Origin of the sequence: Halosimplex marinum (assembly GCF_051414075.1) — an archaeon.
Lineage (GTDB): Archaea > Halobacteriota > Halobacteria > Halobacteriales > Haloarculaceae > Halosimplex > Halosimplex marinum.
In genome coordinates this window covers 55943-109030 of the sequence record NZ_JBLKNY010000009.1, presented here as the reverse complement: position 1 = coordinate 109030, position 53088 = coordinate 55943, and the positions used below count along the sequence as shown (strand labels likewise).

Sequence of the window (53088 nt, the reverse complement as noted above, 5' to 3'; positions counted from 1 at the left end):
CCGACGTACCCGGACGAGGTGTTCGTCTCCGGCGGCGGCGCGGAGAACCCGACGCTACTCGCGATGCTCGACGAGCGCGTCGACTGTCCCGTCGCCCGGTCGGAGGCCGCCGGCGTCGGCGCCGACCGGAAGGAGGCCGCGCTGTTCGCGCTGCTCGGCGTCGCGCGCCTCGACGGCGTCCCGAGCAACGTGCCGGCCGCGACCGGCGCGGACCGGCCGGTGACGATGGGGAAAGTCTCCGAGGTGGAGCCGTGACGTCGCTCCCGGACGGCGCCGACTTCGAGCCCAACGAGGGCCCCGGCCCGGCGGTCGTCGGCTTCGACTTCGACGGAACGCTCGCCGAACAGCTCGGCGGGTGGAGCCTGCTCTACCGCCTCTTCGGCGTCGAGGACGCCGGCGAGGCCCGCACCGAGGCGTTCTGGTCGGGTGAGCTGACCTACGACGAGTGGATCGCGGGCAACGTGGCCGATTTCCGCGAGCGAGGTGTCCGGCGCGAACACGTCGAGCGAGCGGCCGCGGCCGTGAAACTGAAGCCCGGTGCCGAGGCGCTGCTCGCCGACCTCCGCGACGCGGGGATCCCGTTCGGGGTCGTCAGCGCCGGGCTGGTCGACCTGATCAGGCCGGTCGAGGCGTTCGACCCCGCGTTCGTCGTCTCCAACGAGATCGTCTACGACGACGAGGGCGTGCCCGTCGACGCCGTCCCGCGGGTCCCGCCCGAGTCGAAGGGACCCATCCTCTCGCACCTCTGCGCGCGGGCGGGCGCGGACCCCGCCGACGCCGTCTACGTCGGAGACTCCGCGGCCGAGGACGGCGCTTTCGAGGTCGCCGGGACGGCTGTCCTGTTCGACCCGACCGAACGGATCGACGACCACGACGGGGACCTGATCGACCGGCGCGTCGTCGACCACGATCTGACGGCCCTGCGGGAGATCCTGCTTCCGGACGAGGCGTGAGGAGGGAGAGAATCGACGGAGGCGGTCAGTACCGTTCGCCCGCGACGGCGCCGTGGAACCGCTCGCGGAACCGGACCATGCCGTCGCCCTTGCCGCAGTAGACCTCGTTCGTCAGGAGCACGGCGAAGCGGTCGACCTCGGGATCGAGCCACACGGACGTGCCGGTGTAGCCCGTGTGCCCGAACGAGGACAGCGACCAGTTCGCGGCCGGGTAGCACTCGCGAGCCAGCCGCCAGCCGAGGCCGTGCGGTCGCTCGCTGTCGGGGAGCCAGTCGCGGGTCATCCGGTCGACGGTCCCCGGCGCGAGCAGTCGGCCGCCGCCGTCGGCCGGTCCACCGCTATCGGCCGGCCCGTCTCCGTCGGCCGGTCTCCCCCTGTCAACCGATTTGTCCTCGTCGGCTGCACCGCGGGACGCCGCACTGCGTCGGCGGACGGCGAGCAACTCGGCCGCGAAGCGACCGAGGTCCGTCGCCGTGGCGAACAGCCCCGCGTTCCCGCTCTCGCCGGCGAAGGCGCGCGCGATGGGGTCGTGGATCTCGCCGGCGAACGCGGCGTCGGCGTGGTCGCGTTCGTAGGTGACCGCCGCGGGGACGTCGTCGCCGAGCGGACCCATCCGGGCGCGGTCCATCCCCGCCGGGTCGAAGACGTACTCGCGGGCCAGGTCGGCGAACGCGCGGTCGGTGACCCACCTCGTGGCGTCGACGAGGTGGACGTAGTTGAGACAGCTGTACTCGAAGCGCTCGCCGGGGTCTGCCGCCAGGAGGTCCGCGTCGTAGATACCCTGGCGCGCGTCGTCGGGCGTCTCCCACCCGTCGTCGTAGTGGTAAGGCTGGAGCCCGGACGTGTGCGTCATGAACCGATGGAGGGGGATCTCGCCGCGGTCGGTCCCCGACAGCGGCGGCACGTACTCGCCGATCGGCGCCGAGAGCGCGAGTACCCCCTCCTCGACGAGTCGCATGACGACGGTCGCCGTGACGACCGCCTTCGTCGTCGACGCGGCGTCGAAGCGCGTGTCCGCGGTGACCGGGTCGCCCGAGCGCGGGTCGCGCTCGCCGGCGGTGGTCTCCCACTCGATGCCGTCGCTACTGCCGACCGCCGCGGCGGCGCCGGTGAACAGGTCGTCGTCGATCCCCTCGGCGATCAGTCGTTCGAGCCGCTGGTCGTGGGGCGCGGACTCCCCGCTGGTGGCACGCGAGTCAGCCATACGATACGACCCGGCCGCTCGCATCTTAATTGTATCCCGCGTCGGTCCAGCCGCCACGCTCGGACGGACAGGTGAGCCACGTTGGACCGGGATCGGTGACCGGTCGTCCGGAGCCGAACTGGTGGATCGACCAGTTATGAGGGCATACATTTTTGGTCTCCCGTACAGACGCGCCTGTATGGGAGTTATCGCGGACGTCGGAGCCGTACCTGTCGAGCTCGATCTGCGGTCGCTCGAGGAGGGCGGCCTCGCACCGTACGTGAGCAACCACGACGTCGTCGAGTCGCGCGAACGGATGCTGGTCCGCATCGAGACCGACGCGGGGACGGTCGGCTGGGGCGAGTTCCTCGTCACCATGGAGTCGGCCGCGGTGACGAAGTCGGTCGTCGAGAACGTCATCGCGCCGGAGCTCGTCGGCCGCGAGACGACCGAGATACGCGACTTCGTCGAGAGCTTCTACTACCCCTACGTCACCGTCGACCCGTACCTCGGCGGCGTCGAGATGGCGCTGTGGGACGTGCTCGGGAAGGAACTCGGCGTCCCTGTCCACCAGCTGCTCGGCGGCGCCGTCCGCGAGGAGGTCCCGGTGGCGTACTGCCTCGGCATCCTCGGTCCCGACGAGTCGGCCAGGTACGCCGAACGCGCCCGCAGGCAGGGGTTCTCGACGCTGAAGACGAAAGCCGGCCACGACTGGCGCGAGGACATCGACCGGATCGCAGCGATGCACGAGGCGGTCGACGGCGAGCTGGAGTTCCGGCTGGACCCGAACCAGGGCTGGTCGCCCGAGGAGACCGTGCGCGTCGCGGCCACGCTCGAGGACGCGGGCATCTACCTCCAGTACCTCGAACAGCCCCAGCGGGCCGGGAGCTACGGGGCCTACCGGGAGCTCCGGTCGCGCACCCAGACCCCCCTCGCCGTCAACGAGGACACCTACTCTCGGTTCAACCTGCACCACCTGATCAAGGCCGACGCCATCGACGTCGCGGTGGTGGACATCGTCCCCGGCGGCGGCATCCTGCGGACGCGCGAACTCGCCGCGCTGGCGACCCACGCCGACATCTCCGTGTCCCACCACAGCGGCATGGACTTCGGCATCAAGACCGCCGCCATGCTCCAGACCGTCGCGACGACGCCCGCTATCGACCTCGCCTCGGACTCGGTCTACTACGCGTGGGCCGACGACCTGCTCGAGGAACCCCTCGAGGTGTCCGACGGAACGATCGCGGTCCCCGACGCGCCCGGCCTCGGCGTCACCGTCGACGAGTCCCGGGTCGAACGCCACCGCATCGACGTGTAATCGTCCGAAGCCACATCAGGAAGGTGCGCGACACAGCGGACAGCACGCTCGCCGTGATACCGGTCACGACGGAGAAGAGGCTGTCTCGGTCAGGACATCCGTATCGGTCCCGCCCGTCGTCCGGGTCCGGAGCGCATCCCGTACCCATGTCGGTCTCGTGACGGTCGTGTTCCCCACGTCGCGGTAGGTGTACCGGTTTTTGATACCGACCCTGACGGTGACGACCGTCCTGACGAACCCGTCTTCGCGGACGTACATCGCAGTTTCGCCGTTCGAGAGGCGATAGAACACCGCTCCGTCTCGCTCGATTCGTGTGATCGTCGGATCGGTTCCGAGGGCTGCGGGTGGAATCTCCAACTGGCTGAACCGCAGCAACTGTCGATGAATACTCACCCGTTCCGAGGGTGCCACGGTTTCCTGTGTCTCGGTCACCGTCTGGACCCGTGTGGTGTTCGGGACCGGCAGGCCGCCATGGATGCAACACTGCCTGACTGCCGAGAGTTCCGGGCTCCAGTACTCGATCCCGACGCGCGACTCGTTCGCCCGGAACCAGATAGCCCCGGTGCTCCCGTTTTCGACGGCGAACACGACGGTCGGGTAGCCGGACACCGAACCGTTCGTCGTCGAGACGAACGTGTACGATGTCTCCGTGAGAGCCGCGACGTGGGCCGCTACAAGTGCGGACCGATTCGTCACCCCGTTAGGGCCGATTCCTGGTGGATACTCACCCTCCGTTGCGGTCGAGGTGACAGCCTCATCCGGAAGCGGTGCCGGAGTCACCGTATCGGGGTCGGACGACGACACCGCATCTTCGTCCGCGCCGAAGAGGCCGCTACAGCCGGCGGAGACGACCAGCAGGCCGACGAGGAGCAGGGACAGCGAGGCGGGACGGCGCCGGCTCATACGCATGACGTGCAATCGTAGCCACAACAGGCCACCGGACCGGGCGGAACTCGTCGGGCCGACGAACTCGAAGCACTCCGCACAGAAGTACGTGAGACTGTCGGCATCGGGAACCCGCTCAGCCGCTCCAGTCGATGTCGGGGTCGACGCCGTGGCCGGGGCCGCTCGGGTCGAGGACGGGTCCCGGGTCGGCGCCGCCGAGCTGTCGCGAGTGGCTGACGTTCCCGTCGAGGTCGACGTGCGAAACGCCGCCGATCCCGGCGACGAGGTGCGCGGCGGCGTGGAGCCCGACCGCGCTCTCCAGCATACAGCCGATCATGAGGTCGAGATCGGCAGCCCGGGCGACGGCCGCGATCCGCCGGGCGCCCAGGAGTCCCGACTTCGCGAGCTTCAGGTTGATCACGTCGGCCGCCTCCCGCTCGGCGACGCGGAGCGCGTCGCCCGGCGAGAACACCGCCTCGTCGGCGGCGACCGGCGGGACGACCCGCCGCTTCACCTCGGCGAGCCCCGCCACGTCGTCGGCCGGCACCGGCTGCTCGACCAGCGCGGGATCGATCCCCCGGTCGTCGAGGCCGCGACAGAACCGGACCGCGGTCGCGGGGGACCACCCCTGGTTCGCGTCGACCGTGAGGTCGCAGTCCGGATGCCCCTCGACGACCGCCTCGACGCGTGCGAGGCTCTCAGCGACCCCGTCGCCCGTCTTCACCTTGATCGTGTCGTAGCCCGCGTCGGCGGCCGCCGCGGCGTCGTTCCTCGCCTCGTCGGGCGAGACCAGCGAGACGGTGATATCCGTCTCGACGGGTTCGGGTCGTCCGCCGAACAGTTCGGACAGCGGAATCGCCCGTTCCCGGCAGTGGGCGTCGAGGACGGCCATCTCGACGGCGAGCGCCGCCGACACCATGCCTGGGCTGCTCCGGCGGACGTCGTCGACGATCGCGCGGTAGTTCGCGCTGTCGCGGCCCTCGACGAGCGACAGCGCGTCGCGAACCTGGGCGACAGCGGCGTCACGGGTCGCGCCGGTTACGGGTGGGTGCGGTGTGGCCTCACCGATGCCGACCGCCCCCGTCGCCGTCTCGACGCGGACGAAGAGGGTCTCGGCCGTCGTCTGCGTCCCGAGGGCGATCCGGAACGGGTCGTCCAGCGGGATGTCGACGGGCTCGACGGTCACCGACTCGACCCGGCTCACTGCGGTAGCACCCGGCGGGCCGTCTCGAACGACTCGTCGAGGTCCGGCAGGTAGCCCTCGGCGCCCGGGTCGAGGCTGTTGACGACCACCTCGTCGGCCGGCCCGTGGGCGTGGACGAACTCGTCGCCGCCGAGGTTGATCGCGACGTGGCCGGGGAAAAACAGCAGGTCGCCGGGGGCGATGTCGACCCGGTCGAGTTCGCTCCCGACGCGGCGCTGCTGGTCCGCATCGCGCGGGAGGGGGACGCCGACGGTCCGGTAGGCGACCCACGCGAGCCCCGAGCAGTCGATCCCGTCGTGGGTCTTCCCGCCCCACTCGTAGGGCGTCCCCAGGAACGAGCGGGCGGCGGCGACCACATCGTCGGTCGCGGGCGCGTCGCACTGGCGAGTGAGCGCCGACTCGGGGACGCGTCGCCGGTCGCCGGTCCGGAACTCGACGAGCGCCTCGCCCTCGGACGCCTCGACGACCTTGCACTCGGTGCCCGGGCTGACCTCGACGCCGTCGGCCGCGCCGTCGAAGCGCTCGGAGACGACGGCGTCGACGCCGATCGGCGTGGCCTCGACCAGTTCGCTCGTCTCGATCCACCCGAGGTAGCCGTCGGGGACGCGGACGCGCGTCCACTCGCCCGCCTCGTCGAACGCCCTGACGTCGTCGCCGGCGAGCGCCTGTGTCACCTGCTCGGCGTCGACCGCGGGCTCGGACCGGACCGGACACGCGGTGGCGGCCACCGTCCGGCTGCGCTCGTGGTTCTCGAGGACCGTCACGTCCCTCGTGGTGACCAGCTGCCCGGTCTCCTCGCGGACGGCCGCCCGCGCGAGCCGCGCGAGCCGTTCCGTCTCGACCGCTCCCGTGAGGAGACACTCCTCGCCGTCCCCCTCCGTGTCGACGTCGAGTTCGAAACAGCTCGTCCGGTCGTCGGACGTATAGATGGTTCGACAGGTATCGAGCGCGATACGCGCCCGTCTCCGCAGTCGCGTCTGACGTCCCTCGAGGCTCATCGATGTACGACCGATACCGACCGCGGCCAATTATAATTTCCCCAGGCGAGGGACCCGGCGCTCGGACCGGCGGCCCGTCGGGGAAACGATTAACTCCCGACGCGCGCACCGTGGGGGTATGGACCTGTTAGCGATAGTCGCGCATCCCGACGACGCCGACATCTTCTGCGGCGGGACGCTCGCCAAACACGCCGACCGGGGCGATGACGTCACCATCGTCCACATGACGCGGGGCGAGTACGGTGGGCTCGACGCGACTGAGGCGGAGATCGCCGAGATCCGCGAGGGCGAAGCGCGTCGCTCCGGCGAGGTTCTCGGCGCGTCGACGGTCGACTTTCTCGGGTTCGAGGACGGCCGCGTGACTTACTCCCTGGAGAACCGCATGCGGGTCGTCGACTGCATCCGCGAGCACGACCCCGACGTCGTGTTCACGCACTACCGCGAGGACATGCACCCCGACCACCGCGCGACCTCCCGGCTGGTCACCGACGCCTACTACATGGCGTCGCTCCCGCTCGCCGAGACCGACCACCCCGCCTGCGACCCCGACAACGTCTACTTCTTCGGGAAACCGACCTCGGAGTTCGAGCCGACGACGTTCGTGGATATCAGCGGGTACGAGTCGACGAAGGGCGACGCCATCGAGAGCCACGAGTCGCAGGTCGAGTTCCTCGACGAACACGGCGGGATCGACTCGGAGTTCGACAACCTCGTCGACGGCGTCCTCGCCGAGAACCGGACGCTCGGCCGCCGCGTCGGGGCCGAGTACGCGGAGGGATTCGCCCCGCTCCACGAGACGGCAGTCGAGTACATTGATTAGCCGTCGGTCCGCAGGTCGGGTCGCACGCCATGACGCGCGAAGAGATATCTACCGACGACGCACCGCCGAGCATCGGCCCGTTCTCGCAAGCCATCCGCCACGACGACACGGTCTACGTGTCCGGACAGGGGCCGGTCGACCCCGACACGGGTGACATCGTCGGCGACGACATCCGCGAGCAGACGGCGCACACGCTGGAGAACGTCGAGGCCGTCCTGTCGGCCGCGGGCGCGTCGCTCGACGACGTGGTCAAGGCCACCGTCTTCGTGACGGACATGGACGACTACGACGACGTCAACGACGTGTACGCCGAGTACATGAGCGACCCGTTCCCGGCGCGCAGCGCCGTCGAGGTCGCCGACCTCCCGGTCGACATCGGCGTCGAGATCGAGGTCATCGCCGCGGTGTGAGCCCGGAGTGCAGTCGCGTTCACCCGGTCGCGTTCGGTCCGAGGGCGAGCCGCCGACCGTCAGGCGGCGCTCGCGGCGCCGGGCGTGGCGACGAAGCGGTGGATCGTCACGCCGAAGGCGACGACCAGCAGCGCGCCGCCCGCGAGGAAGGCGTACATCTCCTGGACGCCCACGAGGTCGACCAGTCGGCCGGCGAGCGACTGCCCGAGCGCGCCGCCGGCCCCGATACCGACGCTCGTGAGCAGCGTCTGGGCCGTCGAGTCCATCCCCGCCGGGGCGCTCTCGTGGGCGAGGTTGACGAGCGAGAAGTACAGGACGGCGAGCCCGACGCCGAGGAACGCGTTCGCGAGCAGGACAGAGGGGAGCGATGCCCAGGTCGTGAGGAGGCCGAAGGCGGCGACGTAGCTCACGCCGCCGAGGACGATCGGCCAGCCGTAGGAGTCGGCCCAGCGGGCGATCGAGAGGAAGACCGCCGCCTCGACGACCGTCTTGAGGAACCAGGCGACGCCGGTGAGACCGTCGCCCAGTTCGACCGCGCGCATGTAGACGGAGAAGAAGGCGGCGCCGGGCGACGAGACGAGTCCCATCGCGAACGCGGTGGCCAGCAGCGCGAAGAAACGCGGCTCCCTGACCAGCGAAACCGCCGCCGCGCCGAGGTCCCCCTCGAAGACCTGTTCCTCCACCTGGGGGACGCCGCGGAGGAGCGCGAGGAAGCAGACCATCCCGCCGACGTAGAGGTACACGACGACGCCGGTCTCCAGCCGGGCGATGGCGTACCCGACGACCAGGACGGTGACGCCGAAGGCGATCGAGCCGAAGCTCCGGACGCGACCGTACTCGACGCCCTGCCGGAGGACCAGCGAGTTCGCGATCGGGACGATCGGCGCACGCGTCATCGAGAACAGCAGCGTCCCGCCGGCGACGACCAGGAACGCGTGGGCCGGCAGGCTCGCGCTGAGGGGGTAGCTCAGGATGGCGACGCCGGACGCGAGCGCGGCGGCGAAGAGGACCCGGGTCGGCGACTGCGTGTAGTCGGCGACGAGCCCCCAGGCCGGTTGCGCGACGACGCCGCCCGCGACCCACAGCGAACCGACGAGTCCGATCTGTGTCCCCGTCATCCCGATCTCCTGCAGGTAGACGCTCCGGAACGCGACGAAGCCGCTGAAAGCGGCGTAGAAGACGAAAAACAGGGCCTGGTAGCGGCGCGTGCTAGCCATCGGTTCGTCGGTTGCCGAGCGATCCCCTGAATCTACCGATCGCGGCGGATCTCTTCGGTAGTCGGGCACTCTCCCCTCCTCCAAATCGACCCCGCCGTTTTTCACGGGAGCCGTCGAAGCCGACGCCATGCAGGGCAGCCACTCGTGCGACCAGCGTGAGATCCGGATCCGGTTCGATGGGACCGCTCGCAGCCACCGCGACGAAGCGCCTCTCGTCGCCGGGCAGCGCGACACTCGCCGGGAGGTGGCGTGAGATGCGCGCGATCGCGGTCGAGCAGGGCGAATCCAGTCCCCGAGTGATATCGGTCGACGAGCCCACGCCCGACGAGGGCGAGGTGCTCGTCCGGACGCTGCGCGTGGGGATCGACGGGACCGACCACGAGGTCGTCCACGGGTCCCACGGCGGCTATCCCGACGGGGCCGACTACCAGATCCTCGGTCACGAGGCGGTCGGGGTGGTCGAGGAGGCCGCCGGGACTGACCTGGAGACCGGACAGCTGGTCGTGCCGACCGTCCGGCGGCCGCCGGGCGGCGAACCGAACGAGTACTTCGAGCGGGGCGAACCGGACATGGCTCCGGCGGGCGCGTACGTCGAGCGGGGGATCGCCGGCGCGCACGGCTACATGGCCGAGTATTTCACCAGTCGCCCGGAGTTCCTCGTCCCCGTCCCCGACGCGCTCGCCGCGACGGGGTTCCTGATAGAGCCGATCAGCAACGCGGAGAAGGCGCTCGACCTGGCCGCGGCCAGCCGGTCGACCTTCGAGTGGTCGCCGGCGGCGGCGACCGTCCTCGGGAACGGCCCGCTCGGACTACTCGCGCTCGCGCTCCTCGACCAGCGCGACTTCGAACGGACGTACTGTCTCGGACGCCGGGACCGACCGGACCCGACGATCGACATCATCGAACGGCTGGGCGCCACGTACGTCGACTCGCGGGAGACGCCAGTCGCCGACCTCGCCGGCGTCCACGAGCCGATGGATCTCGTCTTCGAGGCGACGGGGTACGCGAAACACGCGTTCGAGACGGTCGACGCGCTCGCCCCGAACGGCGTCGGCGCGCTGCTGGGGATCCCCGAGTCGTGGGAGTTCGATGTCGACGGCGGTCGCCTCCACCGCGAGTTCGTCCTGGAGAACAAGGCCCTGGTCGGGAGCGTCAACTCCCACGTCCCGCACTTCGAGGCGGCGCTCGAAACGCTGGCGGCGTATCCCGACTGGTTCACCGACGCGATCGTCACGCACGTCTTCTCACCGGAGGACGTCGACGACGCGTTCGAACGGGGCGACGACCGCATCAAGACCGTTGTCGAGTTCGACGCGCGATGATCGCTTCTGTCCAGTGATCACAGCCGACGGGAGATCTGTTGAAAGGCGGTGGCCGGTGAACGGGGACTAGCCGGAGTGTGGCCCGGTTAGGAGGGGCAGGTCGGTTCGACCAGTCGAGCAGTATTTGGGGCCATACATTGATTGCGGAGGCGCCGCCAGGTGGGAGCGATGACACAGCTCGGCTTCGTCGGCACCTACACCGACAGCGACAGCGACGGTGTGTACACCGTCGCGGTGAGGCCCGATGAGGACCCCGTTATTCGACGGATCGGCGCCACTGACGTCCCCGACGACCCCTCGTTTCTCGCCGTACATCCGGACGGGTCAGCGCTCTACGCCGTCCACGAAGTCGCGGAGGGGGCGGTCAGCGCGTTCCGGATCGACGAGGAATCCCGGACCGATGTCCCCGAAGGGGACGAGCGGACCGGCGGAGACGGCGGTCTCAGTCACCTGAACCGCGTCCGCACGGGCGGCGGCGGCGCGCCCTGCCACTGCAGCGTCCACCCGTCGGGCGAGTACGTCTTCGTCGCCCACTACAACGGCGCGACCGTCACGGTGCATCCAGTCCGGGACGACTACGGTCTCGAACGGCCGATCGACACCGTCGCCCGCGAAGGGTCGGGCGCTGATCCGGACCGACAGGCCAGTCCGCACCCTCACTCGGCCACGCCGGGGCCCGACGGGCAGTACGTGTACGTGCCCGACCTCGGCACAGACGAGATCGGGGTCTACGAGTTCGACGACAGCGAAGGTATGTTGCAGGAGACCGGCTGCACCGAAGTCAGCCCCGGTGCCGGGCCGCGACACATCGACTTTCATCCGACCGAACCGTACGCTTACGTCAGTACCGAACTCGACTCGACGGTTACCGCGTTCAAGCACGATCCCGAGACAGGGGGCCTGAGCGAGACGGCGACCCGAACGACGCTCCCTGACGGAGATGTCGCAGAGAATTACCCCGGGGATATCCGCGTCCATCCGTCGGGAGAGTACCTGTACGCGTCGAACCGCGGCCACGACAGCATCGTCGCGTTCGACATCGATGGCGACCCGAGCGATCCGTCGCCTATCGGTCACTATCACACGGGCGGTGAGTGGCCCCGACACTTCGCGCTCGACGGGAGCGGCCAGTGGCTCTTCGCGGAGAACCAACACACGGACGACATCGTCGCGTTCCGCATCGATCGATCGACCGGCGAACTCGAACCGACAGGGACCGCGATCAACGTGCCGTCACCGACGTGTATGTGCCTCCTCGAGCGGTGATCTCTACCGCCCGTGGCCGCACGCGAATTTCGGACGACCATCCAAAACTGTAGCTCGGAGCCCGGCACACAAACTCATATCAGATACGTGTCTATAATTGAAATATTATGAATTCGCAAAAATCGATCCCCCATTTCCCGTGATCGTCGGAGGGTTGGTGATAACATCATCAGGGGCAGACGGAAAACATCGATATTCACGGCACTTTCACCGGAGTATCCGGAGTGCAGATTCAGGGCCCCACTCCTGGGTACCTTACCAGTCACCTCGATGCGATCGGGCGGGTTTCAGCCGGTGAGGGGTTTCATCCGACTAACCCCTTCACAACTCCGGACTCTCCCTCTGCCTGTTCAGCGGTCGGTTTGGTCAGTTTTGGCTCGATCTGTTTAGGTACAGCTGGCTTCGTCGAACTCCAGTTACTGGCACGTCTACAGATGGGACCTTGCTGGAACAATCCCGATGCGGGTCGAGCTTTCGCCTCGCCACCGCGGTAACCGGTGTCCGGACCGGGCCTGGTGTGGCGATTCGCCGGTGGCCGAGCCGCAGGACCGACGAGAGGCGGTAGGATTCACCCCATCCGGAGAGCGTGCCGGACGACACACACACCGACTTTCCGGTGAATGACTGGGACACTAATTGTGCCGGTAGGAATCGGATCCTGAGAGAGTAACTATAGTTCGGATCAGTCAATATTCATACCCCGCGGCGGGCTTCCAGCGGTCAGACCGGGACCCCGAGAACCGGTAGCGACTCGCGGGAGTGGCCGTCTCACTCGACCACCTAGCCGACCGTCGCGAACGCGAGCGTCAGTGCCAGCACCGGGAGCGCCCCCTCCGATCGCTGACCCCGCCGTGACCAACTGGACGAGACTCACGACGAAGGGGCTGCTGTAGAGCGCGTTGGTCGTCGTCGATGCGAGCTCGGCTTCCCGGCTTAGTACAGCGGGCGGAAGGCGAGACGGCGTTGTGTGCGAACGAGAACGGGATTGTCACGGCCGGCCTACTGGGTTGGCTGATTCATCGGGGTAGTGTCGCTACCCGGGACAGCCGAACCACGCAACTACCGGAACTAGCTGCGAAGGCCAGCCACTCCGCACAGCTGACTGACACAGCCAACTAGCTTAGCTAACAAGCATAGCCAACTAGAATAGCTAATCAGAATAGCTAATTTATTCAGGTCACTCATTTAGATAAGTTCTAAAACTTAGCTTACCTGATTGGCCAATCGAATTAGCTTATCTAGTTAGCTTATCTAGTTCACGTATCCGACTAGCCGATCCCACATACAGGCTACGATCTGGTGGCAGTACTTTCAACCGAAGATAGCCCAGAAACGCAGAAAATACGAGGTTCAGGCCAAATTGAGCGCACCAGTAGGTCTATCGGCCCCAATTCGTGTGAGGGCGAAAGAGCTGGCTAACTGAGCTAATCTACTCAGCTATACCGTCTGACTAAGTTTTATAGCTGATCGGTCCGACGGGCCGGATATGCTGGCCTACACGGTGTACTCGGAGGCGGGCGGTGTCGGGAAGACGACGCTCGCCGCGAACCTCGCGAAGGCGGAGGTGCGAGCCGGTCGCGACACGCTTGTGGTCGACCTCGACACCCAGGAGGCGTCGCTGTCGTACCTGCTGGACGTGGCCGACGACCGCGACGACGACCAGGCCGACAGCCTCCTGCGACACATGATCGACCGCCCGCGCGGCGACTTCGCGGACCTGATCCGGACGAGCGAGGGGATCGACGTCGTCCCCTCGCACAACATCCTCGAGTACGCGTCGAAACACCTGCGACGACGCGAGGAGGAGGCCGCCGACTTCGGGGAGTCGTGGAACCCGAACAAGCAACTGCTACGCGTCCTCCGGGAGGCGGGCGTCCACGAGGCGTACGACACCCTCATCGTCGATCCGCCGGCGACCGCCGACATCAAGCTCCACAACGCGATCCACGCGACCCGCCACCTCGTTATCCCGTTCGAGCCCAGCGGGAAGGGCTACGAGTCCGTCCAGGGGCTCGACCAGCTGGTCGGCGGGCTCGAAGACCAGCTAGGGATCGAGGTGGGCGTCCTCGCGGTCGTCCCGAACCGCTACAAGGGGATGAACGACCAGGACCGCTTCCTCGAGGAGATCGAGGCCGACGGCTGGGAGATCCCGATCCGCCTGCGCGAGCGGTCGTCGCTGCTGGAAGGGTGCTGGGCCGAGCAATGTACCGCGTTTCGCTATATCGACGAGCACCGCGAGCGCGAGCGCGACCACGAACTGGAGACGCTCGAGAAGGTCGAACGGCTCGCCGAGCGCATCCGCGAGACGCAGGCGGTGGAAGCATGAAGCAGGGGTCGACCGACGACCCGTTCGCCGAGGAGCCCGACGACGGCACAGACGCGGAGGAGACGGACACCGCGGCGTCCGAGCCCGAAGCCGGTGCGAACGAGACGACTGGAACGGCCGACACGACCGAAACAGCCGGCACGACCGACACGTCAACCCTCGAATCGACCCACGAGACCGTCCAGCGCGGGTCGCTCCCGTACATCCACGCCCGCGACGGCGTCAAGGACGGCCGGACCCAGCGGCCGGTCTTCCTGCGCGACCACGTCGAGGCCGGCATCGACGACCTCGTCGCGGAGATGGAAGCCGAACTCGGCGAGGACGTGTACAAGACCGACGTGACCGAGGCCGCGATGGCCGTCGCCCAGGAGAACCCGGAACTCGTCCTCGCGAAACTGGAGGAGTGGGGGTACGGCTGGAGCTGACGCCGGACGCGCCGCCAGCCCCTCGTTCAGTCGTCGCGAGAGCGAGGGGAGACCGTACGTCAGCTTCCCGGCCGCCGAAACCCTCTTTACGGCGTATATTCGAATATACGACATGGTCAAGACCATCCGCGTCTCCGAGGAGTACCACGAGTGGCTCTCGGCGCACAAGCGGGCCGACGAGACGATGGAGGAGACCCTCCGGCGGATGACGCGCGGGCCGAACCCCGACGACGTGGCGGGGCTGCTGACGAGCGAGGAGGCCGAGCGGGCGAAGGCGGCCGTCGACGACCTGCGCGGGCGCGACGGCGACCGCTTCGCCGCCGCGCGAGCGGCCTTCGAGGACGACGACGGATGATCGTCGACTCCTCGTACCTGTTCGACCTGATGGCCGGGGACCCGGCCGCTTTCGAGAAGGGGAGCGAACTCGTCGAGCGCGGGGAGATGCAGTGGCTGCCGACCCCGGTCGTCGCGGAGACGTACTACGGCGTCGCGACGGCCCGCAGCGACACGACCGAGGCAGAAGTCCGCAACCGGCTGCTCGGTTACCCGCGGATCGACGTCGACGAGGAAGTGACGCGCACGGCGGGCGAACTGCTCGCAACAGCCGACGGCGAAGCCGGAGCACCGCCGGGGATCGGAAGCAGCGACGCGTATATCGCGGCGATGGCGGAGATTCTCGACGACGCCGTCCTCACCGACAACGTCGACGACTTCGAGGCGCTCGGGGTACCGGTCGAGACGTACTGACTGGTCGGTCCGGGCTCACCCCCGTCGTTCCAGCGTCGCCTCGACGGGACCGTCGGGGTGGACCGTCGACCCGACCGCGACCTCGATGTCGTCGGGAACGTCGGCCACCCGACACCGCTTCGCGACGGTCGCCAGCGCGAGTCGCAGTTCCATCCGCGCGAACCGCATCCCGATGCAGTGGCGCGGGCCCCCGCCGAACGGGAAGTACGCGTACTCCGGGCGGTCGCCGGGCGGATCGTCGATGTCGTCCCAGCGGCCCGGGTCGAACTCGAAAGGGTCTGTCCACCACCGCCCGTCGGTGTGGACGTGGAACTGCGGCAGCGTGACGAACGTGTCCGCCGGGATGCGGTAGCCGTCGACCGTGACGGCTTCCTCGGTCTCCCGGAAGACCGCCGCCGCCGGCGGGTACCGGCGCAGCGTCTCCCGGAGCACCTGTTCGGTGTAGGTGAGGTCCGGCAGGTCCGCGAGGGTCGCGCGGTCGCCGTCGAGGACCGCATCGACCTCTGCGCGGAGCCGTTCGGCGACACCGGGTTTCCGGCCGAGTTCCGCGAGCGCCCACGTCAGCGCGGTCGCGGTCGTCTCGTGGCCCGCGAACAGGAACGTGACGAGCTGACTGCGGATCTCCGACTCCTCCAGTTCGCCGTCGCTTCCCATGTCGACGAGCAGCGACAGCAGGTCCTCGCGGTCGGACCCGGGGTCGCGCTCGGCGAGCAGGTCGTCGATCACCGCGTCGAGCCGCTCGATCCCCCGCTCGTAGCGGCGGTTCGCGGGCGTCGGGACCCACCGGGGGATCTCCATGGCGACCGGATTCTGACTGGTGCGTTCGAGAATGGCCTCCGCGCCCGCTCGCACCGCGTCGCGGTACTCCTCGGCGTCGATCCCGAACAGCGTCTTCCCGAGCACCCGGAGCGTGTACGTCGATGTCGCCTCCGATAGCTCGACGGCGTCGGCGGCCGCCCACTCGTCGGCCGCGGCGGCCGCGTAGGTCGCCATCGTGTCGGCGTAGGTCTCGACCCGCTCGCGGTAGAACAGCGGCTGGAGGCCAGTGCGCTGGCGGCGCCACTGCTCGCCGTCCGAGAGGAGCAAACCCTCGGCGAGTGCGTCGACGCCGCCCGCAGCGTCGGGTTTCCGGAAACAGTCGAAGTCGTCGACGAGCACCTGTTCGATGCCGTCGGGGTGGAGGACCGTCGCCATGTCGTACGTTCCCATCGAGAACCGCACCACGTCGCCGTGGCTCGCCAGGTCGTCGTAGAAATCGTAGGGGTCGCGGGCGAACGCGACCGCGCTCCCGACCAGCGGCACGCCCGAACGCTTCGGTGCGAGCGGCGCATCTCCCGTCGTCCGGCTCATACCCGATCCGCGAACCGCCGGCCCAATCGGCGTTGCCGCGGGGATACTCGGCGATTTAAGGGAGCGACGTGGCCGGAGGGGACCCAACGGGCCGGGCGCTCGTAGCGGGTCGAACAAGGGCGACATCGACAGTTCGACCGCCACATCCAAACGTACTTGCCGCTCACGGCGGAGGATCCGACCGATGACCGAGCGCGACGACACCGGTCCCGGGACGGGACCGAGTCGCATCTCCGAGCGGGCCCGGGCGGTCGAACCGCAGGGGATCCGCGAGATGTTCGACCTGGCTGCCGAGCAGGACGGCGACCCCGTCCACCTGGAGTTCGGCGAGCCGGACTTCGACACGCCGGCCCACGTCGTCGAGGCCGCCCACGAGGCTGCGACCGCCGGCCGGACGAATTACACCGCAAACGCCGGGGTCGCAGAACTCAGGGGGGCCGTCGCCGACCGCCTCGCGGAGGACGGCGGGCCGAGACCCGACCCCGAATCGGAGGTCGTCGTCACGACCGGCGGCGTCGAGGCGCTGCACCTGGCGATCCACGCGGTCGCCGACCCCGGCGACGAGGTGGTCGTGCCGACGCCGGCGTGGCCCAACCCCGTCTCGCAGGCGAAACTCGCCGACGCCACGCCCGTCGAGGTGCCGATGCCCGCCGAGCAAGGGTTCGCGCCCGACCCGGAACGGATCGTCGACGCGATCGGTCCCGACACTGCGGTCGTTCTCCTCACCTCCCCGTCGAACCCGACGGGGCGGGTGTTCCCCGAGTCGGCAGTCGAGCGCGTCGTTGCGGCGGCCGCCGACCACGATGCGTTCGTCCTCGCCGACGAGGTGTACCGCGAGTTGACCTACGCGGATCGGCCGCCCCGGACCGCGGCCGTCGCCGGCCGCATCGACCGCGAGTCGTGGGTGCTCACCGTCGGCTCCGTCTCGAAGGCCTACGCGATGACCGGCTGGCGGGTCGGCTGGCTCGCCGGCCCCGCGGACGTGGTCGGCCAGGTGACGAAGACCCGCGAGCACACCACCTCCTGCGTCAACACGCCCGCCCAGCACGCCGCCGTCGCCGCGCTGACCGGCCCGCGCGAGCGCGTCGACGAAATGCGCGAGGCCTTCGCCGAGCGGCGAGCGTACGTCCTCGACCGGGTCGACGAGATCCCGGCGGTTTCGGTCGCTCCGCCCGAGGGGGCCTTCTACGCGTTCGTCGACGTGAGCCCGCTGTCCGGGTCCGACACCGAGATCGCGGAGCGGTTGCTCACCGACCACGGCGTCGTGACCGCCCCGGGCTCTGCGTTCGGCGCCGGCGGCGAGGGCCACCTCCGCCTGAGCTTCGCGAACGGGCTCGACCGGCTGGAGACTGGCCTGGACCGCTTCGCGGCGATGATCGAGACCGACCGCGGATCCCGTTGAACCGGTCTTTCCCGGCTCGCTGGCCCCTCCAGTACCGCCGGCAGTAGGACGAGTCGAACTCCCTGCGCCGGGAACGTCCTCTCACGTCCGGTTCTCGGCCGATACTCACAGGATTTCCTTCGAGAGAATCGTCGGTATCACGGCTCGAAGCGGCCGTGCGCCGCCCTCGCCCGGTCTGCCGCGCGTATACGATGAGATCAGATGTGTTCGAGGCGGCGAGGGCAACAAACCACCGGCGAGCGGCCAGTGATGATCCGCGTGAACACGGCCTTCTTGAGTGTGTGGCCCGATACCACACGTGGGGACGAGCCGCTCGACACGAGTCAGCCCCGTGTCCCGATCTCGCCCCATTTTGACGCAACGCGTCGTCGTGGCATCCCGCTTTTCGAGCGGAGCGATGGCGTTAACTTCCGAGACTGACACCGGTCCGCTATGGATCCGGAGGACAACAGGCGCGGCTGGGCCGACCGCTCGGAGAAGTACTCCCCCGAGTACTACGCCGAGATCGGTCCCAACGAGGTGAGCGAGACGCTCGCCGACGCCTTCGACTACTACCTCGACGACGGCGCGGCGGTCCTCGAGGTCGGCTGCGGCTCCGGCCGCCACCTCGCCCACCTGCGCGACCGCGGTTTCGAGGCCCTCGCCGGGATCGACATCAATCCCGACTCCTTCGACGTGATGGCCGAGCGCTACCCCCGGCTGGCGGAGACGGGCGACTTCCGGACCGGCGCGGTCGAGGACCTGCTCCCGGAGTACGACGACGGCGCCTTCGACGCCGTCTTCTCCGTCGAGACGCTCCAGCACATCCACCCCGACGACGAGTGGGTCTTCGAGGAGCTGACGCGGGTGACGGACGACCTGCTGGTCACCGCCGAGAACGAGGGCAACAGCCCCGAGCGCGGCCGCGAGGAGAGCGAAGTGAGCCGCGTCGACGACGAGTTCCCCCTCTACCACCGGGACTGGAAGGCGGTGTTCACGGACCTGGGCTGTGCGCAACTGCTCTGCGAGCCGACGAGCCGCGACACGGTCCGCGTCTTTCGCGTGCTGTAGCGTCTATTCGTCAACTTCACTCGCGAGCGTCGCCTTGCCCCCCGGGTCGGTGTCACGGTGCCGGGCCCGACTATCGTATAGCCGGATGTGGTTTATAATCGGGGACACGCCGGTTAGATTACCTCTGTACGGCGAGTTCGGCGGGTTCACAGGGTCAGCCATTTACTATGTCTTAGAGGAGAAAGACACAGTACCTTGAAGTGGGCGGATGCCGTCCCCCGAGTCGAACCGATGACGGCCGACGAGAGCGGGGGTTCGAGCGCCGAGACCGGCCTCGAAGCCGCGATCGACGCGCGACTCGCCAGCCTCGACTCGGGGAACTACCGGGCGAACAACGAGCTCGTCCTCGACGCGTTCGCGGAGTTTCTGACGGACCGCCGCGGCGTGACGAGCCTCGACGAGTTGACGGTCCTCGACTGTCGCCGGTACGCCCAGTGGCTCCGCGAGCGCACGCGGGACGACGAAGACGCGCTCTCGGCGGCCTCCGCCCACGCGAACGGGCCCTATTTCACGATCGTCCGGGCGTTCCTCGGCTGGTGTGTCGACGACGAGCGACTGGAGTCGAACCCGGCGCGGCCGAACCGCGTGAAGGAGGCGCTCCCGGAGTACCGCGGTGACCCCGACAGGCAGTTCTGGTCGGCCGAGGCCCGGGGGGCCCTGATCGAGTTCGTGGACGAACGGGCCCGCGACGCGCTCGACGGGTCGACCGACGAGCGGGAGCGAGCCTTCCGGGACCGGGCGCTGGTGGCGACCCTCGCGTTCACGGGCGCACGCGGCGCGGAGGTGTTCGACGACCCGCGCGACGACCACCGCGACGGCCTCCGCTGGAGTGACGTCGACCTCGACCGAGGGGTCGCCGAGGTCCTCGGCAAGACGCGCGAGCGGCAGCCGGTCCCCCTGACCGACCGCGTCGTCGAGCGCCTGAAGCGCTACCGGACCGTCCTCGACCCGGCGAGCGAGGAGTGGCCGGTGTTCCCGACGCGACACCACCCTTCACTGGCACGGGTCGTCAAGGAGGGGCTCGAGGCGCGCGGCTTGGACGGCGACGATATCGAGTCGGCGCTCGATGGGGCGACCGCGACGGAACTGCTGCGGACCCACGGGATCGCGCCGCCGGCGCTCTCGAAGAACGGCGCCCGGTCCGTGATGCGGCGGCTGTGCGAGCGCGCCGATGTCGACATCGACGGGGAGTACCTGAAACCCCACGGCGGACGGAGGGGGCTCGGCAGCGAACTCTACGCCAGGGACGCCGAACTCGCCCAGGAGACTCTCCGTCACGAGTCGATCGAGACCACCCACGAGTCCTACCGCGAACAGGACGCGGTCGAGCGACGCGAGCGGCTGGAACGGGCGCTCGACGAGTAGCCCGGACACTGCCAGGCGCGATACCGGACGGGTCCGCCCTTCCGGCGGGTTCCGCCCCTCGACTGCTCTGTACCGGGGTCGGCGGGTTCCGGGCCGCCTCCTGCGCCGGAAACACTTTTGCTCGTGCGAACGGATGACATAGTGATGGAGACCTCACGCCAGGCGGACGATCCAGTGGCGCGGACACTGCGGGAACACGCCATGGAGCCGCTCTCGACGGCCGAGGATCTGGTCGAGGCGGAACGGGCGGAGGTCGAAGCCGAGCGGCGCGCGTTCGTCCGGTTCGGTGACAGAGTCGGCGGTATCGACGCGGTGAGCAGGGGGGCGACGGGGACGACCCCCACCAGGACGCTCGCCGGGTCCCGGCCGCGGCGGGTCGAGCGAGTCCGGGGCGCCTTCAGGGAGACGGTGATGAGCGTCGACCACTACGAGGAGGTGTACGGCGAGTCGCTGGTCGAGCACGCGGCGGCCGAGCTCTCCGCCGACGTGGCGACCGGGTTCCGCCGCGAGGGCGGGACGCAGTTCACCGAGTTCTACAAGTCGGCGCTGGTGTCGGCGGTCGAGGAAGCCGTCGAGTGGCGCGAGCGCCTGCTCGAACAGCTCGACGAGGAGCTGGCGGCGCTCGACCGGAGCGGCGAGACGCTCGGGGACCTGATCGACCGCTGGGACGGGCCGGGGCCGGCGGGGGGCCTCGCGTCCGACCTCGACGACCTCGCCGAGCGGCGCCAGGACCTGATCCAGCGGCGCGACCCCCTCTCGGGCACCGACGGGCACGAGCTCTGCCAGTACGTCTACGCCGACGCCGAGTGGACCTACCCCGTCCTGACCGCGGTCGCACGAGTGCGGACGGCCGCGGTGTAGCGCGCCGGGCTCGCAGCGAGTCCCGTCGCCGGCACAGTTCAGCCGCTCACTCGACGACCTCGACTTCGTCGCCGACCCGGATCGTCCGTCCGCGGTCGGCCTCGGCGACGCCGGTGATGATCATCAGCGTGTAGTAGTGGTCGAAGGCGTCCTCGTCGGCCCACCCGGGGAACGTCTCCCGCCGCCGCTCGACGAACCGCTCGCGGAACTCCGGGGTCGGCTGGCCGGTGTCGGGGTCCCGCTGGGGGACGACACAGCGCCCGCAGGGCGTGACCCCCTCGAAGCGGACGCCGCCGGCCTCGAAGGCGGGCGCGCCCTCCCCCACGAAGCGGTCCTCCCAGAACGCCGGGACGCCCGAGACCTCGACGTTGGCCCGGAGCCGTCGACGCGCGCCCTCGACGGTCACGTCGTCGAACCAGGAAGCGACCGCCTCCAGCGTCGCCGTGCTGATGACCGAGGGACCCATCCCCCGGCGGTCGACGTACCCAAGCGACGTGTCCCGCTCCAGGGTCAGGTCCGTCCCGAAAAAGTCGCCGAGCCACTCGGCCGCGCGCTCGCGCTCGGTCCCGAGGTCGAACTCCCGGACCGCGCCGTCGGGAGTCTCGACGCGGAGCGTCCCCGTCTCGGGGTCGAAGTCGGTCGTCAGATCGTGGACGCGGTCGGTCCGCTTCCCGTTGAGGACCTCCCCTTCGGGATCGAAGAGCGCGAACTCGCGGTCGTACTCCAGCGTCCCGCCGTCGAGGACCGCGGCCGCCTCGACGTCGATACCGTCCAACCCCTTGACCGGAAACACGGTGATTCGTTCCAGACGCCCCATCACGCGTACGTATCCCGCACATCACATTAGCTGTTCGTTCGAACGTGATCGCCGTCGCACCGTGATCGAGCAACCGCGGCGCCGCGGTCGCCGAGCCCGGGCGTCAACCTGCCTCGCCGGCAGCGTGGATCCGTCGACCGACAGCCTCCCGTGCGCGGAGCAATCGCCAAGAGCGGCCACAATAGCCGGCAGACGGGTGATATTAATATCCCCTTATATTCCTCTAACGATTAATATATAGCCGTGGCGCTACGAACAGCAAGTATGCCCCACGGGCAAGACGTCGAACACGAGAACGACCCGGCCGAGTCGTCGAAGTACGAGTGCCTCGAATGCGGGACGATCGTCGAATCGGACTCCCATCCCGGCAGTTGCGACTGCGGCGGCGACTTCCAGAACCGGGCGAAGTCGCTTGAGTGACCCGCGCGGGGATCCCACGATGGCGTCCGAATCAACACCGACAGCGGGGGATACGGCGTCCGAACGGGGCGAGGCCCCGGAGTCCGCCCTCGAGACGGCCCGCCACCAGCTCAACGAGGCGGCGTCGCTCATCGACGTCGACGGGAACATCGTCGAGCGGCTCAACTATCCCGCTGCCGTCCACGAAGTGACGATCCCCCTGGAACGGGACGACGGCTCCGTGGAGATGTATCGGGGGTATCGCGCCCAGCACGACAGCGTCCGCGGCCCGTACAAGGGCGGGCTCCGGTTCCACCCCGATGTCTCCCGCGAGGAGTGTATCGGCCTCGCGATGTGGATGACCTGGAAGTGCGCGGTGATGGACATCCCGTTCGGCGGGGCGAAGGGCGGTGTCGTCGTCGACCCGAAGGACCTGAGCGAGGCCGAGACGGAGCGGCTGACCCGGCGCTTCGCCAACGAGATGCGCAGCGTCATCGGCCCGATGACCGACATTCCCGCGCCGGACATGGGGACGGGCGCGCAGACGATGGCGTGGATCATGGACGCCTACAGCGTCCAGGAGGCCGAGACGACGCCCGGTGTGGTGACGGGGAAACCCCCCGTCATCGGCGGGAGCAAGGGCCGCGAGGAGGCTCCCGGACGGAGCGTCGCGATCATCAGCCGGGAGGCGCTGAACTACTACGACTACGCGAGCGAGGACACGACGGTCGCGGTCCAGGGGTTCGGGAGCGTCGGCGCGAACGCCGCCCGCCTGCTCGACGACCGGGGCGCGACGGTCGTGGCCGTCAGCGACGTAAACGGGGCTGCCTACGACCCCGACGGGCTCGACACGCACGAGATCCCGTCCCACGAGGAACAGCCCGAGGCCGTCACGCGCCACGCCGACGAGACCATCAGCAACGAGGCCGTCCTCGAACTCGACGTCGACCTCCTCGTCCCCGCGGCCGTCGGGAACGTCATCACCGAGGACAACGCCGCGGACATCCGCGCGGACCTGATCGTCGAGGGGGCGAACGGACCGACGACGTTCGCCGCCGACTCGATCCTCGACGACCGCGGGATCCCGGTGATCCCGGACATCCTCGCCAACGCCGGCGGCGTGACGGTCAGTTACTTCGAGTGGTTACAGGACATCAATCGGCGGGCCTGGTCGCGCGAGCGCGTGAACGAGGAACTCGAGACCGAGATGACCGCCGCCTGGGAGGCCGTCCGCCGGGAGGTCGAAGCCCACGACGCGTCCTGGCGCGACGGCGCCTACGTCGTGGCGCTGTCGCGGATCGCCGAAGCGCACGAGAGCCGCGGGCTCTGGCCGTAGGCAGTCCGGCTGCGCCGGTTCGGCGACCGCACGGAGACCGTCGACCACCGGGTAGCCGCCGAAGTCGAGTCCTTCGACGCCGGGCGGATCACTCCCTCAGCCGCTCGACGAGCGGGTCGAAGTGTCCGAGGCCGACGACGGCGACCACCTCGCCCTCCCGGCGGAGGTCGCGGATCCGGTCGGCCATGTGCGCCTCGCGCGTCTCCGAGCGGATCCGCGAGGCGGGCGGCTTCTCGAAGGCGTCGAGGACCGCCGTCGCCGCCCCGGCCTGCCGGCGTTCGTCCTCGGCCTGTCGCTCGGGCGGATCCGCAGCGGTGACGTCGTACTCCGTCCGGGACCCGACCGTCGGCGACAGCGGCGTCCGGTGCGCGACCGCGGCCGCCAGTCGACAGGCGACCGCGGTCCGCGTCACCGACGCGACGCCCCTGAGCGAGCGCGCCACCGTCCCCGCGGCGGGGCGTTCCCGCGCGAACCGGGCCGCGAGCTGCCGACAGAACCGGCGGGAGGGGCCGTCGATCCCGACCACCCGGTCGGTCTCCGCGGCCGCGATCGCGGCGCTCATCTCCCCGCCGAACGCGAGCGGGTCTGTGCCCGCCGCCGCGTGGGCCTCGTACAGCCCCACCGCCAGCGGCGGCAGTTCGAGCGCCACCACGTCCGGCCGGCGCCGCGCCACGACCGCCCGTACCCGAGCCACGCTCGCGGGGTGGTCGTGGACGACGCCGACCAGCGTCACCGCTCCCCCGTCGAGCGTCGTCAGATACGCCGATTCCAGTCGCGGGTCCGCCGGCGCGTCGTCGGTCATGGTCCCCTCATCCGTTCGGTATCGTCACCCTACCCTCTGAAAGGTGAACGTAATAGTGTTGCGCTTCAACTCAGCCGACTGGTAGTAAAATCCTAGATATCGTTTTCTCGATGGAACTGGTCTTGAAGGGGATAAAACCGGACTTTCGTACCAGTTAGTTACCACCTGGGAACTGATACGATCGTATAACGTGTGTATTCGTCGTCTAATTATGAATACGGACCGTACCGCGACGGTCGGCTTCACCCGGGCCTAGTCGATCGGCGTCGCGACATCGGGTGCGAGCGACGAGGTGCGTGTCGGGGCGGACGAGGACCGGTCGAAGCGATAGCGCGGCGTTACGGTTGATATCAGCTCTATTACAAAGAGGTCGACGCGAGTAGCCTGTTGTGAAGACCCATGTACGGACTCACTGCAGTCGGCGGATCGCTCGGGACGACGGTCGGGGCCGCGACGGTACCCCTGCAGTTTTTCACGGGGAACTTCATCACGCTCGCGATCGCCTTCTTCGTGCTGGCGATCGTCGCGGCGCTGCTCGGGGCGCGCGGCGTCGCCGGGCTCAGTATGGAGATCGCGAAGTGGCTCGTGCTGATCTTCCTCGTGCTGGCGGTCGTCTCGCTCGTCCTGTGACGCCGGTCATCCGGCACGAGTGAGCGTCCGCCGGCGGAACGTCGCCAGCTGGTACCGCGTCACCAGCACGGAGTAGGCGACCGTGGCCGCGACGACGGCCGCAAGCAGCGGGAGGTTCGAGCCGTGGACGACGGCGTTGAGCACCTGCGCGGCCCCGACGAGGAGCGGTCCGAGAGTGAAGAGGGCAGTCCGGAAGGGAGTCGCGCGGCACATCTGCCGGAACGACGGCTGCTCTCGCGTAGCCATTAGGGGCGGCTTTCTATCCGACGTATATAACCGCTTCGGTCGGACCGGCTCAGAGCCGGGGGGACTGGTCTTCGACCGTGGTCGCGAGCTTGTCGAGTTCGCTCGCGAGCAGGACCAGCGCGTCGTCGAGCGTGACGATCCCCTGGAGCCGGCCGTCGTCGCCGACGACCGGGAGCCGCCGGATCCCCTCGTCGCGCATGAGCTGGAGCGCCTCGAAGATGGTCGTCGACGCGTCGACGGTGATCGGCTCCCCGTCGACCAGCTCCTCGGCCGGGCGGTCGGCGACGTTCGGCGTCTCCTCCAGCGCGAGCGCGACCGCCCGGTCGGTGAGGACGCCGGTCGGTCGGCCGTCCTCGACGACGACCACCGAGCCCACGTCCCGCTCACTCATCTCCGCCACCGCCGTCCGGACCGGCGTGTCCGGGTCGACGGTCACCACGTCCTCCGCGACCACGTCGTCGACGGAGACGGGTTTGAGCAGCGACCGGCCCGTTCGACCCGACTGCTGCGGTGGGGAAGGCTGTCCCTGGGGGGTCCCGGCCCGGGGCTGCTGTTGGACGCCCCCCTGCGGTGTTCCCCCCATCCGTTGCGATCGCTGGGGGTTCGCGGCCCCGGGCTGTGGCCCCTGGACCGGCTGGCCTCGCGGTTGCTGGTGGCCCTGCGCGTGCTGCGGCGTGGCACCGGTGCCCTGAGCGGGCTGGTGAGGTCCTGTCGCGCCCTGGGGCTGTCCGCCGGACTGCTGCGGTTGCTGTGGCCCCTGGTTCGGGTGTCGCTGTGGCTGCTGGGGTTGCCCCGGCGGTCGCGCGGGCGGCGCCCCCTGCGGGAACTGGGTCGGTTGCTGCCCGGTACTTCGTTGCTGCCGGTTGCGCGGGTCTGACGGGTCTCCCTGGTTCGGTGACATAGTGGCTCAGTCGGCGCGGACGCTCGGCTCGCCGGCCGACGGGCGACCGTCCGCCCGGCCGACCAATAAACCCCGGACACCGTCCTCGGATCCCCCGCGTCGGTCCCGCGTTCGGCGGCCCCGTCCGGACGTGCCTACCGGCGGGTACGCCGTCGAAACCAACGGACGGCGACAGGTCAGGGTCCTGCCAGGGGAGTCGCTTATAGCGGTCGATCCCCTACAGGACTCGACCGGTGATCCCCCGTGCGGACGGGGCGATCCGCCGGCAGTCCACCGTGGGATCGAGAAACATGAGCACCCACAACGAACGAGTCAGATCCGTCGCACCGTCCTACCCCGACGCCGAACCGGTCGGGCCCCACCTCGTCGTCGACAAGACCGAGTGGGTCCCCGGCCGCCACCCCGAGTCACACCGCGGGTTCGCCGACCAGCGCGGCTACCGGGAGTCGTACTACCGCTGCGTCCGCTGCGGCGCCGAGCGGCTCACCAGGGACGACCTGCCCGAGGAGTGTCCCGACCGGCGCTGACGACCGACCGCGAACGGGGACGCCGGAGCGTCCCCGTCGACCGGCTCGCCGACGGCGTGGCGTAGACACCGAAAAGCCGTGCTTATCCGGATAGGCGCCGGCAAACCGTTCGAATCATCGGGCGATTTTATGCGTCACGCCGGGCAACGGGTCCGTGTCAGCACGCCTCGCGGCTGGCGATCTTCCATGAGTCCCGACGACAGCGACCCAGACCACGGCGAGGAGGGCGAAACCGGCGGGTCCGGGGCGGACGGCGCCGGCGACGAGTCGGATGGCCAGCCCCGCGACCCCGAGACCGGGCAGTTCCTGCCGAAAGACCGGCGGGGGGACACCGGCGATGACGGCGACGGTGGCGACGCCCATCGGGAGAGATCGGGAGCGGACCGAGACGGCGCCACCACGGGGCGTGACGCGTCCGGGCCCGGTTCCGGTTCGAACTCGGGTCCGGGGGCCGGCTCGGACCGCCGGGGACCGGGGTCCGAACCGACCCGGCGATCGGAGCCCCGACTCCGTATCACGCGCGTCCCGGTCGGGGACGAGAGCGGTCCCCCCGCCGAGCGGCCGGCGGCCGCCGTCGAGTCCGTCCTGCCGCCGTCGCTCCACCTCGTGCCGATGCAGGTGCAGGTCACGGGCGAGTCGGTCCAGGTCGGACCCGCCGGTAGCGGGTCCGCCGCATCCGACGGGGGCCGCCGCCGGCCGCGGTAGCCGCGGCTCGTCGGATGACGGATCGGTCAGCCCCACCGACGGTCCGGCAGCGTCAGGCCGATTCGAGGTGGGACTCGATGACTTCGACGTTGCGCACGTTCGACTTCCAGACGGCGTCGAGGAGGGTCCCGAGGACGGGGACCGAGCCGAAGGTGAGGTCGAGGCCGACCCGGGCGACCATCCGGACGACCTTGCGGGTCGGTACCCCCACGTCGACGGCCGCGTAGACGATGTACAGCGACGCGATCGCGGCGACCAGGTCCCCCGCGACGGGCGCGACCCCGAGGATCGGGTCGAGCCCGACCCGATACCCGACCACCGGGATCCGGACCGACTCGTCGAGGAGTGTCGCCATCGTCCGGGCGCGGTCGAGCGTCGCCTGGGCCGCCGCGTCCGTCTGCTCCGTGTCCGACCGCGGGATGACGCTTGCCATGGTCGACGTTGGGGCCGACGCCGATTAGTCCTTCTCCCGGCCCGTGCGTCGACCGCCGCGCTCCGGCGGACGTCGCCGGCACCAGCGGACACTGCCGGGCTCGGCGACGGGGAACGGCAGGCCCGCGACCCGGCGCCGTCAGTCGGCCTCGTGGCGGATCCGCGGCGACACGTCGTGGTCGCGGCGGTGGATCTTGTGGTACAGCGCGTTGGTGATGACCGTCTCGTGGGCGCGCCGCAGCCGCTCGGACAGCGCCTGGTGGGACACGTCGAAGTGCTCGGCCAGCTCCTCCTGGTTGACCGTGCGGGGGACCTCGTAGTAGCCGGCCTCGTAGGCGTCGACCAGCGTCTCGTACTGCCGCTCGGTCAGCCCGAGGTGGCCGTACTCCGAGGCCTCCGAGAGGCGGTTGACCCGCTCGATCGCCAGGTCGACCCCGAAGTCCCCGCAGAACTCGCGCGTGGCGGAGACGAGCTCGTGGTCGGGGAAGAAGATCTGGAGGTGCCAGGTGTCGTCGCGGCCGCAGGCGTCGAGGATCGTCGCGTTCTCCTCGGCGACGATCGAGACGAGGACACGGACCTTCGCCGCCCAGTCCACATCGAACAGCGCCTCGCCGTCGAAGTCCGCGAGCACCGAGACGGCCTCGGTCGTCGGGTCCCCCTCCAGCGCGTCGCGAACCCGGTCGGTGTCGTCGCAGCCGGCCCAGAGGAACGGCATCACGCGCTCTGACCCGTGGGCGACGAGCCGGACCATCCGGATCTCCGTCGCCGGGGCCGCCGAGAGCGTCTCCGCGAGCGCGAACTGGTCAGCCGGGACTGTCGCCTCGACGATCGTGCTCATCGGGTAGGCATTCGCAGGCTCCAAGAAAAGAACACGGCGCCTACGCGACCTCGCCTCGGTCGGCCCGATCCGCCCGACCGTTCCGCGATTCCCGCCGAACCGACCCCCGCCGATAGGCCCGGCTTACCGACGGCGCGGCCCGTGCGGAGCCCCGACGACCGGCGCGAAAGCGACAGTCGGGCCGGAAGCGGCCAGCTCGAGGAGGTCCGGGGAGGCGCGACGCCGAGACGCTGGCGCCTGCAAGCCGGCGGGCTATCCGGCGAGCGCCCGAACCGTCCACGAATGGACATCTCGGAGGCCCTCACGACCGAGTACCGCGAGTTCGACCCCGAGACACCGGTGTCGAAGCTGCTGGGCGCCTTTCAGACCCACCGGGACCCCGCGCTCCTGGTCGGCGGCGACGACGGGATCGAGGGGATCGTCACCCGCAAGGTGCTGGTCAGCTCGCAACACGACCCCGACCGGAAGGCCCGGTCGGTCATGCGCGAGGACGTGCCGGGCGTCGACCGGCGCGACGACATCCGCGAAGTCGCCCGCCGCATGGTCGAGAGCGAGTTCCCGCTCGTCCCGGTGTACGACGGCGAGGACTTCGAGGGGGTCGCGACCGACGAGAGCGTCGCCGCCGCGACCGAACCGTTCCTCGACGCGCTGGCCGTGAGCGACGTGTACACCCGGGACCTGCGGTCGATCGAGCCCGAGACGACCGTCGGCGAGGTGATCCACCGACTGCGCGTCGACGGGATCTCCCGGGTGCCCGTCGTCGACGACGGCGACGCGGTCGGGATGGTGAGCTACTTCGACCTGCTCGATTTCGCGGTCCGCGAGACCGACCAGGAGCAGGGCGGCAACGCCGACGGCTTCGGCGACGAGATGGGCTCGGACAGCCAGGCGGGTTCCCACGGCGGGTTCGGCGAACGCGCCGGCGTCGAGCACCGACTGCTCGACCTGCCCGCCCGCGACGTGATGAACTCGCCGGTCGCAACGACCGGCCCGACGACCGGCCTCGACGAGGCCGTCGGCGAGATGCTCGACGACGACTACTCGTCGCTGGTCGTCGAGGTCCCCGCCGAAGGCGTCGACGGCATCGTCACGCTGACCGACGTGTTGCGCTCGCTCACCTGGACGCCCGACGACGGCGGGACCCGCCTGCAGGTGTTCGGGACGCGCCACCTCACCACGATGACCCACGAGGAGGTCGCGGACCTGATCGACGGCGTGACGGACAAGTTCGAGGAGATGGACGTGATCGAGGCCTACGTCATCCTCCACCGGCACAAGGAGCGCCAGCGGGGGTCGCCGCTCATCCAGGCGACGATCCGGCTGTTCACCGACCGCGGCCGCTTCGCCGGCACCGGCGAGGAGTACGGCGACGCCCCCGCGATCCGGAGCGCCCGCGACAACCTCGAACGCACCGTGCTCGACGAGAAGGGACAGACGATGAGCAAGCGCCGCGGCGAGCGCTCCGCCGAGGACGCCGAGCGGCTGCTCGGCTGGTGGCTCGAGGCCTGACGACCGGCGGCCGATATTTCCCCACACTACAATGGACACAGTATCCAAGATGCGCGGCCTGCACCCGAACAGCGAGATGGCTATCATCGGCTACGTCATCGGGGCGCTGATCGCCCTGGCGATGCTGCCGCTGTTGCCCTTCTTCCTCCTGTACCTGCTGGCCGACTGGCTGACCAGCGTGGGCCGCGACTCCGGCTACTGAGCCGGCGGTGACCGCCGAGCCGACCGCGTGACCGCGCCTGTCGTGCCGTTCGGCGCCCGCCCCTCACTCCTCCTCGACGATGTCCTTCGCCACCCTGAGGTCCCGTTCCAGCATCGGCTCGATCCCGTCGTCGTAGAACGTCGCCGCGGGGTGGTACGTCGGCAGGACCAGCCGGCCGTCGACCTCGTAGGTCTCGTCGCGGAGGTCTCCGACCGGCTCGTCGGTATCGAGGACGGCGCCGCTCGCGACCGCCCCGAGCGTCACGACGACCGCCGGGTCGACCTCCGCCAGCTCCGCGTCCAGCAGCGGCTTCCAGATGCGGCGCTCGTCGGCGGTCGGGTCGCGGTTCTCCGGCGGCCGCACCTTCACGAGGTTGGTCACGTAGACGGCATCGCGGTCGATCCCGACCGTCTCCAGCAGGCCGTCCAGCCGGCTCCCGGCGCGGCCGACGAAGGGTTCGCCCTCCTCGACCTCCGTGGCGCCGGGCGCCTCCCCGACGAAGGCGATATCGGCGTCGAGCGGTCCCGCAGCGGGCACGAACCGCTCGTCGTCGACGAGCCGGTCGGGGATCACGTCGAGTTCCGCGGCGAACATCGCCTCGAAGTCGAACTCGGACACGTTCCCCGTTGGGCGCCGACGGTAAACGGGCTTTCGCCGGCGGGAGCCGACCCGCCCCGTCCCGCCCCGTCGAGCGCGGCGACTCCCCCGCGGACAGTCGCGCGCCGTCGCCGCCGACCGCCGCGCCACGCCGCGGCGATGCCCGGGACCAGACCTTTCCGCGTCGGTCGGCTAGCCGGACCGATGACGGACGACGGCGACTCGTACGACCCGGACCCGGAGCGCGTCCAGGAGAGCGCGGTCGACCGCCGCCGCGAGCGCGACGAGATCGTCGAGGACGAACTCGGTCGCGTCGGCGACCTGCTGGGCGAGGCGAAGTACCCGACCACGTCGGAGGAGCTGGCCGTCGAGTACGGCGACGAGCAGATCGACCTCGCCAACGAGACGGAGTCGCTGGGCTCCGTCTTCGACCGCCTCGTCGACGAGCGCTTCGAGTCCGCCGCGGAGGCCCGCGAGGCGATCTACCACGAGCTGACCGGCGACGCCGCCGGCCCCGAGGAGTACAACGAACAGCGACCCGTCGGCCCGATCGACGACGACGAGCGCGACGGCGGCATCGAGCGCGAGGGGACGACCCCCGTCGACCCGCGGGCGGATCCCGACGACGCGGGGGACGCCGAGAGCGTCGAGGGCGACCGGGAGGAACGGTGACCGGCCGCGACCATGTCACCGAGGCGGACGTTGGCAAGCCGGTCGTCCACGACGGCGAGCGGGTCGGCCGAGTGGTCGACTACGAGAACGAGACGGCGTTCGTCGACCCCAACCCCGGTGTCACCGAGACCGTGGCGGCGAAGCTCGGCGTCGAGGACCACGGGAAGGAGGCGTTCCCGCTCCAGCGCGAACTCGTCGCCGGGATCGACGACGAGACGGTCCGGCTGAAGGCGGAGATCTGAGCGGCCGCGGTCGGTCGCGTCATACGGATTATTGCAAGACATCCCGGGATCGACTGCACGACTGCGTGCGGTCGACCCGGTAAACGCTTGCAATAATCCGTATCAGGCCGCTTCGGCGCCGTAGTCCTCCTCGGCCGTCTCCTCGTCTTCGAGCACGACCGGGCGGTTCTCGTCGACGGCGCCCTCGTCCTCGCGGTAGATCGCGGCCAGGTCCTTGCCCTCGAACTCCTCGCGGAACTGCTCCCAGGAAATCTCCTTGAGGTCCTCGTCGCGGTCGCGGAAGCCGACGCGCAACAGCCCGCTGTCGCCCTCGCCCTCGCTCCCGGGGACGTGGGCGGGGTAGCCGTTCCGCTCCTCGATGACGCTGCGGGCGAGCGTCGGGTCGGTCGTGTGCCGGACCGCCGACTCCTCGGAGTGGTCTGACGCCATGTCTCGACGGTGGGGCGTCGGACACTTAGGGCCACGGCCGACCCCCCAGAACGGGTCCGACGGGCGACTCGGAGCGGGACCGAACCGAGCCGGACCGAGCCGGGACGCCGGCATCGCGACGCCGAAGCGCCCGCGGCGCTCGGGGCTTGCACACCCACCGTCAATGTTGATGACAGGTCGTTACGTAGCGGGCGAGTGCCTATGAGTCAGAACATCCAGCACCAGCAGTCAGGCCAGTCCGGCGGCGGTTCCGGACAGACAGCCGGAGGCGGCCAGTCGGCGGCCGCCGGGCCCGTGGGGCAGGTGTTCCCGACGCGGAACTACCTCCCCGAGAGCGTCCGGACGACGAGTATCAGCGCGCTCACGCAGTGTCTCGCGGACCTGACGGCGATCAACATGCAACTCAAGACGGCCCACTGGACCGTCAAGGGCCACGAGTTCTACCAGCTCCACGAGCTGTTCGAGGAGCTGATCGAGACGTTCGATCCCCACATCGACGCGGTCGCCGAGCGCGTCAGCGCGCTGGGCGGCCGGCCGCCGGGGACGGTCCACGAGGTCGCACAGGCGACGGCCGTCCAGCCGTTCCCGCGGGACACCTACGACGGGATCGCGCTGGTCGCCGCGCTGGCCGACCGGATGGCGACGCTCGACGCCAACCTCGCCGAGCAGATCCGAATGGCCGACGAGGGGGGCGACCTCGACACCGCGGACCTGCTCAACGAGGTGTCCCGCGACGTGTCGAAGTCGCTGTGGTTCCTCGAAGCGCACCTCCAGGGGGCGCCCGGCACGCACGAGCAGTACGACCAGTCGTCCGGGATCTCGACGGGCGCGACGACCGGCCAGCCCTCGCCGAACTCCCAGTAACCACCCGACTTCGACGGGTCCGCATCACCGCTCGTACCGCCCCACGGCCCGAACCGCACCGCCGCTCGAACCGCACCGCTTCCCGAACCGCACAGCCACCGACACCGATGCACCCGCCTTCTCACAGCACGCGATTGTACCGCCGACCAGCCACCGGACCGTCCGCACGGAGGGAGCACGAATGGAGGGACCACCGTGGTTGACCTCGGGTACGCGCTGTCCAGCGAGGAACACCCGCCGGACGACCTCGTCGACCACGCCACTGCCGCCGAGGAGACCGGCTTCGAGCACGCGCTCATCTCGGACCACTACCACCCGTGGGTCGAGCGGCAGGACGAGGCGCCGTTCGCCTGGAGCGTCCTCGGCGCCGTCGCCCGCGAGACGGACGACCTGCGCGTCGGGACCGGCGTCACCTGCCCGTTCCAGCGCTACCACCCCGCAGTCGTCGCCCAGGCCGGCGCGACCGTCGCCGAGATGTTCGACGGCCGCTTCTTCCTCGGCGTCGGCACCGGGGAGAACCTCAACGAGCACGTCACCGGCGAGGGGTGGCCGGCCTTCGACGTACGCGCCGAGCGACTGGAGGAGAGCGTCGAAGCCGTTCGCCGGCTCTGGACCGGCGAGAACGTCACCTACCGCGGCGACCACGTCACCGTCGAGGACGCGAAGCTGTTCACCCTCCCCGACGAGACCCCGCCGATCTTCGTCTCCGGGACAGGCCCGAAGTCCGCCGCGATGGCCGGCGAGGTCGGCGACGGGCTCGTCAGCACGGCGCCGGTCGGCGAGTTCGTCGAGCGATTCCGAGAACACGGTGAGGGGCCGCGCTACGGCCAGGTGACCGTCTGCTACGACGACGACGCGGGGTCGGCCCGCGAGACGGCCGCCGAGTACTGGCCCAACGGCGCCTCGCCCGGGTCGATCAACTGGGAGCTACGGACCCCGAAGGACATCGAGGGAGCCACCGAGCGCGTCGACGAGGACCTGATCGCCGAGGAAGTCGTCTGCGGGCCCGACGCGGACGACCACGTCGAGGCGATCGAGCAGTTCGTCGACGCCGGCTTCGACCACGTGTACGTCCACCAAGTCGGCCCCGGCCAGTCGGCGTTCTTCGAGTTCTACGAGTCCGAGATTCTCCCGTCGTTCCGGTAATCCCCGAATTACGCCGGTTTCCGCGGCCGAACGGGCACAAGGAACTTGACGGAGGCGCGACAGCCTCCGGGCATGGCAGAGGCTCCAGACGGCGAGCAGATAGTCCACCGCGAGTTCGACACCGACCAGGACGACCCGGTGACCGCGGTGGCCGAGGCGGTCGCGGACCTCCGGGGGGAGGAGACGACCGACATAGCGACGATGTACGAGACGGTCGACCACATGATCGACCACCTGTTCTCGACGCCGCCCTCGAAGGACGCGCAGGTCCAGGTCGAGTTCACCTTCGAGGGCTACCGGATCACGCTCGACCAGGACGGGAACGCCCGCTTCGTCGAGGTGTAGTGACGGCGGGCGCCGGGGCCGGCGCGGGCGACGTGAGTGGCCCGCAGACAGAGTTATCCACGCGGAGATCCAACGGAACCTATGAGCGGACGAGGAGAGACACCGACGGAAGAATCGGACGCCGAGGCGACCGAGGAAGCAACCTCGCTGTCGTTCGGACAGACCCTCTACAACAAGGGGGGCCAGCCCGTCGGGAGCGTCCGCGGGATGGAGGAGGGCGGCGTCTTCGTCACCACCCGCGAGGGCGTCGAGGGGCTCAGCGTCGAGCACGCTCGCTCGGGCCACTCGTTCGGCGAGGCGGAACTGATGTGGCGCTGTACCGTCTGCGGCGAGATGGGCGAGATCGACGGGGGCCTGCCCGACCGCTGTCCGGGCTGTGGCACCGAGAAGGAGGCGCTGATGTACTGGACCGAGGACTGAGCGACGAGCCGCCGGCCCTGCGGCCCCTTCTCGGCGGGGACTGTGCCCGACAGCGGCCGCTCGACGGACTCGCGGCGCACCGACGGTCGGAGCAACCGCGGCGACGCCGTCGCTCCGCGGTCGCGCCGTCACTCCGCGGTCACACCGTCGCTCCGCGGTCGCGCCGAACCGGAAAACTGGAACGGGAACGGGAGCGAAAACGGGGTACGGAACCGTCGCGGGCCGCCGGCGGGCCGGCCTACTGGCCGCCCGTCTCGTAGGGGCCGCCGGGCCCCCCCTGGCCGCCGGGGAACCCCTGGACCTGCTGTTGCTGGGCCATCCCGCCCTGTCCGGTCGGCGCGCCCGGCGGCGCGCCGCCCCGACCGGACTCGGGCGCCGGCGCCCGCTGGCGGCCGCCCGCCTGGAGCATCTCGTCCGGGACGACGAACCGGAGCTCGGTGATCGGGACGAAGCCGGCCGCCCGGCGCTCCTCCTCCTCGGCTTCCTCCTCCTCGTCGCCGCGTGTCTCGCGGCGCTCCGGTTCCTGATACAGCAGGACGCCGGAGTCGATCGCCTCGAAGTCGGTACACTGGATCGCCGTGCCGTCCTTACAGACAACTTGCATCGTGAAACACCACCGGCGCTTGGCCGGCGCGGCGCATAAGTATCGACGTGCTAGCACGCCCGTCGCCGGGGGGTATCGTGGGGTTACTCCCCTCGGCCCCGAGTCGGAGCGGCCGGGCCGTCCCGACGACGGTCGAGCGGCCGTAATACCGCCGAACGGCGGTCAGGCGCCGTCCGTCGGTGGCTCCGCCTCGCGCTCGCTCTCGCCGACCACGGCGGCCTGTCGCGGGGGCGCCTGACTATCCGATGTCGCCCCTCCCGTCGGCGGCTCGGCGACCTGCCGCTCGGCCGCGGCCGTTCCCTCGGCGGACGGCGCCTGACCGGCCGCCAGCGGCTGCCCCGTCGCTACCGGCGGCCGCGGCTCGGGAGCCGGCTGTCCGCCCTGGATCGCTCCCTGCGGGGGGTGTCCCGCGGACGCTCCCTGGGTCGGGCCCTGCCGGGTCGGCGCTTGCTGCGGTGACATCTGCTGCGGCGCCGCTCCCTGCGTCGGCATCCGCTCGGACGAGTACTGTGGCTGCGCTCCCTGTGTCGGTGCCTGCTGAGTTGGCGCCTGCTGGGTCGACGCCTGCCGTGTCGGCGCCCACTGGATGGGCGCCCCCTGTGTCGGCTGCTGCTGGGGCGGAACCCGCTGTGTCGGTGACTGTCCGGACTGCCGCGACTGGGCCGCCGGCTGTGCGGGCTGGGCCGGTTGCTGTGAAGACTGCGTGGTCGGCTGTGCGGCGCCGGCGGGCGGCTGGGCGTGGCCGGCCGGGTCGGGAGCGTCCGCGGGCGTTCCCGTCGGTGCTCCTTGCGGAGCCGGCGCCGGGACCGACTGCGGATTCGACGCCGCGACCGATTCCGCCGGTGTCCGGTAGCCGGGTGGCACCCCCGTCTGGGACCCGGTGTTCGGCGTCGCCTGTCCGTCACCGGCCATCCCGGACGCGAACTGCCGGGTGGAGTCGAGGCCGCTCTGTCCGGCCGCCTCCGCGCTCTGAATCCCCCGTTCGGTCAGCGCCGAGGTGTCGCGGGCGGCGCTCTCGACGGTGTCGAGGTAGGAGTCGAGCGCGTCCCGCGTGAACTCGACGCTCCGGGCGCCCATCCAGTTGCCCATCTCCAGCCCGTCGAGCACGAGCTGGGCGGCGTTGCGCTGGAGGGCCACCGACTGCTGGAGCGGTAGCCCGACCGCCTGCTCCACGGCCCGCTGGCTGTTCTCGAGTGTGTTCCGCTGGAGTTCGATCGCTTTACTGACGAATTGGTCTGTCTGACTCATGGGTAGATCTCGGCGAACGCGCAGTACCGACGGCTCGCTCGGAGGTTCGGAACCACAGCGCGTCCCCGCGAGCGCCGCCGTTGCACTCGGGGCGACCCGCGGGCCGCCCATAAACCGCGCCCACCGTTCAGCGACGCCGTCGCGTTTCGGCGGGGCTACGCGGCGGAAACGGGACCGTTCCAAGCGACGCGACCGACGAAACGGCCGACCGCGCCGGCGGACCGTCTCGCCGGTGCGGTCGACTGCGGCCACGGGGTAATCGACACCTGAGAAGACCGCGGGACGAGGGAGTCGTTACCGCCCGCGACCGGGTCCCTGCTGGGGGGCCTGTGGCGGCTGGTTCGGCGGGACGATGGCGATCTGCCCGTCGCTGTAGACGGTCACCTGGTAGCCCCAGATCGCAAAGGAGAGGTGGCCGTCGACGCGGGCGGTCCCGTCGTCTTTCGGCTTGAACAGCCGGTCGAGCGCCTCCGGGTCGACGTGGTCGTTCAGCGTGAATCCCGTGTCCGTCACGTCGACGCCGGTCGCGTCCGAGATTGCGTGTGCAAGCGTCGTCGTCAGCTCCGCCGACCCCCCGAAGTCGTGTTTGACGTAGTACGTCCCCGCGCCCCCGGCCCGGCCCCCCTGCTGGGCGGCCGGTTCGACGTACGATTGGTTGCGATACATTGGTTGTGACAGCCTCTCATTACCCATCGATTACTAAAAGCCTTTCTCCTCCGGTGACGCTCGGTACACGGTGCCAAATCGGGGACGGGACGGGGGCGGACTGGGCTCTCGACCGTGTTCACGCGGCCTGCCGGGTCGGGAGTAACGGATATCTATCGGTGGTATCCTCACGCTACCGACTGCGGACTGGGGCGTGGTCGGCTCCCGGCTCTCCGGGTACTCGGCGACGGTGGGCGTCCGCGAGCGCCCGCAACGACGGCGCGGCGATACCGGGGCCGGTTCCGCCCCCTGTATCCGCAAGCCGAACGGTATCGGGCGCGGCGGTACTCGACGGGAACGCATGGCAACACAGCAGTCATCCGCGAGCTCGAAGCGCGAAGCGATGACCGACGGCGCCCGCTACGTCGTCGCCGAACTCGTCCGGGAGCCCGTCAAAGACGCCGTCAGGGAGGCGCTCGATGAAGAGGCGGCCGCCGTCCGGACCGACGAGCGCGACGCGGACCGCTCCACCGACCGCTCGGAACCCGCCGACCAGGACGACGACTCCGGCGGCGGATCGAGGATCGGCCTGGTCATCATGAGCGTCGGCGCCGCGCTCGGCGCCGCCTACCTCGTCCGGAAACGCCGCTCCGAGACCGAACAGTCGACGTGGTCGGAGTTCGAGGGCGAGGGCGGCGAGCGCGACCGGACGGAGGACGGACGGACCGAGCACGCGCCGGGTTCGACCGGAGCCGACGCCGCGCGGGCCGACGAGTCGACAGCCTCCCCCGCCGCCGACGAGTAGGACCGCCTCGTGCCCGCCGGTGCCGGCTGCGAGCCGTCGGCTACGGGCCGACGACGTTCTCGATGAGGGCGAGGTGCCCGCGTCGAAGCCGCTCGGAGAGCGCCTGGTGGGACACGTCCAGTTCGTCGGCCAGCTCCTCCAGCGTCGTCTCGCGGGGGACCTTGTAGTAGCCCCGTTCGAGGGCCGTCCGGACGGTCTTGAACTGCTCGTCGGTGAGGTGGAAGCCGCCGAGCGACGGCGCGTCGTCGAGGTGGTAGATCTGGGTCACGTCGATGTCGATGTCCTGGTCCTCGCAGGCGGCGTACGTCGAGGAGACGGCGTCGTGCTCCGGGAAGAGCACCCGGAAGGTCCAGCCGTCGCTCGTGCCGCGCGCGCTGACGACGGCGCCGTCCTCCTCGACGAGGACGTGCGTGACGAACCGGACGTCGGCGGTCCAGCGCATCCGGAACAGCGAGTCGTGGTTGCGCCGGGAGACGAGCGTCACCTCGTCCGTCGAGCCGTCGGCCTCGAGCGCCTCCGTGACCGCGGTCGAGTCGGCGTCGGTCGCCCACAGCAGCGGGACGACGCGGTCGGTGCCGTGCGTGACCAGCCGCACCGCGTCGAACTCCGCCTCGGGAACCGCGTCGAACGTCTCCGCGAGCGCGAACTCCTCGGTCGGCAGCGTGGCTTTCACGATAGTGCTCATTCGGCTGTCTCGACGTTGCCCGGCCGCCCCCAATAGTATACACAGCCCACCGTTGCAAGTGCCGGGTTACAGCCCCGAAAAGGGCAGGCTACTCTGTGGCGACGCAAATATAGGTCGGCCCTGCGCTCGCAAGCGCCCGGCGTTCACCGCTCGGGCGGACGGTCGTCGGAACCGGGCCGCTCCAGCCGGGCGAGCGGGAAGTGGTAGCGCCGCGGCGGGCGGTCCGTCGTGACCGCCCGGGGGTAGACCACCTCGACGACCGGCTCGTCGGCCGGGTACCCCTCGTTGCCGGGGTAGTCGGCCACGGACCGGTCCTCGTCCGGGAGCGCGACCACGTCGGCCGGCCGGCCCGGTTCGGAGACGACCAGCATCGGCGTCTCCCCGTCGCCCGCCCGGTCGACGACCAGGTCGCCGGGTTCGAGGCGACACTCCGCGCACAGCGGCGGCGGCGAGTCCGCCGCGGAGACGGCGACCTGACGGTCGCATCCCGCGCAGGGGACCGTCCGCTCCGACGGCGGCGGCACCCGCCCGAGGTTGATCTCGATGGCGACCCGGCGGACGTGCTCACAGCGGTCCTCCGCCGTCGAGCCGCCGCAGGAGCAGTTGCTCGGTGCCAGCGAGACGTAGCGGGTCCCGCCGTCGCAGTCGACCAGGTAGGCGTCGCCGAACGGCCGGACGGTCATCGCCTCCGACCACGCCCGGCGGGAGGCCTCGTCCAGTTGCGCGCCGTCGGCCCGCTCGGCCGGCACCAGCGGCGATTCCGACAGTGACGCTTGTCTGTTTCTCGAGCGCGTCATGAGTGTGCGGACGCCCGCGAGTCGCCCCGGTCGACCCGCCCCGCCGCGCCGGCGAGCGGACCCCGGGAGTCGACCGCCGTCGGGCGGATCCGTTCTCCGCGCGTACGCCCTCGGCCCTCCTAAACCCTTCGCGGGTAACGCCGGCGTACCGGCCGTCGCGGCGGCCAAGCGGGTCAGCCGTCGGCTCGAAACGCCGCCGGGCTACAGGTAGGAGGCGTCCCAGCGGGTGGCCTTCCGGCGGTTCCCGCAGTCGTTGCACTCGACGCGGCCCATCGAGTCCATCGCGGTGCTGACCGACTCGCAGTTGCTGCAGTACCAGCCGTACTTCTCCTGCAGGTCTTCGGTCCGGTAGGCAGCGTAGAACGGCGCCTTCGAGCCCCGCTCGCCCTCGCTGAAGTTCACGAACAGCTCGCTGACCGGCGTGTCGACGGGCTCGACGACCAGATCCTCGACCGACTCGTCGATCACCCGCTCGTAGACGTACTCGTCGTACTCGTCGCCGGCGACCGTCACCTCCCGTTCGTCGGCGCGGTCGAAGCCGTCGGCCTCGTAGAACGACCACCCCTCCTCGTGCTCGGCGAGGACCGTCCCCCGGAGTCGAGCGGCCCCGCGCTTCTCGAAGGTCTCCTGGGCCTGGCCGAGGAGTTGCTGGGCCACTCCCTCCTCGCGGGCGTCGGGGGCGACGTGGAGCCAGTGGATCTCACCCACCGGCGGTTCGGCGTCGACCAGGACGCCCTGGACGAACCCGACGACCTCGTCGCCGTCCTCGGCGACCATCCAGGCGCTGTCCTCGTCGTTGACGCCGTCGGCGACCCGCTCGCCGTCGTACCACTCCGCGACCACCTCGTCGATGGTCTCCTCGTCGAGGAGGTCGTACGATGCCCGCAGCGAGGCCAGCGCCGTCTCGGCGATCCCCGCTGCGTCGCTCGCCCGTGCGTCTCTGATCTCCATACCACCGGGTTCGACCGCCGGCCCCGTAAACGTCCGGGCGTCCGGGCTCTTTTCCGGCGGGCGCCCCAAGCGGAGCCACCGATGACTGACACCGACAGCGAACGCGCCAGCGGCGACGCGCCGAGCGGCGCCCGGATGACGCTCGGACCCGACGCGATCCTCAAAGACGAGGACGGCATCGCCCTCGACTGCCCGGCCTGCGGGACGACCGTCACCGTCATGCAGGTGATCGAGGACGGCCACTGCCCGAACTACCTCGACGAGGACGACGTCGAGGTCGAAGAGAACGCCGGCGAGGTCCAGGGGCCGGGCTGTTCGGCCGAGCTCTCGCTGGAACTCGTCTGGGAGGACTAGCGCCGACCGAGAGCGGTCGTCACCGCCGGCGACGGCGCCGTCGCGTCGAACCGACAGCGAAGGCCGTTCCGCCGGGTAAGCCCCCGTTACGCCGGCAGGTCGCCGGTAACCGACGGGGGTTCATTTGTCCGAGGCCGCCCACCCGGGAGTATGTCGAAGGCAGTCCTCGCGGAGTTGCGCACGCAGGGCCGCGGCGTCGCCGGCGCCCTGCTGGTCGTCGGCGTCTCGATGCTGGTGACCGCGGAGACGTGGTGGCTCAGCTGGCGGCTCCCGATCGCCCACCTCGTCGCGTTCGCGGCCGTCGGCCTGGCCGTCGTGTTCCTCCTCGTGCGCAGCGTCGGCTTCCGCCGGCTGGACGGCGACGAACGCGAGTCCACGCTCCGGGTCGTCACGGACTTCGCCGAGCTGGTGGCCCAGAGTCTCGTCGCCGCGCTGGTGGTACTGCTCGCGTTCGGCGTCGTCACGCTCGGCGACTCCCCCTCGACCGTCGTCCGGATGGCACTGGTCCTTGTGGTCCCCTTCGGGTTCGGCGCCGCGCTGGCCAACCGCCTGCTCGGGCAGACCGACGCCCCCATCGAGGAGGAGGCGTTCCCGCACAACCTGACCGTGTTCACGCTCGGCGCCGTCTTCCTCTCGGTCCCGGTGGCGCCCACCGAGGAAGTGGTCGTCATCGCGCGCAACGCCGACTGGCCGCGGCTGGCGCTCGTCGTCGTCCTCTCGGTCGGCGTCGTCCACCTCGTCCTCCACGAGCTGGAGTTCCGGGGCCACCGCGACCGCATCGAGGGCCGCACCCACCACCTCCAGGTCGGGACCGCGGCGACCGCCTACGCCGTCGCGCTGGCCGTCTCGGTCGTCCTGCTGGCGGGGTTCGGCCAGTTCAGCGGCCGCGGGGCCGCCGAGTGCGTCCAGCTCACTATCGTCCTCGGGTTCCCCGCCGCGACCGGCGCCAGCGCCGGCGAGGTGGTGCTCTGATGGCCGGGCCCGACCGCGATGGTGACCGGGGCGCCGGGGACCGTGCGGACAGCGGAAACCGGGAGCGCGAGCGGGGCGGTGACCGGAACCACGACGGCGGGGACGACCCCGCGGACCGCTACGACGACTACGAGGGGTACGGCGACGCCGCCGACGCCGACGACAGCGAGCCACGGCCCGACGCGGACGCCGACGACACCCCCGAGGAGGCCGCCGTCTCGACGGTGGAGCGGGTCGTGATGGTCCTCGCGGTCGCGCTGACCGTCGGGCTGTTCGGCTTCGCCGTCTGGTCGGCGGTCGCCGGCGCCTCGGCGGCAGAACCGACCGCGAGCGTGGTCGGCGAGCGCGGGACGAGCGCGAACGCGACGTACTACGGCGTGGTGCTCCGCAACGAGGGCGACGCCGGGCTCGTCTCCGCGACCGTCAGCGTCGCCTGTCCCGAGCCGCGCCGGCGGGTCACCTTCGAGAACGTCCCGGCGAACGCCCGCCGCAACGCGACGGTCGGCTGTCCCCCCGGTACCGGACCGCCGTCGGCGGAGGTCGTCTCCTGGGTGCCCGCCTGAGCCGGCCGGTCGGCGTCGCCGGCGTCCCACGGGTGGCCCGCCGGCCGTCCTGCCGGACGCCTCGACAGGGCGGCCGCTCGACCGGCTACCCCTGCCGGTCGACGCCGAGGACGACCTCGTCGTCCTCGATGCGGGCGACGTGGTCCTCGTCGACGGGGTAGGTGTCCTCGTCGTCGTTGCCCCAGCCCAGCGCCGTCCGGATGCGGTCGGTGATCGAGGGGTGGGGGTCGACGTACATCCGGTCGTTCTCGACGGAGGCGACCATCCCGACCTCGTCGCCGCTGGCGTTGACGACCGTCTTGCCCACGTCGTCGTCCGTCGGCTCGATCCTGGCCGGCTCGTCGGCGGTCGCCGGCTCGTCGGTCGCCGGCTCGTCCGCCTCCAGCGTCTCGGTGTCCTCGACGCCCGCCGCACTGCCGGTCGCGGCCCCGCGGTCCTCGACGACGAGCTCGGCGTCGTACTCGTCGGAATCGACGATCTCGCTCTCGACAGCCTTGTGGGAGATAGTCTCCGAGGAGAGCGTCTCCGCGTCGGTGATCTCGCCGGTCACCTCGCGGCGGACGGACACGTCCTCCTCGACGACCTGGCTCCGGAAGAGGTGCGTCTCGATGGCGTCGTCCTCGCGGAACCGGCTCTCGACGTTGCCCTCCTCGACGGCGACCTGCGCCGTCTCCGGCGAGTCGACGAGTTCGCCCTCCAGCACGGTGCGCTCGACGCCCTCGACGTCGACGGTCTCCCGGACGGTGTCGGACTCGACGGTCTCGGTCTCCTCCACGTCGGCCTGGACGACCCGGCTCTCGATGGTGATCCGCTCGACGTTCTCCTTCGTGACCGTCCACGCCTCGTCGATCGTGACCGCCACGTCGCAGGCGACCTCCGAGCGGGTGCCGGTGCCGAAGGTGTCGAGCGCCTCGATCCCCGCGTCGGTCGTGTCGACGCTCGTCACCTCGCAGTCCTCGACCTCGCGGGAGACCAGCTCGGCGTCGACGGTGTCGGACTCGACCAGCTCGCGGTCGACCACCTCGCTCTCGACGGTCACCTCCTCGACGACGGTGTGCTCGACGACCGCCCGCTCGGTGAACTCCGACTCGATCGTCTCGCCCTCGATCAGCTGTTCCTCGACCTCCTCGCTGGAGAGGGCGGCGGTGCCCACCGCCTCCGTGCGGTCGACCACCTCGATCTCGCCCTCGCGTTCGTCGTGGCGGACGGTCACCATCTCCCGGTCGTGCATCTCCCGCTCGAAGTCGTCCCAGTCGATCCGGCTGTGGCGGTCGCCGACCTCGTCCTCGGGGACCATCGCGATCCGCGTCTCGCCGTCCTCCTCGTAGCGCACCGGGACCATGTCGTGCTCGTCCCCCCACCCGCGGATCGTCTCCGTGTCTGTCGTGATCTGACTCTGTCGTGCGGTGTCTCGCTCTCCGGACATCGGCGGAACGTTCGCCCGGACGCCGGAAAAGGCCACAGTCGGTTCACCGCGACCGGGCTCGGTACCGCGGGCATACCGGCCGTTTGGCAGTGAATTCCGGCGGCGGGGTTGCGAGCGCAACCTCCCGGTTTTCGAGTCGCGCGGTCGAACGGACCGGCGGTGTCATCAATGGCACGACCACTCTACACCGTCGCACAGATCGAGATCCCCGCGTTCCTCGAAGAGACCGTCGCCGAGATCGTCGCGTTCCTGCCGCGGCTGGTCGGCGCGCTCCTCGTCCTGCTGGTCGGCTGGGCGGTCGGCGTCGCGGTCGGGTCCGCGGTCCGGTCGCTCAGCGACCGCGTCGGCCTCGACACGATGACCATGGACACGCCGCTCGGGCGGATCATGGGCGGCTCACGCCGGGCGGTGTCGTCGACGTTCGGCGCGCTCGCGAAGTGGTTCGTCTACGCGCTGGCCATCCTCGCCGCGGCGAACGTCCTGGCCATCGACCTGCTCTCGCAGTGGATCCAGACGGCCGTCTCGTACCTGCCCGCGTTCATCGCGGGGCTGGCCGTGATCGTGCTCGGGTTCGTCGTCGCGGACTTCATCGGCGACGCCATCATGCGGACCCGCGCCGCCACGGAGACGGACTACACCTCGTGGTTCGCCGCGGGGACGCGGATGTTCCTCTACTTCACGGCCATCGTCATCGGCCTCGACACGATGGGCATCGACGTGGGCATCCTCTACCTGTTCGCCGAGGCGTTCGCCTGGGGGCTGGCCGCCGCCGTCGCGATCGGCGCCGGCGTCGCGTTCGGCTGGGGAGGTCACTCCTACGTCTCGGAGAACATCGACCGCTGGATGGGCACCGCCCGCTCGGCCACGCCCGAACCCAGCGGCTCGGCCGCGACCGACGGCGGGACGGTGACCGACGGCGGGTGCGAGACCCCCGCACCGACCGACCCGTCCGCGTCCGAGGGAAGGGACGGGGACTGACGCGAGCCCGCGAGGGGAGTCACGTCGAGTCGGCCCGCTCCTCGCCGGTCGGCGCCGTCCAGTCGGGCGCCGACTCCCGGCGGAAGGCGTCGAGCTGGTCCCGCGCGGTCGAGAGGTGCGACGCGGTGAGCTCGTCCACGTCGTCGGCCAGCGTCCCGAGCTGTCGCTCGATCGACTCGAGCCGCTCGCCCGCCTCCGGGTCGGCGACCGCCCCCTCGTCGGCCGCGTCGTCGCCGAGCGCGTCGTCGACTCGCTCGATCCCCTCGCGGACCGAGGCGAGTTGCTCCGTGGCGGTCGCGTCGTCAGTCATCTCGCGCGCTTCGTCGACGGCGTCTCTCGCCCTGGCGAGCCGGTCGTGCATGGCCACCGGTAGGCGCTCGGGCCGGAAAGACCCACGGCCGGGCGGCGGCGCGCGAGAGGCGACGCAAACCGCCGGAGGGCGCGGGAGTCTATTCCTTTAGGCAGACACCTCATGAGGGTCCGGGAGAAACGTGTCTTGCATGACTCACGGGGCTGACGAGACGGCGATCGTCGACAGACACGAGACCGACACGGGGGCGCGGAGCGAGCGGCTCGCCGACGCGCTCGAGGACCCGCACTGCCGGTACCTGCTCAGGTACCTCCGGGAGAGCGACGAGCCCGCCAGCGTCGCCGAAGTGGCGACGCACGTCGTCGCCGGGATCACCGACGACGATCCCGAGAACGTCTCGGACGACGTGCGCCAGCGCGTCCAGACCTGGTTCTACCACGGCCAGCTGCCGATGCTCGACGACCACGGCGTGATCGAGTTCGACCCGGACTCGGGGACCGTGCGCCTCGCGGACGACCCCGTCGCCTGATCGCCGGCCCGGGCGGGTCCGCCGAGCGTCAACGACGCGGCGGAGCGGGACGAGCGCATACCGGCCACTAAGCGGCGTCTAACTATGCGCGTCCCGCCCGCTGTCCTATTCGGGCCAACCGTGTCGACGGGCCGTGCCCAGCATCCTATCATGAACCGACATAGTTCCGACCGGAGCGACCAGTACGACCGACGTTCGAACCGAGCGCAGCACCAGCAGGGCGGTCAGCAGCAGAACCAGCACCAGCAGGGCCACCAGCAAGGGTATCAGCAGAGCCGCCAGCAGAACCGGCAAGGCCAGCAGCGGAGTCAGCAACAGGGCCACCAGCAGAACCAGCAACAACACGAGTTCCAGCACCACCGCCGCGCCCAGCAACAGTACAATCGCACCCAGCACGGCCAACAGCAACAGGGGAACCAGCAGGGGCAGCACCATCAGGGCCAGCAACAGCAGGGCCATCAGCAACAGCGTCAAAATCAGCAGGATCAGCAGCAGCAAGGACAGCAACACGGTCAGCGACAGCAGGGAGGGACACGCGCCCAGCAGGGCCGCCAGCAGTCCAAGCAGCGCGGTGAGCGCCGACAGCGCGGGATGCAGGGCGGCCAGCGCGACCAGCACGGCCGGCAGGACTACGACCGGGAGGGGTACGGGAGCCAGGACGACTACGGCGCCCAGCAGGGCCAGCAAGGACACCAGCAGTCCCAGCAGCGCCAGGGCGCCCAGCAGCGTCACGGGCCCCAGCAGAGCCAGTTCGGTCAGCAGCAGGGCCAGCAGGGACAACAGCAGCAGAGCCAGCGGCAAGGGCACGGCCAGCAGAGCCACGAACAGGGGCAGCACAGTGGCCACCAGCAAGGTCAGCAGCATCAGCAAAGCCAGCAGCGTCAGCAGAGTCAGCAGCGTCAGCGGGGCCAGCAGCACCGACAGGGTGGGATGAACCAGCAGCCCCGGCAGGGCCAGGAGAGTCTCTACCAGCAGCGCCGCGAGGGGGAGGACCGCCACGAGCGCCAGAGCGAGCATTACAGCGCGGGGGGTCGGTGACGATGGCCGACAGAACCACCGTCTCCGACGACGACCAGGGCAAGCCGGTCGTCGACGACAACGGCGAGAAGGTCGGCGTCGTCTCGGAGGTCCGCGGCGGGACCGCCTACGTCGACCCGGACCCCGGCGTGACGGACAAGGTGAAATCGCGGCTCGGCTGGAGCGACGCCGACGAGGACGACTACCCGCTGGCCGACGACGAGATCGCGACGGTCGCCGACGACGAGATCCGTCTCGCCTGACCCGGCCGCCGCGGACTACCCGGTACCTCCGAGCCCGACCCCCCGGAGATATTTTCGAGATTCAGTCGTTCCGAGCAGCATCGCGGTCCTCACGTGACCGGAGGCACGGTCCCGGTCAGCGGTCGACGCTGCCGAGGACGATGTCGAGGCTACCGACCGCGGCCACCAGGTCGGGGACGAGTTCGCCCTCTGCCATCTCGGGGAGCGTCGCGAGGTTGTGGAAGCAGGGGCTACGGATCTTGAACCGCGCCGGCGAGTCGGTGCCGTCGCTGCGGATGTAGACGCCCATCTCCCCCTTCGCGGACTCGACGGCGCGGTACACCTCGGTGTCGGGATCCGGTCGGAGCGTCCGCGGGACGTTCGCCTGGATCGTCCGCTCGTCGTCGGGCCAGTCGGCCAGCAGGTCGATGCACTGCTCGACGATGCGGGCCGACTCCTCGACCTCCTGGAGGCGGACGAGCACTCGGGCGTAGTTGTCACAACCCTCCTGGACCGCCACGTCCCAGTCGAGTTCGGGGTAGTAGCCATAGGGGTCGTCCCTGCGGAGGTCGTAGTCGACGCCCGACCCGCGAGCGACCGGGCCCGTCGCGCCGTAGGACTTGGCGACTTCCGGGCCGAGGACGCCCGTGTCGACGGTCCGCAACTGGAAGATCTCGTTGTTCGACAGCAGGTCGTGGTACTCCGCGACCCGCCGCGGGAGTTCGTCGGTGAACTCGCGGATCTTCTCGAAGAACTCCGCGCGGGGCTCGGGCAGGTCCCACGCCACGCCGCCGACCCGGAAGTAGTAGAACATCATCCGCTGGCCGGTGAGATCTTCGAGGATGTTCTGGACGATCTCGCGGTCGCGGAAGGCGTACTGGAAGGCGGCGGTGAAGTCGCCGTTGATGTCCAGCGAGAACGTCGCGACCGCGAGGAAGTGGCCCATCATCCGGCCCAGCTCCGCGGCCATCGTCCGCAGGACCTGCGCGTACTCGGGCACCTCGATGTCCGCGAGGCTCTCGATGGCCCGGGCGACCGCCCACTCGTTGGGCATGTTCGCGGTGTAGTCCCACCGGTCGGAGTAGGGGATGATCTTGTGTCGGTAGGTGCCCTGCTCGCACATCTGCTCCTCGCAGCGGTGGAGGTAGCCGATGTCGGGGTCGACGTCGTCGACCTGCTCGCCGTCGAGGACGGTCTTGAGGTGCAGGACGCCGTGTGTCGCCGGGTGGTGGGGCCCGATGTTGATGAACATCGTCCCGGGGTCGGCCTCCCACTCGTCGTCGGTCGACTCCGGCGAGGTGGTCGCGGACTGGATCGGCTGGTTCTCCTTGAACGGGACGACCTGCGACTGGGTCTGGTCGTAGTCCATCGACAGCGGGTGGCCCTGCCAGGTCTCCGGCAGGAGGATCCGCCGCAGGTCGGGGTGGCCCTCGTACTCGATCCCGACGAGGTCGTAGGCCTCACGCTCGTGCCAGCCGGCGGTGCTGTAGACGGGCGCGGCCGACTCGTTTCGCGGGTCGTCCTTCGGCGACGGGACGACGACGTCCACCTCGTCGGTGCGCTCGTCGTAGCTCGTGAGGTGGTAGATGGTCTCGTAGCGGTCCTGGTACTCCTGGGCGGTGACGCAGCTGAGGTGGTCGTAGCCGGCCTCGTCGCGGAGGTCGAACAGGACCGACTGCACGTCGTCCGGCCGGACGACGAACCCCGGCGCGTTCACGTGGTCGTCGCGGCCGACCGCGCGGTCCCCGATCAGCTGTTCGATCTCGTCGACTGTCCGTTCGCTCGCCTCGTCGGTCGCCGCCAGTTCGGTCTCTGAACTCATCGGTCTGTCACTCCGGTCGCTGTCGCGTGCATCTGTCTCGGTAGGTGTAGTCGTCAGCTCCCCGTCCGCCGTGCCCGGGGGACTTGCGCGCCCCGAGCGGGTCGCCGCGGGCGGTCACCCGGAAGGCTGTCTGTCCTCGTGGACCGGGAACGCGACCTCGACGGTCGCCCGGTACTCGGTCACCTCGCCGTCCTCGACGTTCGCCGTCCAGTCCTCGACCTCGACGCCGCGGATGTCGTCGATGGTCCGGCTGGCCTGCGCGACCGCCTCCTCCGCCGCGTCCGGCCACGACTCCTCCGAGGTTCCCAGGACTTTGACGATCTTGACCGCGGTCATGTGACCGCCCTTGGACGGTCCCGCGGGAAACCCAACGGCAGGCCTTCGCAAGCGCCTCGCGGACGAACCCGCGCAGCGGACCGGCCCGCGGCGGCGAGCCGGCACGCGACCGCCCCGTCAGTCAGCCTCCTCCGGCTCCGTGAACCCCTCCTTGTGCTCGGTGCGCCACGCGTCGATGGAGTTCATCACCGGGGCTGCAGAGATACCGTGCAGCGTCAGCGACGCGACGACGACGAACCCGAGGAACGCCCACAGTTCCTCCGCGGCGACGATGATCTCCGTCTCGGCGAACGACGCGGAGTTCAGGGCGTAGGCGAGGTAGAAGAACGAACCGATGCCCCGGACGCCGTAGGTCGAGATGATCACCTGCTCCTGCCACAGCGAGTCGGATCCCAGCATTCCGACGATCCCCGCGAGGGGGCGGATCACGAGCAGCAGTGCCAGCCCGATCAGGACGTGCTCGACCGTCAGCGGCTGGAGGAGTCCGCCGACGAGCGTCCCGCCGAACAGGACGAGCACGGCGGCCATCAGCAGGCGCTCGACCAGGACGGCGAAGTCGTGGAGCTTCTGGTAGTACTCGTGTTCCCACTCGTAGTGACGGAGCACGAGCGCGGCGACGAACACGGCGATGAAGCCGTAGCCGGCGACGAGTTCGGTCGCCGCGTAGGCCAAAAGCGTCGCCGCAAGCGCCTCCGCGCCCTCCATGACCCGCGCGAGGTCGGTGCTCGACGGGCGCCCGAAGATGAACCGAGCGATGACGTACCCGACGACGACGCCGCCGACGACCCCAACGGCGATCTTGTAGACGACGTAGAAGCCGAACCACTCCGAGAGCCACGGCCACACCGACCCGAGCGCGGCCTCGGCGGTCCCCGCGTCCCCGGTCGCTCCGAGGCTGGCGCCCGCCATGACGATCGCGAGGTACGTGAACGGGAAGGCGAGCCCGTCGTTGAGCCCCGCCTCGGAGGTGAGCGCGAACCGGATCTCCCCCTCCTGGTCGTCCGGGTCGATCTCGGCGTCGGTCTCGGCGGTCGGCGGCGTCGCCTCGACGGTCGAGGCCAGCACCGGGTCGGTCGGCGCGACCACCGCGCCCATCAACACCGCCGCCGCCGGGTGCAGGTCGAGCACAAGCCACCCCAGCACGGCGACGGAGATGATGGTAAGCGGCATCGTGACCCCCAGCAGCCGCCAGGCCGGCCCCCACGCCCGCCAGTCGAACGGCCTGTCCAGTTTCAGCCCCGCGCCCATCAGCGCGATGATCACCACGAGTTCCGTCAGGTGTTCGGTCAGCGCCGGTGACTCGACGGGGTCCGGCGTCGGCACCCCCAGCGGGAGCGAGAAGATCGCCGCCCCCGCGAGGACGTAGATGAGCGGGAACGACATCGGCTTGTCGGCGAAGACGCGCGGCAGAACGACGGCCCCGAGGATCGCGATACTCACCACCAGGAGGACGACGTCGTACACGGCCATGGAACCCGTTGGGGCCGCCCACGAAAGGGGCTTTTGCCGGTAAGGGATGTGTTCCGTCCGATCTATCGGAATTCGGGGGTGTCGGCCCGGTCGACGAGTCCCCGCTCGCCGACGGTCGACGACCTCACCGGTCCGTGCAACTCTCCCCCGGACCGCCGTCGGCTGCGTGGCGCCCGTCGTCGTCGTCCCCGCTCGCCGGATCGACCCCCGCGTCGTCGGACTCCGACCGATCGACGGCGTCCGTCGACTGACCGCCCCCGTCGTCGCCTCCGCCGTCGGCGTTCACGGTAGTTTCCCCAGCGGTCCCGTCGTCCGCTGCCGTCCCGTCCGTCGAGTTCGCGTCACCCGCGGTGCCCCCTTTCCGTTCCCCGGCGGCCTGGTCGTCCCACGCGTCCGGTTCGATATCCACCTGGAGTTCGACGATGTCGTCGTGTTTCGGCTGGCGGACGAGAAACGGGCCGGCCGCCAGCGTCTTCAGCGTGATCGCCGCGACGCGGACGACGTAGGCAGTCAACACCACGTACGGCGCGATCGACACCGTGTACGCGAACATGACGAACAGCGGCAACGACGTGAGCGGCCCGACCCGGAAGACCGGGATGATCCCGGTGTTGAGCGCCAGCAGCAGATAGGAGATGAAGACGACGACCGGCAGGGAGACGTACAGGAGGTTGCTCGACAGCCGGGCGACCTCCCGCTTGTAGTACAGCGACTGGAAGTACTCCCGGCCGGTGGCGAAGAATTTCAGCGTGTCGATGAGCTCCTGGAGCGCGTCGTTCGTCCGGTCGTCCAGCTGGTCCTCGTAGCGGTTACGGATCCGCCTGGCCGTGTTGAGCTGCCAGGAGTAGTCGTAGTGCAGCCCCGCCGAGAGCACGTTGAACGTGCCGAACCGGGCCCCGTCCAGCGTCTCCGCGGCGTCCCGGGCCTCGTCGACGATCTCGTCGGTGAGCGCGTCGATCTGGTCGCGACACTCCTCGTCGTCGCAGTGGTCCGCCGTCCGCTGGAGCGCGCGCGCCTCCCGGTAGATCGAGTAGAGGATCACCTCCAGGAACGCCGCCGGCTGGCTCGGGCTGGCCTCGACCTCCGCGAGGTTCTCCGCCCGCCGGCGGAACTCGATGGAGGCGTCGATCCGCGACCGCTCGGTCTCGATGTCCGTGATCTCCTGGGAGAGCACGATCGAGCTGATCGACGAGACGACCGAGACGATGAGGATCGCGCCGCTCAACAGCGTCGTGAACAGCGTCTGGAGCGTGTTCGTGTCCGTGAGCAACTGCTGGATGTCGACCGGCCGCAACAGCGCCAGCACGACGAGGAAGGTGAACACCCCGACCAGCAACACCAGCGTCACCGCGGGCCGCGACCCGGTGAACAGGACCCACGAGACGGGGCGGCTAGACTTGATCCGGCGGTAGAGTGCGTTGATCCTCTCCGCCGCGGTCGTGGCGTGCCGTCCTGCCAGCCCGAGCGGATCGCTCACGCCGGCGGACCCTCCCGGCCGGGGAACGACCCGCGCGCCCCGGACGACCGAGGTCGACGCTCCGGGGGCGACGGGGATCGGCGGTCTCGGGTCACGTCAGATCGCCGCATCGTACCCGGGGATCCGGTGGCGTCCCGAGAGCACCACGTTCGTGGCCCCGCCGAGCAGGATGACCACCGACCCGAAGTAGAGCCAGGTGATCAGCAGGATGATCCCGCCGAGGACACCGTAGAGTTCGCTCGTCGAACTCATCGACACGTACACCTGGAACAGCGCCTGCAGGAGCGTCCAGCCGACGGCGGCGACGGTCGCCCCCGGCAACGCCCGCGTGAGCGTCATCTCGACGTTCGGGAACACGTAGTACATCGGGAGAAAGGCGACGATCAGTCCGAGTATCAGCCCGGCGAACCCGAGGATCTGCACCAGCGGGAGAGCGGTCTCGACACCGGTCGAGAACGTCGGCGCGTACGCGACGACCGCTCCGACGGCGACCATCGCCAGGAACGCGACCCCCATCCCGCCGAGCACGAGCAGTCCGTCCGAGACCTGCTCGACGATGCTGACGTCGGTCTCGACCGAGTAGAGCTCGGAGAACGCCGTATCGAGCGACCGGAACACCTTGAGCGTCGCCCACAGCAGCGCCGCGCCGCCGATGATGGAGAACTGGACGCGGCTCTCGGCCTGGTCGAGCGACTG

At 70.0% G+C, this 53088-nt stretch carries 63 protein-coding genes (2 of these 63 only partly in view); 35 read left to right on the top strand and 28 right to left on the bottom strand.

What is annotated here, in order from left to right:
• Positions 1–255, top strand: partial view of an anhydro-N-acetylmuramic acid kinase gene (locus ACMGFI_RS21165; protein WP_436912373.1) — the final stretch only. Its footprint begins 999 nt before the window's first position; only the last 255 of its 1254 coding nucleotides appear in the window; the start codon falls outside the window, past its left edge; it ends in the stop codon at positions 253–255.
• Entirely contained in the window at positions 252–953 is a 702-nt protein-coding gene (locus tag ACMGFI_RS21160) for an HAD-IB family phosphatase (protein ID WP_436912372.1), read from the top strand. Before ACMGFI_RS21165 ends, ACMGFI_RS21160 begins: the two co-directional genes overlap by 4 nt.
• A gap of 25 nt (positions 954–978) precedes the next feature.
• Here ACMGFI_RS21160 and ACMGFI_RS21155 read toward each other — a convergent pair whose 3' ends face one another.
• On the bottom strand, positions 979–2157 hold the full coding sequence (locus ACMGFI_RS21155) for a serine hydrolase domain-containing protein (protein ID WP_436912370.1): 1179 nt from the start codon (positions 2155–2157) through the stop codon (positions 979–981).
• Positions 2158–2335: 178 nt separating this feature from the next.
• On the opposite strand from ACMGFI_RS21155, the gene ACMGFI_RS21150 reads away from it, so the two are divergent.
• Positions 2336–3454 (top strand): mandelate racemase/muconate lactonizing enzyme family protein, encoded by a 1119-nt coding sequence (locus tag ACMGFI_RS21150; protein WP_436912369.1) that lies wholly within the window; start codon positions 2336–2338, stop codon positions 3452–3454.
• A gap of 63 nt (positions 3455–3517) precedes the next feature.
• On the opposite strand, the gene ACMGFI_RS21145 is transcribed toward ACMGFI_RS21150, so the two are convergent.
• The 3 genes from ACMGFI_RS21145 to ACMGFI_RS21135 form a co-directional block, all read right to left on the bottom strand.
• A complete protein-coding gene (locus ACMGFI_RS21145; RefSeq protein WP_436912368.1) occupies positions 3518–4357 on the bottom strand; it encodes a hypothetical protein in 840 nt (279 codons plus the stop codon).
• A gap of 118 nt (positions 4358–4475) precedes the next feature.
• Positions 4476–5543, bottom strand: coding sequence for a dipeptide epimerase (locus ACMGFI_RS21140; RefSeq protein ID WP_436912366.1), 1068 nt, complete (start codon positions 5541–5543; stop codon positions 4476–4478).
• Complete coding sequence (locus tag ACMGFI_RS21135; RefSeq protein ID WP_436912364.1) at positions 5540–6541, bottom strand: C40 family peptidase; 1002 nt, start codon at positions 6539–6541, stop codon at positions 5540–5542. The genes ACMGFI_RS21140 and ACMGFI_RS21135 overlap by 4 nt, the downstream gene beginning before the upstream one ends.
• Positions 6542–6659: 118 nt before the next feature.
• Here ACMGFI_RS21135 and ACMGFI_RS21130 point away from each other — a divergent pair, with 118 nt between their 5' ends.
• Both ACMGFI_RS21130 and ACMGFI_RS21125 read left to right on the top strand, forming a co-directional pair.
• Entirely contained in the window at positions 6660–7361 is a 702-nt protein-coding gene (locus ACMGFI_RS21130; RefSeq protein WP_436912362.1) for a PIG-L deacetylase family protein, read from the top strand.
• A gap of 29 nt (positions 7362–7390) precedes the next feature.
• Positions 7391–7771: a RidA family protein gene (locus tag ACMGFI_RS21125; protein ID WP_436912360.1), complete on the top strand. Its 381-nt coding sequence runs from the start codon at positions 7391–7393 to the stop codon at positions 7769–7771.
• Between the two features lie 59 nt (positions 7772–7830).
• Here ACMGFI_RS21125 and ACMGFI_RS21120 read toward each other — a convergent pair whose 3' ends face one another.
• The gene (locus tag ACMGFI_RS21120) at positions 7831–8988 is read right to left on the bottom strand and encodes an MFS transporter (RefSeq protein WP_436912358.1); all 1158 of its coding nucleotides are present in this window, start codon (positions 8986–8988) and stop codon (positions 7831–7833) included.
• 254 nt (positions 8989–9242) lie between these two features.
• Here ACMGFI_RS21120 and ACMGFI_RS21115 point away from each other — a divergent pair, with 254 nt between their 5' ends.
• The 6 genes from ACMGFI_RS21115 to ACMGFI_RS21090 all read left to right on the top strand — a co-directional run bounded on the left by ACMGFI_RS21115 (position 9243) and on the right by ACMGFI_RS21090 (position 15074).
• On the top strand, positions 9243–10310 hold the full coding sequence (locus ACMGFI_RS21115) for a glucose 1-dehydrogenase (protein WP_436912356.1): 1068 nt from the start codon (positions 9243–9245) through the stop codon (positions 10308–10310).
• 168 nt (positions 10311–10478) lie between these two features.
• Positions 10479–11576 carry a lactonase family protein gene (locus tag ACMGFI_RS21110; RefSeq protein ID WP_436912355.1) on the top strand — a complete coding sequence of 366 codons (1098 nt, stop codon included), beginning with the start codon at positions 10479–10481 and terminating at the stop codon, positions 11574–11576.
• A 1486-nt stretch (positions 11577–13062) separates the two neighbouring features.
• Positions 13063–13902: a ParA family protein gene (locus ACMGFI_RS21105; RefSeq protein WP_436912354.1), complete on the top strand. Its 840-nt coding sequence runs from the start codon at positions 13063–13065 to the stop codon at positions 13900–13902.
• Complete coding sequence (locus ACMGFI_RS21100) at positions 13899–14327, top strand: DUF7970 domain-containing protein (protein ID WP_436912353.1); 429 nt, start codon at positions 13899–13901, stop codon at positions 14325–14327. Before ACMGFI_RS21105 ends, ACMGFI_RS21100 begins: the two co-directional genes overlap by 4 nt.
• Before the next feature lie 112 nt (positions 14328–14439).
• Complete coding sequence (locus ACMGFI_RS21095; RefSeq protein ID WP_436912351.1) at positions 14440–14682, top strand: hypothetical protein; 243 nt, start codon at positions 14440–14442, stop codon at positions 14680–14682.
• The gene (locus tag ACMGFI_RS21090) at positions 14679–15074 is read left to right on the top strand and encodes a PIN domain-containing protein (RefSeq protein ID WP_436912350.1); all 396 of its coding nucleotides are present in this window, start codon (positions 14679–14681) and stop codon (positions 15072–15074) included. Before ACMGFI_RS21095 ends, ACMGFI_RS21090 begins: the two co-directional genes overlap by 4 nt.
• 15 nt (positions 15075–15089) lie before the next feature.
• Here ACMGFI_RS21090 and ACMGFI_RS21085 read toward each other — a convergent pair whose 3' ends face one another.
• Positions 15090–16424, bottom strand: coding sequence for a cytochrome P450 (locus ACMGFI_RS21085; protein WP_436912349.1), 1335 nt, complete (start codon positions 16422–16424; stop codon positions 15090–15092).
• 184 nt (positions 16425–16608) lie between these two features.
• On the opposite strand from ACMGFI_RS21085, the gene ACMGFI_RS21080 reads away from it, so the two are divergent.
• The 4 genes from ACMGFI_RS21080 to ACMGFI_RS21065 all read left to right on the top strand — a co-directional run bounded on the left by ACMGFI_RS21080 (position 16609) and on the right by ACMGFI_RS21065 (position 21102).
• A complete protein-coding gene (locus ACMGFI_RS21080; protein WP_436912347.1) occupies positions 16609–17826 on the top strand; it encodes a pyridoxal phosphate-dependent aminotransferase in 1218 nt (405 codons plus the stop codon).
• A gap of 432 nt (positions 17827–18258) precedes the next feature.
• A complete protein-coding gene (locus ACMGFI_RS21075; protein WP_436912346.1) occupies positions 18259–18876 on the top strand; it encodes a class I SAM-dependent methyltransferase in 618 nt (205 codons plus the stop codon).
• Positions 18877–19107: 231 nt separating this feature from the next.
• Positions 19108–20241, top strand: coding sequence for a tyrosine-type recombinase/integrase (locus ACMGFI_RS21070; protein WP_436912345.1), 1134 nt, complete (start codon positions 19108–19110; stop codon positions 20239–20241).
• A gap of 144 nt (positions 20242–20385) precedes the next feature.
• Positions 20386–21102, top strand: a complete 717-nt coding sequence (locus tag ACMGFI_RS21065) for a DUF7260 family protein (RefSeq protein ID WP_436912343.1) — start codon at positions 20386–20388, stop codon at positions 21100–21102.
• Positions 21103–21148: 46 nt separating this feature from the next.
• On the opposite strand, the gene ACMGFI_RS21060 is transcribed toward ACMGFI_RS21065, so the two are convergent.
• A complete protein-coding gene (locus tag ACMGFI_RS21060) occupies positions 21149–21919 on the bottom strand; it encodes an MOSC domain-containing protein (RefSeq protein WP_436912342.1) in 771 nt (256 codons plus the stop codon).
• 264 nt (positions 21920–22183) lie between these two features.
• Here ACMGFI_RS21060 and ACMGFI_RS21055 point away from each other — a divergent pair, with 264 nt between their 5' ends.
• A complete protein-coding gene (locus tag ACMGFI_RS21055; RefSeq protein WP_436912340.1) occupies positions 22184–22339 on the top strand; it encodes a rubrerythrin-like domain-containing protein in 156 nt (51 codons plus the stop codon).
• A gap of 19 nt (positions 22340–22358) precedes the next feature.
• Positions 22359–23654, top strand: coding sequence for a glutamate dehydrogenase GdhB (gene gdhB / locus ACMGFI_RS21050; protein WP_436912338.1), 1296 nt, complete (start codon positions 22359–22361; stop codon positions 23652–23654).
• Between the two features lie 88 nt (positions 23655–23742).
• Here the strand turns inward: gdhB and ACMGFI_RS21045 are convergent, their stop codons facing one another.
• Positions 23743–24456, bottom strand: coding sequence for a hypothetical protein (locus ACMGFI_RS21045; protein WP_436912336.1), 714 nt, complete (start codon positions 24454–24456; stop codon positions 23743–23745).
• A 399-nt stretch (positions 24457–24855) separates the two neighbouring features.
• Here ACMGFI_RS21045 and ACMGFI_RS21040 point away from each other — a divergent pair, with 399 nt between their 5' ends.
• On the top strand, positions 24856–25086 hold the full coding sequence (locus ACMGFI_RS21040; RefSeq protein ID WP_436912335.1) for a DUF1328 family protein: 231 nt from the start codon (positions 24856–24858) through the stop codon (positions 25084–25086).
• Between the two features lie 6 nt (positions 25087–25092).
• Here ACMGFI_RS21040 and ACMGFI_RS21035 read toward each other — a convergent pair whose 3' ends face one another.
• Complete coding sequence (locus tag ACMGFI_RS21035; RefSeq protein WP_436912333.1) at positions 25093–25332, bottom strand: hypothetical protein; 240 nt, start codon at positions 25330–25332, stop codon at positions 25093–25095.
• A 49-nt stretch (positions 25333–25381) separates the two neighbouring features.
• Positions 25382–25915: a CBS domain-containing protein gene (locus ACMGFI_RS21030; protein ID WP_436912332.1), complete on the bottom strand. Its 534-nt coding sequence runs from the start codon at positions 25913–25915 to the stop codon at positions 25382–25384.
• Positions 25916–26523: 608 nt separating this feature from the next.
• Here ACMGFI_RS21030 and ACMGFI_RS21025 point away from each other — a divergent pair.
• Positions 26524–26760 carry a hypothetical protein gene (locus tag ACMGFI_RS21025; RefSeq protein ID WP_436912330.1) on the top strand — a complete coding sequence of 79 codons (237 nt, stop codon included), beginning with the start codon at positions 26524–26526 and terminating at the stop codon, positions 26758–26760.
• Positions 26761–26946: 186 nt separating this feature from the next.
• Positions 26947–27465: a hypothetical protein gene (locus tag ACMGFI_RS21020; RefSeq protein ID WP_436912329.1), complete on the top strand. Its 519-nt coding sequence runs from the start codon at positions 26947–26949 to the stop codon at positions 27463–27465.
• Positions 27466–27517: 52 nt separating this feature from the next.
• Here ACMGFI_RS21020 and ACMGFI_RS21015 read toward each other — a convergent pair whose 3' ends face one another.
• On the bottom strand, positions 27518–27898 hold the full coding sequence (locus ACMGFI_RS21015) for a DUF4112 domain-containing protein (RefSeq protein WP_436912328.1): 381 nt from the start codon (positions 27896–27898) through the stop codon (positions 27518–27520).
• Between the two features lie 138 nt (positions 27899–28036).
• Positions 28037–28735, bottom strand: coding sequence for a helix-turn-helix domain-containing protein (locus ACMGFI_RS21010; RefSeq protein WP_436912326.1), 699 nt, complete (start codon positions 28733–28735; stop codon positions 28037–28039).
• A 282-nt stretch (positions 28736–29017) separates the two neighbouring features.
• Here ACMGFI_RS21010 and ACMGFI_RS21005 point away from each other — a divergent pair, with 282 nt between their 5' ends.
• Positions 29018–30244, top strand: coding sequence for a CBS domain-containing protein (locus ACMGFI_RS21005; protein ID WP_436912324.1), 1227 nt, complete (start codon positions 29018–29020; stop codon positions 30242–30244).
• Positions 30245–30275: 31 nt separating this feature from the next.
• Entirely contained in the window at positions 30276–30446 is a 171-nt protein-coding gene (locus ACMGFI_RS21000; RefSeq protein WP_436912322.1) for a DUF7535 family protein, read from the top strand.
• A 63-nt stretch (positions 30447–30509) separates the two neighbouring features.
• On the opposite strand, the gene ACMGFI_RS20995 is transcribed toward ACMGFI_RS21000, so the two are convergent.
• Positions 30510–31064, bottom strand: coding sequence for a uracil-DNA glycosylase (locus ACMGFI_RS20995; RefSeq protein WP_436912321.1), 555 nt, complete (start codon positions 31062–31064; stop codon positions 30510–30512).
• A 183-nt stretch (positions 31065–31247) separates the two neighbouring features.
• Here ACMGFI_RS20995 and ACMGFI_RS20990 point away from each other — a divergent pair, with 183 nt between their 5' ends.
• Together ACMGFI_RS20990 and ACMGFI_RS20985 are read left to right on the top strand one after the other, a co-directional pair.
• Positions 31248–31715, top strand: a complete 468-nt coding sequence (locus ACMGFI_RS20990; RefSeq protein ID WP_436912319.1) for a DUF5789 family protein — start codon at positions 31248–31250, stop codon at positions 31713–31715.
• On the top strand, positions 31712–31957 hold the full coding sequence (locus tag ACMGFI_RS20985) for a DUF8593 domain-containing protein (RefSeq protein WP_436912317.1): 246 nt from the start codon (positions 31712–31714) through the stop codon (positions 31955–31957). Before ACMGFI_RS20990 ends, ACMGFI_RS20985 begins: the two co-directional genes overlap by 4 nt.
• A gap of 102 nt (positions 31958–32059) precedes the next feature.
• Here ACMGFI_RS20985 and ACMGFI_RS20980 read toward each other — a convergent pair whose 3' ends face one another.
• Complete coding sequence (locus ACMGFI_RS20980) at positions 32060–32386, bottom strand: hypothetical protein (RefSeq protein ID WP_436912315.1); 327 nt, start codon at positions 32384–32386, stop codon at positions 32060–32062.
• A 201-nt stretch (positions 32387–32587) separates the two neighbouring features.
• Between ACMGFI_RS20980 and dps the strand changes: the two genes are divergently transcribed.
• The 4 genes from dps (at position 32588) to ACMGFI_RS20960 (ending at position 35161) form a co-directional block, all read left to right on the top strand.
• Positions 32588–33250 (top strand): DNA starvation/stationary phase protection protein Dps, encoded by a 663-nt coding sequence (dps, locus tag ACMGFI_RS20975; RefSeq protein WP_436912313.1) that lies wholly within the window; start codon positions 32588–32590, stop codon positions 33248–33250.
• A gap of 195 nt (positions 33251–33445) precedes the next feature.
• On the top strand, positions 33446–34396 hold the full coding sequence (locus tag ACMGFI_RS20970; protein ID WP_436912312.1) for a TIGR03557 family F420-dependent LLM class oxidoreductase: 951 nt from the start codon (positions 33446–33448) through the stop codon (positions 34394–34396).
• Positions 34397–34468: 72 nt separating this feature from the next.
• Positions 34469–34741, top strand: a complete 273-nt coding sequence (locus ACMGFI_RS20965; protein WP_436912310.1) for a HalOD1 output domain-containing protein — start codon at positions 34469–34471, stop codon at positions 34739–34741.
• An 81-nt stretch (positions 34742–34822) separates the two neighbouring features.
• Positions 34823–35161 (top strand): DUF7130 family rubredoxin-like protein, encoded by a 339-nt coding sequence (locus tag ACMGFI_RS20960; RefSeq protein WP_436912307.1) that lies wholly within the window; start codon positions 34823–34825, stop codon positions 35159–35161.
• A gap of 238 nt (positions 35162–35399) precedes the next feature.
• On the opposite strand, the gene ACMGFI_RS20955 is transcribed toward ACMGFI_RS20960, so the two are convergent.
• The 3 genes from ACMGFI_RS20955 to ACMGFI_RS20945 all read right to left on the bottom strand — a co-directional run bounded on the left by ACMGFI_RS20955 (position 35400) and on the right by ACMGFI_RS20945 (position 37679).
• Positions 35400–35765, bottom strand: a complete 366-nt coding sequence (locus ACMGFI_RS20955) for a hypothetical protein (RefSeq protein WP_436912306.1) — start codon at positions 35763–35765, stop codon at positions 35400–35402.
• Between the two features lie 162 nt (positions 35766–35927).
• Positions 35928–37013: a hypothetical protein gene (locus ACMGFI_RS20950; RefSeq protein WP_436912305.1), complete on the bottom strand. Its 1086-nt coding sequence runs from the start codon at positions 37011–37013 to the stop codon at positions 35928–35930.
• 294 nt (positions 37014–37307) lie between these two features.
• The gene (locus ACMGFI_RS20945; protein WP_436912303.1) at positions 37308–37679 is read right to left on the bottom strand and encodes a HalOD1 output domain-containing protein; all 372 of its coding nucleotides are present in this window, start codon (positions 37677–37679) and stop codon (positions 37308–37310) included.
• A gap of 340 nt (positions 37680–38019) precedes the next feature.
• Here ACMGFI_RS20945 and ACMGFI_RS20940 point away from each other — a divergent pair, with 340 nt between their 5' ends.
• Positions 38020–38463 carry a hypothetical protein gene (locus ACMGFI_RS20940; protein WP_436912302.1) on the top strand — a complete coding sequence of 148 codons (444 nt, stop codon included), beginning with the start codon at positions 38020–38022 and terminating at the stop codon, positions 38461–38463.
• Positions 38464–38503: 40 nt separating this feature from the next.
• On the opposite strand, the gene ACMGFI_RS20935 is transcribed toward ACMGFI_RS20940, so the two are convergent.
• From ACMGFI_RS20935 to ACMGFI_RS20925, 3 genes are all read right to left on the bottom strand, one after another.
• Complete coding sequence (locus ACMGFI_RS20935) at positions 38504–39148, bottom strand: helix-turn-helix domain-containing protein (RefSeq protein WP_436912300.1); 645 nt, start codon at positions 39146–39148, stop codon at positions 38504–38506.
• A gap of 143 nt (positions 39149–39291) precedes the next feature.
• Entirely contained in the window at positions 39292–39897 is a 606-nt protein-coding gene (locus ACMGFI_RS20930; protein ID WP_436912299.1) for an SWIM zinc finger family protein, read from the bottom strand.
• Positions 39898–40146: 249 nt separating this feature from the next.
• Positions 40147–40896, bottom strand: coding sequence for a GNAT family N-acetyltransferase (locus ACMGFI_RS20925; protein WP_436912296.1), 750 nt, complete (start codon positions 40894–40896; stop codon positions 40147–40149).
• 81 nt (positions 40897–40977) lie between these two features.
• On the opposite strand from ACMGFI_RS20925, the gene ACMGFI_RS20920 reads away from it, so the two are divergent.
• The 3 genes from ACMGFI_RS20920 to ACMGFI_RS20910 all read left to right on the top strand — a co-directional run bounded on the left by ACMGFI_RS20920 (position 40978) and on the right by ACMGFI_RS20910 (position 42785).
• Entirely contained in the window at positions 40978–41250 is a 273-nt protein-coding gene (locus ACMGFI_RS20920) for a hypothetical protein (protein ID WP_436912295.1), read from the top strand.
• Positions 41251–41400: 150 nt separating this feature from the next.
• Positions 41401–42222 (top strand): DUF2391 family protein, encoded by an 822-nt coding sequence (locus tag ACMGFI_RS20915; protein ID WP_436912293.1) that lies wholly within the window; start codon positions 41401–41403, stop codon positions 42220–42222.
• Positions 42222–42785: a hypothetical protein gene (locus ACMGFI_RS20910; RefSeq protein WP_436912292.1), complete on the top strand. Its 564-nt coding sequence runs from the start codon at positions 42222–42224 to the stop codon at positions 42783–42785. Before ACMGFI_RS20915 ends, ACMGFI_RS20910 begins: the two co-directional genes overlap by 1 nt.
• Before the next feature lie 85 nt (positions 42786–42870).
• Here ACMGFI_RS20910 and ACMGFI_RS20905 read toward each other — a convergent pair whose 3' ends face one another.
• Positions 42871–44211, bottom strand: coding sequence for a DUF8593 domain-containing protein (locus ACMGFI_RS20905; protein ID WP_436912291.1), 1341 nt, complete (start codon positions 44209–44211; stop codon positions 42871–42873).
• A 168-nt stretch (positions 44212–44379) separates the two neighbouring features.
• Between ACMGFI_RS20905 and ACMGFI_RS20900 the strand changes: the two genes are divergently transcribed.
• Complete coding sequence (locus tag ACMGFI_RS20900) at positions 44380–45189, top strand: mechanosensitive ion channel family protein (RefSeq protein WP_436912289.1); 810 nt, start codon at positions 44380–44382, stop codon at positions 45187–45189.
• Positions 45190–45208: 19 nt separating this feature from the next.
• Here the strand turns inward: ACMGFI_RS20900 and ACMGFI_RS20895 are convergent, their stop codons facing one another.
• A complete protein-coding gene (locus ACMGFI_RS20895) occupies positions 45209–45550 on the bottom strand; it encodes a DUF7553 family protein (RefSeq protein WP_436912288.1) in 342 nt (113 codons plus the stop codon).
• A gap of 139 nt (positions 45551–45689) precedes the next feature.
• Between ACMGFI_RS20895 and ACMGFI_RS20890 the strand changes: the two genes are divergently transcribed.
• Positions 45690–46028 (top strand): DUF7344 domain-containing protein, encoded by a 339-nt coding sequence (locus ACMGFI_RS20890; RefSeq protein WP_436912287.1) that lies wholly within the window; start codon positions 45690–45692, stop codon positions 46026–46028.
• 105 nt (positions 46029–46133) lie between these two features.
• Here the strand turns inward: ACMGFI_RS20890 and ACMGFI_RS20885 are convergent, their stop codons facing one another.
• Positions 46134–47045, bottom strand: coding sequence for a hypothetical protein (locus tag ACMGFI_RS20885; protein WP_436912285.1), 912 nt, complete (start codon positions 47043–47045; stop codon positions 46134–46136).
• Positions 47046–47068: 23 nt separating this feature from the next.
• On the opposite strand from ACMGFI_RS20885, the gene ACMGFI_RS20880 reads away from it, so the two are divergent.
• Entirely contained in the window at positions 47069–47308 is a 240-nt protein-coding gene (locus tag ACMGFI_RS20880; RefSeq protein WP_436912284.1) for a DUF8593 domain-containing protein, read from the top strand.
• A 115-nt stretch (positions 47309–47423) separates the two neighbouring features.
• Here the strand turns inward: ACMGFI_RS20880 and ACMGFI_RS20875 are convergent, their stop codons facing one another.
• From ACMGFI_RS20875 to ACMGFI_RS20855, 5 genes are all read right to left on the bottom strand, one after another.
• Entirely contained in the window at positions 47424–49109 is a 1686-nt protein-coding gene (locus ACMGFI_RS20875; RefSeq protein ID WP_436912283.1) for an NADH-quinone oxidoreductase subunit D, read from the bottom strand.
• 114 nt (positions 49110–49223) lie between these two features.
• Positions 49224–49445 (bottom strand): dodecin family protein, encoded by a 222-nt coding sequence (locus tag ACMGFI_RS20870; protein ID WP_436912282.1) that lies wholly within the window; start codon positions 49443–49445, stop codon positions 49224–49226.
• A gap of 117 nt (positions 49446–49562) precedes the next feature.
• Entirely contained in the window at positions 49563–50915 is a 1353-nt protein-coding gene (locus tag ACMGFI_RS20865) for a cation:proton antiporter (RefSeq protein WP_436912281.1), read from the bottom strand.
• Between the two features lie 124 nt (positions 50916–51039).
• Entirely contained in the window at positions 51040–52392 is a 1353-nt protein-coding gene (locus tag ACMGFI_RS20860) for a DUF7972 family membrane protein (RefSeq protein WP_436912279.1), read from the bottom strand.
• A gap of 96 nt (positions 52393–52488) precedes the next feature.
• On the bottom strand, positions 52489–53088 hold the 3' portion of the coding sequence (locus tag ACMGFI_RS20855; RefSeq protein WP_436912278.1) for a YihY/virulence factor BrkB family protein. The gene runs 249 nt beyond the window's last position; 600 of the gene's 849 nt are visible here — the last part of the coding sequence; its start codon lies off the right edge, out of view; its stop codon occupies positions 52489–52491.

Excerpts from the sequence above, each read along its gene's own strand:
- ACMGFI_RS21155 (WP_436912370.1), bottom strand. The coding sequence starts at position 2,157 with ATGGCTGACTCGCGTGCCACCAGCGGGGAGTCCGCGCCCCACGACCAG.
- ACMGFI_RS21150 (WP_436912369.1), top strand. The coding sequence starts at position 2,336 with ATGGGAGTTATCGCGGACGTCGGAGCCGTACCTGTCGAGCTCGATCTG.
- ACMGFI_RS21145 (WP_436912368.1), bottom strand. The coding sequence starts at position 4,357 with ATGAGCCGGCGCCGTCCCGCCTCGCTGTCCCTGCTCCTCGTCGGCCTG.
- ACMGFI_RS21135 (WP_436912364.1), bottom strand. The coding sequence starts at position 6,541 with ATGAGCCTCGAGGGACGTCAGACGCGACTGCGGAGACGGGCGCGTATC.
- ACMGFI_RS21130 (WP_436912362.1), top strand. The coding sequence starts at position 6,660 with ATGGACCTGTTAGCGATAGTCGCGCATCCCGACGACGCCGACATCTTC.
- ACMGFI_RS21125 (WP_436912360.1), top strand. The coding sequence starts at position 7,391 with ATGACGCGCGAAGAGATATCTACCGACGACGCACCGCCGAGCATCGGC.
- ACMGFI_RS21120 (WP_436912358.1), bottom strand. The coding sequence starts at position 8,988 with ATGGCTAGCACGCGCCGCTACCAGGCCCTGTTTTTCGTCTTCTACGCC.
- ACMGFI_RS21115 (WP_436912356.1), top strand. The coding sequence starts at position 9,243 with ATGCGCGCGATCGCGGTCGAGCAGGGCGAATCCAGTCCCCGAGTGATA.
- ACMGFI_RS21110 (WP_436912355.1), top strand. The coding sequence starts at position 10,479 with ATGACACAGCTCGGCTTCGTCGGCACCTACACCGACAGCGACAGCGAC.
- ACMGFI_RS21105 (WP_436912354.1), top strand. The coding sequence starts at position 13,063 with ATGCTGGCCTACACGGTGTACTCGGAGGCGGGCGGTGTCGGGAAGACG.
- ACMGFI_RS21100 (WP_436912353.1), top strand. The coding sequence starts at position 13,899 with ATGAAGCAGGGGTCGACCGACGACCCGTTCGCCGAGGAGCCCGACGAC.
- ACMGFI_RS21095 (WP_436912351.1), top strand. The coding sequence starts at position 14,440 with ATGGTCAAGACCATCCGCGTCTCCGAGGAGTACCACGAGTGGCTCTCG.
- ACMGFI_RS21090 (WP_436912350.1), top strand. The coding sequence starts at position 14,679 with ATGATCGTCGACTCCTCGTACCTGTTCGACCTGATGGCCGGGGACCCG.
- ACMGFI_RS21085 (WP_436912349.1), bottom strand. The coding sequence starts at position 16,424 with ATGAGCCGGACGACGGGAGATGCGCCGCTCGCACCGAAGCGTTCGGGC.
- ACMGFI_RS21080 (WP_436912347.1), top strand. The coding sequence starts at position 16,609 with ATGACCGAGCGCGACGACACCGGTCCCGGGACGGGACCGAGTCGCATC.
- ACMGFI_RS21075 (WP_436912346.1), top strand. The coding sequence starts at position 18,259 with ATGGATCCGGAGGACAACAGGCGCGGCTGGGCCGACCGCTCGGAGAAG.
- ACMGFI_RS21070 (WP_436912345.1), top strand. The coding sequence starts at position 19,108 with ATGACGGCCGACGAGAGCGGGGGTTCGAGCGCCGAGACCGGCCTCGAA.
- ACMGFI_RS21065 (WP_436912343.1), top strand. The coding sequence starts at position 20,386 with ATGGAGACCTCACGCCAGGCGGACGATCCAGTGGCGCGGACACTGCGG.
- ACMGFI_RS21060 (WP_436912342.1), bottom strand. The coding sequence starts at position 21,919 with ATGGGGCGTCTGGAACGAATCACCGTGTTTCCGGTCAAGGGGTTGGAC.
- ACMGFI_RS21055 (WP_436912340.1), top strand. The coding sequence starts at position 22,184 with ATGCCCCACGGGCAAGACGTCGAACACGAGAACGACCCGGCCGAGTCG.
- gdhB (WP_436912338.1), top strand. The coding sequence starts at position 22,359 with ATGGCGTCCGAATCAACACCGACAGCGGGGGATACGGCGTCCGAACGG.
- ACMGFI_RS21045 (WP_436912336.1), bottom strand. The coding sequence starts at position 24,456 with ATGACCGACGACGCGCCGGCGGACCCGCGACTGGAATCGGCGTATCTG.
- ACMGFI_RS21040 (WP_436912335.1), top strand. The coding sequence starts at position 24,856 with ATGTACGGACTCACTGCAGTCGGCGGATCGCTCGGGACGACGGTCGGG.
- ACMGFI_RS21035 (WP_436912333.1), bottom strand. The coding sequence starts at position 25,332 with ATGGCTACGCGAGAGCAGCCGTCGTTCCGGCAGATGTGCCGCGCGACT.
- ACMGFI_RS21030 (WP_436912332.1), bottom strand. The coding sequence starts at position 25,915 with ATGGGGGGAACACCGCAGGGGGGCGTCCAACAGCAGCCCCGGGCCGGG.
- ACMGFI_RS21025 (WP_436912330.1), top strand. The coding sequence starts at position 26,524 with ATGAGCACCCACAACGAACGAGTCAGATCCGTCGCACCGTCCTACCCC.
- ACMGFI_RS21020 (WP_436912329.1), top strand. The coding sequence starts at position 26,947 with ATGAGTCCCGACGACAGCGACCCAGACCACGGCGAGGAGGGCGAAACC.
- ACMGFI_RS21015 (WP_436912328.1), bottom strand. The coding sequence starts at position 27,898 with ATGGCAAGCGTCATCCCGCGGTCGGACACGGAGCAGACGGACGCGGCG.
- ACMGFI_RS21010 (WP_436912326.1), bottom strand. The coding sequence starts at position 28,735 with ATGAGCACGATCGTCGAGGCGACAGTCCCGGCTGACCAGTTCGCGCTC.
- ACMGFI_RS21005 (WP_436912324.1), top strand. The coding sequence starts at position 29,018 with ATGGACATCTCGGAGGCCCTCACGACCGAGTACCGCGAGTTCGACCCC.
- ACMGFI_RS21000 (WP_436912322.1), top strand. The coding sequence starts at position 30,276 with ATGGACACAGTATCCAAGATGCGCGGCCTGCACCCGAACAGCGAGATG.
- ACMGFI_RS20990 (WP_436912319.1), top strand. The coding sequence starts at position 31,248 with ATGACGGACGACGGCGACTCGTACGACCCGGACCCGGAGCGCGTCCAG.
- ACMGFI_RS20980 (WP_436912315.1), bottom strand. The coding sequence starts at position 32,386 with ATGGCGTCAGACCACTCCGAGGAGTCGGCGGTCCGGCACACGACCGAC.
- dps (WP_436912313.1), top strand. The coding sequence starts at position 32,588 with ATGAGTCAGAACATCCAGCACCAGCAGTCAGGCCAGTCCGGCGGCGGT.
- ACMGFI_RS20965 (WP_436912310.1), top strand. The coding sequence starts at position 34,469 with ATGGCAGAGGCTCCAGACGGCGAGCAGATAGTCCACCGCGAGTTCGAC.
- ACMGFI_RS20960 (WP_436912307.1), top strand. The coding sequence starts at position 34,823 with ATGAGCGGACGAGGAGAGACACCGACGGAAGAATCGGACGCCGAGGCG.
- ACMGFI_RS20955 (WP_436912306.1), bottom strand. The coding sequence starts at position 35,765 with ATGCAAGTTGTCTGTAAGGACGGCACGGCGATCCAGTGTACCGACTTC.
- ACMGFI_RS20950 (WP_436912305.1), bottom strand. The coding sequence starts at position 37,013 with ATGAGTCAGACAGACCAATTCGTCAGTAAAGCGATCGAACTCCAGCGG.
- ACMGFI_RS20945 (WP_436912303.1), bottom strand. The coding sequence starts at position 37,679 with ATGTATCGCAACCAATCGTACGTCGAACCGGCCGCCCAGCAGGGGGGC.
- ACMGFI_RS20940 (WP_436912302.1), top strand. The coding sequence starts at position 38,020 with ATGGCAACACAGCAGTCATCCGCGAGCTCGAAGCGCGAAGCGATGACC.
- ACMGFI_RS20935 (WP_436912300.1), bottom strand. The coding sequence starts at position 39,148 with ATGAGCACTATCGTGAAAGCCACGCTGCCGACCGAGGAGTTCGCGCTC.
- ACMGFI_RS20925 (WP_436912296.1), bottom strand. The coding sequence starts at position 40,896 with ATGGAGATCAGAGACGCACGGGCGAGCGACGCAGCGGGGATCGCCGAG.
- ACMGFI_RS20920 (WP_436912295.1), top strand. The coding sequence starts at position 40,978 with ATGACTGACACCGACAGCGAACGCGCCAGCGGCGACGCGCCGAGCGGC.
- ACMGFI_RS20915 (WP_436912293.1), top strand. The coding sequence starts at position 41,401 with ATGTCGAAGGCAGTCCTCGCGGAGTTGCGCACGCAGGGCCGCGGCGTC.
- ACMGFI_RS20910 (WP_436912292.1), top strand. The coding sequence starts at position 42,222 with ATGGCCGGGCCCGACCGCGATGGTGACCGGGGCGCCGGGGACCGTGCG.
- ACMGFI_RS20905 (WP_436912291.1), bottom strand. The coding sequence starts at position 44,211 with ATGTCCGGAGAGCGAGACACCGCACGACAGAGTCAGATCACGACAGAC.
- ACMGFI_RS20900 (WP_436912289.1), top strand. The coding sequence starts at position 44,380 with ATGGCACGACCACTCTACACCGTCGCACAGATCGAGATCCCCGCGTTC.
- ACMGFI_RS20895 (WP_436912288.1), bottom strand. The coding sequence starts at position 45,550 with ATGCACGACCGGCTCGCCAGGGCGAGAGACGCCGTCGACGAAGCGCGC.
- ACMGFI_RS20890 (WP_436912287.1), top strand. The coding sequence starts at position 45,690 with ATGACTCACGGGGCTGACGAGACGGCGATCGTCGACAGACACGAGACC.
- ACMGFI_RS20885 (WP_436912285.1), bottom strand. The coding sequence starts at position 47,045 with ATGCTCGCTCTGGCGCTCGTGGCGGTCCTCCCCCTCGCGGCGCTGCTG.
- ACMGFI_RS20880 (WP_436912284.1), top strand. The coding sequence starts at position 47,069 with ATGGCCGACAGAACCACCGTCTCCGACGACGACCAGGGCAAGCCGGTC.
- ACMGFI_RS20875 (WP_436912283.1), bottom strand. The coding sequence starts at position 49,109 with ATGAGTTCAGAGACCGAACTGGCGGCGACCGACGAGGCGAGCGAACGG.
- ACMGFI_RS20870 (WP_436912282.1), bottom strand. The coding sequence starts at position 49,445 with ATGACCGCGGTCAAGATCGTCAAAGTCCTGGGAACCTCGGAGGAGTCG.
- ACMGFI_RS20865 (WP_436912281.1), bottom strand. The coding sequence starts at position 50,915 with ATGGCCGTGTACGACGTCGTCCTCCTGGTGGTGAGTATCGCGATCCTC.